This is a genomic window from Pseudomonas sp. B20(2017) (assembly GCF_002113125.1).
In the GTDB taxonomy this organism is placed as follows: domain Bacteria; phylum Pseudomonadota; class Gammaproteobacteria; order Pseudomonadales; family Pseudomonadaceae; genus Aquipseudomonas.
Genome location: NZ_NEJP01000005.1, coordinates 56,555 through 114,225 on the forward strand (window position 1 = coordinate 56,555; position 57,671 = coordinate 114,225).

Here is a 57,671-nt window from a genome sequence, read left to right on the forward strand (position 1 = left end):
TTTTAGAACCGGCACAATAACGTAGTCACTTCATCCATAGCACAGAGAAGTTCCTTCACACCAGCAGCAAGAGACGCTTCCTACATCTAACGAAGATTAATCCTACAGAAACTGCTCACCAGACAAGAAACCTGTCGACCCGCGAGTGCGAAAAATCTGCACCACACAACTTAAACCTCACCTCCCTCTTGATAACAAACTCAAGAAAATCAGAGCGAGCCACCCTTTACACACAAAAACCTGAAACAACATATTTATACCAATTCAGAAAAATTTAATATAAACACGAAACAGCGGCTACAGGACCAGACTCCCGCAGCCACCAACTTATAAAATCTCAAAAAACACTTCAAGAGAACGGCCAATTTCATGAGTAAAGAGCATGCAGAAAAAAGAAAAAATGACCAACCCCATCAGCATTATCGCTGTCTTTGCGTTGATAACCGAGACTTCCGCAGCAGTTTCCCTACCTTTTCTGGATAATGACGAACGGAAAATCTATATCTGGCTTTTGATCAGTTTCCCATTTTTTTTGACGTTTCTTTTTTTCATAACGCTCAACTTCAATTATCGTTCTCTCTATGCACCCTCTGACTTCGATAATGACAAAAGCTTTTTAAAAGCATTCGAGACCATCAATTCCGACTTATCGGAGGCTCCTGAAAAACCCAATGAAACACTGCACACTGTAAAACTTCCAAAACCATTTAACACGCTATACATCATTGATACCAGAACCGGATATACCGAACCGGAAACGAACAGACTATTGGAAAAAATCCCACAGACGAACAAGCACTCGCTCAGAGTTTTCCTGTTTCTGACCAAATCGACGTCGGAAGTTTCATCAACGGAAAGCATCTTAAAATCGTTTAAACAGGGAAAAAAAATGGCAGGAACGACCTATTGTATTATTTACGATGGCAGTTCGATGAAGTTGATTTTGACGGGAAAGAGTTGAAATGTCGCGTAACCGCGACTGCGATAAAGATCGCGGGGCTGAACGGGATCGAGCAGTTCTAAGCAAAAAGTCTCACGAAAGCGGCCTTGTCGCGATGACAAGGCCGCTCTTTCAGATCAGGCCTGAAACTCTTAGAACAGCTTGCGGCCCTTGTTGGCAGCAATGCGCATGCGCAGCGCGTTGAGCTTGATGAAGCCCGCCGCGTCGGCCTGGTTGTAGGCGCCGCCGTCTTCTTCGAAGGTCGCGATGTTGGCGTCGAACAGCGAGTCGTCGGACTTGCGGCCGGTCACGATCACGTTGCCTTTGTACAGCTTCAGGCGCACGACGCCGTTCACGTTGACCTGGGAGGCGTCGATCATCTGTTGCAGCATCAGACGCTCAGGGCTCCACCAGTAACCGGTGTAGATCAGGCTGGCGTACTTCGGCATCAGCTCGTCTTTCAAGTGAGCGACTTCGCGGTCCAGGGTGATCGATTCGATGGCGCGGTGAGCGCGCAGCATGATGGTGCCGCCCGGGGTTTCGTAGCAGCCACGGGACTTCATGCCGACGTAACGGTTCTCGACGATGTCCAGACGGCCGATGCCGTGCTCGCCACCGATCTTGTTCAACGTCGCCAGCACGGTGGCCGGGGTCATCTCGACGCCGTCCAGCGCGACGATGTCGCCGTTGCGGTAGGTCAGTTCCAGGTATTGCGGGGTGTCGGGAGCCTTCTCCGGGGAGACGGTCCAGCGCCACATGTCTTCTTCGTGCTCGGTCCACGTGTCTTCCAGCACGCCGCCTTCATAGGAGATGTGCAGCAGGTTGGCGTCCATCGAGTACGGGGATTTCTTCTTGCCGTGACGCTCGATCGGGATCGCGTGCTTCTCGGCGTAGTCCATCAGCTTCTCGCGGGACAGCAGGTCCCACTCGCGCCAAGGGGCGATCACTTTCACGCCTGGCTTGAGTGCGTAGGCACCCAGTTCGAAACGGACCTGGTCGTTGCCCTTGCCGGTCGCGCCGTGGGAAATGGCGTCGGCGCCGGTTTCGTTGGCGATTTCGATCAGACGCTTGGCGATCAGCGGACGCGCGATGGAAGTACCCAGCAGGTACTCGCCTTCGTAAACGGTGTTGGCGCGGAACATCGGGAACACGAAGTCACGCACGAATTCTTCGCGCAGGTCGTCGATGTAGATTTCTTTGACACCCATGGCCTGCGCCTTGGCGCGAGCCGGCTCGACTTCTTCGCCCTGACCCAGGTCAGCGGTGAAGGTCACGACTTCACAGTTATAAGTATCCTGCAGCCACTTGAGGATCACCGAAGTGTCCAGGCCGCCGGAATACGCCAGAACGACCTTGTTTACGTCCGCCATGCCATCACTCCACGGGGTTCTACGGAAAGCCGAGGAGTCTACCGCTCAAACGCGATAATTTACAGAGGCGCGACAGCTTAAGACGACAAAGCGACAGAATCTGTCGAGAGGGCGACGATGACCGGAAGGTCAGGAAGTCGCCGCAGTACTGGCAGGTGTACTGGCTTGAGGCGCTGGAGCAGTGACCGGTGCCACCCGTGCCAGTTTAACGCTGACCCGGCGGTTCTTCGCCCGGTTGGCGGCATTGGTGTTCGGCACCAACGGGTATTGTTCACCGTGAAAACGCACGGTGATCTGCGACTCGGCGATGCCGTTGGCCTTGAAGAAATCAACCACCGCCAGTGCGCGGCGGCGCGACAGCTCACGGTTGGTCAGGCGATTGCCGCTGTTGTCCGAGTAGCCATCAAGCTCAATGTGATTGACCGTTGGATCGGCTTTCATGAACTCAAGCATCACTTGTAGCCTGGCTTTCGCGGCGGCGTCCAGATCGGTGCCTTCGCCCGGAAAGCCGACCTGAGAGTGTTTGACCTGATCGAAATTCTGCGGGAGCAGTTTCGCCACGCAGGTCTGGTAGTCATTGAAAGCCTTGCTGAACTTGACCGGCAACAGGCGCACTTCGGAGACCCGCCCATCGCCGGAAGCACGGCGCACCACCGGGCTGCGACCTTCCAGCAAACCGCTGATCAACCCCCCGGCCTGCGATTGCGAACTGTTGAACAGCACATTGCCGGTACCGATTCTGACACTGCCCAGATTGATGTCGTTACGTCCCGGCTGCCATGGAGCTGCCGCTGCAAGCAACGTCGCCGAACCACCGCCAAGCATCGCGTTGTAGGCATTCAGACGAAAAATCGCCTGCTCGCCGGCCTTGCGCACGAATTGCCCAGAGCCGAAGTCGGTGATCGGCTGCGTCAGACGGCACTCGAACTTGTCGCCCTCGACCGTCCACTCAATGTTCTCCAGACGGGTCTGGTAGGTCAGTGCCATCGCGGGAAGGCTGGCAAACACACTGAGCAAGGCTAAATATCGCTGGCGCACGGGAGGCTCCATTGGCTTCTACAACAAAAAAGACCGAGACATACATCTTTACGGCATACCTATGGGATATCGGACGCTCGTCGCAAAACTTGATAGCGAGTGCCTGCAAGAGTCTTTTCCGGTAGCATTCGCCTCAGTTTGACCCGCCTGGAATCCCCTCATGTCCGACCGCCTGACCCTGCTGCGTCCCGACGACTGGCACATTCATCTTCGCGATGGTGCCGTGTTGACCAATACCGTTGCGGATGTCGCGCGCACCTTTGGTCGCGCCATCATCATGCCCAACCTGGTACCTCCGGTGCGCAACGCCGCTGAAGCCGACGGCTATCGCCAGCGGATTCTCGCTGCCCGGCCGGCCGGCAGTCGTTTCGAGCCGCTGATGGTGCTGTACCTCACCGACCGCACCCAGCCCGAAGAAATCCGTGAGGCCAAGGCCAGCGGTTTCGTGCACGCCGCCAAGTTGTACCCGGCCGGCGCCACCACCAACTCCGATTCCGGGGTCACCAGCATCGACAAGATTTTCCCGGCGCTGGAAGCCATGGCCGAAGTCGGCATGCCGCTGTTGATCCACGGTGAAGTCACTCGTGGCGACGTCGACGTGTTCGACCGCGAAAAAATCTTCATCGACGAGCACATGCGCCGCGTCGTCGAGCGTTTCCCGACACTGAAAGTGGTGTTCGAACACATCACCACCGGCGATGCCGTGCAGTTCGTCAACGAGGCTTCGGCCAACGTCGGCGCAACCATCACCGCGCATCACCTGCTCTACAACCGCAACCACATGCTGGTAGGCGGGATCCGGCCGCACTTCTATTGCCTGCCGATCCTCAAGCGCAACACGCACCAGGAAGCCCTGCTCGACGCCGCCACCAGCGGCAGCGCGAAGTTTTTCCTCGGTACCGACTCGGCACCGCACGCCCAGCACGCCAAGGAAGCCGCCTGCGGCTGCGCCGGCTGCTACACCGCGTACGCCGCCATCGAGCTGTACGCCGAAGCCTTTGAACAGCGCAATGCGCTGGACAAGCTCGAAGCGTTCGCCAGCCTCAACGGCCCGCGCTTCTACGGCCTGCCGGCGAACACCGATCGCATCACCCTGGTTCGTGACGAATGGACCGCCCCGACCAGCCTGCCTTTCGGCGAGCTGACCGTTATTCCGCTGCGCGCCGGTGAAAAACTGCGCTGGCGCCTGCTGGAGGAACACGCGTGAGTGAAGACCATTTCGACGACGAACTGGACGGTCAAGGTGGCGGTGGTTCCCGCCATCCTATGGCAGCACGCTTTCGCGGCTACCTGCCGGTTGTCGTCGACGTAGAGACCGGTGGTTTCAACTCGGCCACCGACGCTCTGCTGGAGATTGCCGCGACCACCATCGCCATGGATGAAAAGGGTTTCGTCTACCCGGACCACACCTACTTCTTCCGCGTCGAGCCGTTCGAAGGCGCCAACGTTGAAGCGGCGGCACTGGAATTCACCGGGATCAAGCTCGATCACCCGTTGCGCATGGCCGTCAGCGAAGAGACGGCCCTGACCGACATCTTCCGTGGCGTGCGCAAGGCCTTGAAGGCCAACGGTTGCAAGCGGGCGATTCTGGTCGGCCACAACAGCAGCTTCGACCTGGGCTTCCTCAACGCCGCCGTCGCGCGGCTGGACATGAAGCGCAACCCGTTCCACCCGTTCTCCAGTTTCGACACCGCAACCCTCGCCGGTCTGGCGTACGGCCAGACCGTATTGGCCAAGGCCTGTCAGGCAGCCGACATCGACTTCGACGGCCGTGAGGCGCACTCCGCGCGTTACGACACCGAGAAGACGGCCGAGCTGTTCTGTGGCATCGTCAACCGCTGGAAACAGATGGGCGGCTGGGAAGACTTCGACGACTGATCCTCGTCGGGTTTCTTCCGAGCATGAAAAAACCGGCCACGTGGGCCGGTTTTTTTGTACCTCGCTTCCTGAACCTGAAGCGTGCGCCTTACAGGGCAGCAGCGTTCTCGGTCAGGTATGCCGCAACGCCTTCTGGCGAAGCGTTCATGCCTTTGTCGCCTTTTTTCCAGTTGGCAGGGCAGACTTCGCCGTGCTCTTCGTGGAATTGCAGAGCGTCGACCAGACGGATCAGCTCTTCCATGTTACGGCCCAGCGGCAGGTCGTTGACGATCTGCGAGCGGACAACGCCTTTGTCGTCGATCAGGAACGCGCCACGGAAAGCCACGCCGCCTTCGGACTCAACGTCGTAGGCCTTGGCGATATCGTGCTTCATGTCGGCAGCCATGGTGTACTTCACCTGGCCGATGCCGCCATTGTTGACCGGGGTGTTGCGCCAGGCGTTGTGGGTGAAGTGCGAGTCGATCGACACGGCGATCACTTCAACGTTGCGTGCCTTGAAGTCGGCCATGCGGTTGTCCAGAGCGATCAGCTCGGACGGGCAGACGAAGGTGAAGTCCAGCGGGTAGAAGAACACCAGGCCGTATTTGCCTTTGATGGCCGAGGACAGGGTGAAGCTGTCAACGATCTCGCCATTGCCGAGTACGGCCGGGACGGTGAAGTCAGGGGCTTGTTTGCCTACGAGTACGCTCATTGATATCTCCTGGTGTAAAAACTTGAAGTTCAGGGTCCGGGCCAGCCTGTCACCCTCAGGCGACAGCCCTGTGACACGAACCCCCTTCGCAAGGGCCGACCATCATACACTGCGTTTTTCGACTGTCCTTAAAGGTTTTTCGCGAAATCCCGGCTGGCATTCAGCCATGCCCCACCGTTCGTCAGTCACAGGCGCTGGCGATGAAAACCACTGGGAAAGCACTTTGACAATCATTCTCGTTAACATTAAGATCCATCGCAATTGAGTCACAACCAGCGACGGTTCTCACTTATGTATGTTTGCCTCTGCACTGGCGTCACCGACGGACAGATCCGCGAAGCGATCTATGAAGGTTGCTGCAGCTATAAAGAAGTCCGTCAGGCCACCGGCGTAGCCAGCCAATGCGGCAAATGTGCGTGCCTGGCGAAAGAAGTGGTTCGCGAAACCCTGACCAAGCTGCAAACCGCCCAGGCTGCGATCCCCTACCCGGCAGAATTTACAGCCGCGTAATTATCCCGAATTCGAAGAACCGGACTTATGTCCGGTTTTTTTATGCCTGAAAATCAACTGCTTAGCGTCTAGACGCGGAACACAAACATTCTTATTCAGATTAATTTTCATTTATTATTCAATAACTTAGGTTTGACACTTATAAATACCAAGCTCAAACTCTGCCTTATATACCGCTACTTAGGGCAGGACTCCCATCATGAAAGGCGACGTAACAGTCATCCAGCATCTCAACAAGATCCTTGCCAATGAGCTGGTCGCGATCAATCAGTACTTCCTGCATGCGCGTATGTATGAAGATTGGGGCCTGAACAAGCTCGGCAAACACGAGTACCACGAATCCATCGACGAGATGAAGCACGCGGACAAGCTGATCAAGCGCATCCTGTTCCTCGAAGGCCTGCCGAATGTGCAGGACCTGGGCAAGCTGCACATCGGCGAGCACACCAAGGAAATGCTGGAGTGCGACCTGCGTATCGAAAAGACCGGCCATGCTGACCTGAAGGTCGCCATCGCCCATTGCGAATCCGTCGGTGACTTCGGCAGCCGCGAACTGCTCGAAGACATTCTCGAATCCGAAGAAGAACACATCGACTGGCTGGAAACCCAACTCGGTCTGATCGATAAAGTCGGTCTTGAAAACTATCTGCAATCGCAGATGGGCGAAGACGAGTAATTAGCCAGCGCTAAACTCGAGACACTAAAAAGCCCCGCACTCTTTCGAGAGGCGGGGCTTTTTATTGCCATGTCTGCAGGAGTCTGGCTTGCCAGCGAAGTAGAGACCGCGGTTCAACAGCTACACCGCGTCATCGTTCTTCGCGAGCAAGCTCGCTCCCACAAAAGCCAATCAGGCTTCGGACTTGGCCGCAGCAGCCTTGGCGGATGCTTCCTTGACCAGAGTCTGCAGCTCACCGTTGGCGAACATTTCAGCCATGATGTCGCTGCCGCCGACCAGTTCACCGGCTACCCACAGCTGCGGGAAAGTTGGCCAGTTGGCGTACTTCGGCAGGTTGGCACGGATTTCCGGGTTCTGCAGGATGTCGACGTAGGCGAACTTCTCGCCACAGCCCATCACAGCCTGCGCAGCTTTCGCGGAGAAGCCACACTGCGGGGCATTCGGCGAGCCTTTCATGTAAAGCAGAATGGTGTTGTTGGCAATCTGCTCTTTAATCGTTTCGATGATATCCATGGAGCACCTCGGCTGAACTTTCCGACTCATGGGTCGGCACGGTGGCGCATTGTAACGGAATCCCGAGCGCCCTGCTCGGTCTCCCCGACAGACTTGCTCAAGCCGCCGCCACCGTCACCGGCACGCCATTGAGCGCCGCGTTGCCTGACAGCTCGTCGAGCTGGCATTCATCGGTCAGATCGTTGGCGCTGGAGCCCGGCTGGCCACTGGCAATCGCCATCTGCACGCCCGGCCGGGCATGACCCCATCCATGCGGCAGGCTGACTACGCCCTTCATCATGTCCGCGCTGGCCAGCACTTCGACCTCGATCTGGCCGACCCGTGAACTCACGCGCACAAGCTGACCATCACTGAGCCCGCGACTGGCGAGATCGTCCGGGTTCATCAACAACTGATGACGCGGCTTGCCCTTCACCAACCGATGATAGTTGTGCATCCAGGAATTGTTGCTGCGCACATGGCGGCGGCCGATCATCAATAGCTCATCGGCGGCCGGCGCCTGCAACGCGGCGAAACGCGCCAAGTCGGCGAGGATTTCCGGCGGTGCCGCCTGAACCCGTTGATTGGCAGTCTTCAACCGCGCGGTCAGGTTGGGTTTGAGCGCTCCCAAGTCGACACCGTGCGGATGATCGAACAGCGTCGCAAGCGACAATTTTTGCTCGGATGCATCGCCATACAAGCCCGTGCGCAACCCCATGTCGATCATCTTCGCCGGCGGAATCGTCGGCTTCAGCTCCTTGCCGGTCTTCGCGGCAAAGGCCTTGGCCAGCCCGACGAAGATTTCCCAGTCGTGCAGCGCCCCTTCGGGTTTGGCGAGGATTGCCCGGTTGAACCGGGTGACGTTGCGCACCGCGAACAGGTTGAAGGTGGTGTCGTAGTGATCGTTCTCCAGCGCCGAGGTCGACGGCAGGATCAGGTCGGCATAGCGCGTGGTTTCGTTGATGTACAGATCGACGCTGACCATGAACTCCAGCCCGTCCAGCGCCTGCTCCAGTTGCCGGCCGTTGGGTGTGGACAGCACCGGATTGCCGGCCACGGTGATCAGCGCGCGAATCTGCCCCTCGCCCTCGGTGAGTATTTCTTCGGCCAGCGCCGAGACTGGCAGCTCTCCGCCGTATTCCGGACGCCCGGACACGCGGCTCTGCCATTTATTAAAGTGCCCGCCCGAAGTCGAGGCCACCAGATCCACCGCCGGCTCGGTGCACAAGGCACCGCCAATGCGGTCCAGGTTGCCGGTGACCAGATTGATCAACTGCACGACCCAATGGCACAGCGTGCCGAAGGCCTGAGTGGAAACGCCCATCCGGCCATAACAAACGGCGCTTGGCGCGGCGGCGAAGTCCCGGGCCAACTGGCGGATCTGCTCGGCAGGAACCGCGCACAACGGACTCATGGCTTCGGCAGTGAACCCCGCCACCGCTGCGCGCACTTCGTCCAGACCGTCCACCGGCAAATGACTTTCAGACGTCAGCCCTTCGCTGAACAGCGTATTGAGCACACCAAACAACAACGCCGCATCTCCACCCGGACGCACGAACAGATGCTGATCGGCCATCGCCGCCGTCTCGCTGCGCCGTGGATCGACCACCACCACTTTGCCGCCCCGGGCCTGAATCGCCTTCAGACGCTTCTCGACATCCGGCACGGTCATGATGCTGCCGTTGGACGCCAGCGGATTACCGCCCAGAATCAGCATGAAATCGGTGTGATCGATGTCCGGGATCGGCAGCAGCAGGCCGTGGCCGTACATCAGGTAGCTGGTCAGGTGATGGGGCAGTTGATCGACCGACGTCGCCGAATAGCGGTTGCGGGTTTTCAACAGGCCGAGGAAGTAATTGCTGTGGGTCATCAGCCCGTAGTTATGCACGCTGGGGTTGCCCTGATACACGGCAACCGCGTTCTGCCCGTGACGCTCCTGAATGGCCGAGAGTTTTTCGGCCACCAGTTCGAACGCTTCTTCCCACTCTATCGGCAGCCACTCGCTGCCGACCCGGCGCATCGGCTGGCGCAGGCGATCCGGATCATTCTGGATATCTTGCAGCGCCACGGCCTTGGGGCAGATGTGCCCGCGACTGAACGTGTCCAGGGCGTCGCCCTTGATCGAGGTGATCTGCACCTGGCCGTCGGTTTCGGTGGTTTCGATGGTCAAGCCGCAGATGGCTTCACACAGGTGGCAGGCACGGTGATGGAGAGTCTTGGTCATGGCCAGTCTCTGTCTTGTTCTGGGCAGGCAATCACGCCTGCGGGAACAAAACTATGGCCCGCGACCCGGTGCAGCGCCAGCGACGTTCGTCTTGTGAATCGGCGGCCATCAGGCCCGCCGATAGACGCGTCAGTTCGCCGGAAGCTGGGGCGGCGCGGCCAGCTGGATTTCCTGGATGGTCTCGATCTGCTCGTGGGCGACGTGGACGCCGGTGAGTTCGCCGATCAGTCGCCAGTGCTCGTCGAGCCCGGCGCTGATGGTCGCCATGCGGTCGATCATCTGCCGGCTGGCGGCCTTGACCACGTCGTCATCACTGCGCAGCAGTTCGAAGGACATCGAGGTCATCGAGGCGGTGAGGTGGGTCAATGAGCGTGCCGTGTGGCCCAGCAGTTCCATTAACAGTTTTTCTTTCGATTCCATGCGGAGGCTTCCTGCGTCGCTCGTGGTTTATTTATAACCCAGCACTTTGCTTTAGCAAATGTTTCAGCCTGCGCATCCGACCAAGCGAACCGGTGGCTCACGGGTCGCAAACCGACCAGAGCCGTGCCATCCCCGCCGCGCCTGATTGCCAAGCCCGGTGGGGCCAGTGTACAAATGCCCCGTTGCCCTCTCGAAAACTGACCGGAAATCACAGTGCTGGCACTGTTCTCACCCCGGCGCATTTCTGCAAAAACCGTAGCCTATTGGAAAAACGCGACATTTAGTGTCAATATCGCGCCTTCCCCTATTTCGTCGCCCCCGTGCGGCTTACGCCGCAGGTCTCGCCCGTTGTTCCGATAAACAAGGCTTTGAGCATCTGCGGTTTGTAGCAAAAAGGTAGTCAATGATGAGCGCAAGGCACTTTCTCTCCCTGATGGATTGCACGCCCGAAGAGCTGGTCAGCGTGATCCGTCGAGGCGTTGAGCTCAAGGACCTGCGTAACCGCGGCGTACTGTTCGAGCCTCTGAAAAACCGCGTCCTGGGGATGATCTTCGAAAAATCCTCGACCCGTACCCGGATCTCCTTCGAGGCCGGCATGATCCAGCTCGGCGGCCAGGCGATCTTCCTGTCGCCGCGCGACACCCAGCTGGGCCGTGGCGAGCCGATCGGCGACTGCGCCATCGTCATGTCGAGCATGCTCGATGCGGTGATGATCCGTACCTTTGCCCACAGCACCCTGACCGAATTCGCTGCCAACTCCCGCGTGCCGGTGATCAACGGCCTGTCCGATGACCTGCACCCGTGCCAGTTGCTGGCCGACATGCAGACCTTCCTCGAGCACCGCGGCTCGATCCAGGGCAAGACCGTGGCCTGGATCGGCGACGGCAACAACATGTGCAACAGCTATATAGAAGCGGCCATCCAGTTCGACTTCCAGTTGCGCGTGGCCTGCCCGGAAGGCTATGAACCAAACCCTGAATTCGTGGCCAAGGCCGGTGACCGCGTGACCATCGTCCGCGACCCGAAAGACGCCGTGCGCGGCGCGCATCTGGTGAGCACCGACGTCTGGACCTCCATGGGTCAGGAAGAGGAAACCGCCAAGCGCCTCAAACTGTTCGCGCCGTACCAGGTCACCCGTGCCCTGCTCGACCTCGCGGCCGAGGACGTGTTATTCCTGCACTGCCTTCCCGCACACCGCGGCGAAGAAATCAGTCTCGACCTGCTCGATGACCCACGCTCCGTCGCTTGGGATCAGGCAGAAAACCGTCTCCACGCACAGAAGGCCCTGCTCGAGTTCCTTGTAGAACCGGCATATCACCACGCATGAGCCATGAATTACTGCTGAACCTGCGCAACCTCGCTTGCGGTTATCAAGATCAACGTGTGGTGCAGAACCTCAATCTGCACCTCAACGCCGGCGACATCGGCTGCCTGCTCGGTTCCTCGGGCTGCGGCAAGACCACCACCCTTCGCGCGATTGCCGGTTTCGAACCGGTGCACGAAGGGGAAATATCTCTCGGCGGTGAGGTGATCTCCAGCGCCGGTTTCACCCTCGCTCCGGAAAAACGCCGGATCGGCATGGTGTTCCAGGACTACGCGCTGTTCCCGCATCTGAGTGTTGCGGACAACATCGCCTTCGGCATCCGCAAGCACCCGAACAAGGAGCGCGTCACCGAAGAGCTGCTGGAACTGGTCAACCTGAAGAACCTCGGCAAACGCTTCCCCCACGAGTTGTCCGGTGGTCAGCAACAACGTGTCGCCCTCGCCCGCGCCCTGGCGCCGGAGCCGCAACTGCTGCTGCTCGACGAGCCGTTCTCCAACCTCGATGGCGAATTGCGCCGCAAGCTCAGCCACGAAGTACGCGACATCCTAAAGGCCCGTGGCACCAGCGCGATTCTGGTGACTCACGATCAGGAAGAAGCCTTCGCCGTCAGCGATCACGTCGGCGTGTTCAAGGAAGGCCGGCTGGAGCAGTGGGACACGCCGTACAACCTCTATCACGAGCCGGCGACGCCGTTTGTGGCCAGCTTTATCGGTCAGGGTTACTTCATTCGCGGTCAGCTCGGCAGCCCGGAATCGGTGCAGACCGAACTCGGCGAATTGCGCGGCAATCGCGCCTACACCTGGCCGGTCGGTGGCGCGGTGGATGTGCTGCTGCGTCCGGACGACATCGTTTACGCGCCGGACAGTGGATTGAAAGCGCGGATCGTCGGCAAGACCTTCCTCGGCGCCTCGACCCTGTATCGCCTGCAACTGCCGACCGGCGCCCAGCTGGAATCGATCTTCCCGAGCCATGCCGACCATCAGGTGGGTGCGGATGTCGGGATTCGTGTGGCGGCGGAACATCTGGTGCTGTTCCAGGCCTCCGGCAGCACGGCTGCGCAGATTCCCACCGTGGAAAACGGCGTGCGCCGTTACAGCACCGCGCACTGATCTGCACACAAATAATGAGGGAGCCTGATGGCTCCCTTGTTTTTTGGCTTCAGCCCAGCATCAATGTGCCGCTGGCCACCAGCGTCGCATTCCCGCCGATCTTCACCCGCTCGCCCTCCAACCGACAGAACAACTCCCCGCCCCGCGCCGAGCGCTGGCATGCGGTGAGGCTCGATTTGCCCAGACGTTTCGACCAATACGGAATCAGGCTGCAATGGGTCGAGCCGGTCACCGGGTCTTCATTGATGCCGATCGCCGGGGCGAAATAGCGCGAGACGAAGTCATGCTGATTGCCCCGAGCCGTGACGATGGCGCCGAGCCAAGGCAATTTGGCCAAGGCGACCATGTCTGGCTGGCAATCGAGTACCGCCTGCTCGGACTCCAGCACCACAAACAGCTCGTTGGAACTCAGAACGTCCACTGCCTGGACATTCAGCGCCCGCTCGATCTCCACGGTGACGCCTTTCTCCACCGCTTCAATGGCCGGAAAATCCAGCCACAACCGGCCACCTTCACGGCTGACGCTCAACGGCCCGGACTTGCAGGTGAAATCCAGACGCTCGGCCGTTTCCTTATAGATCTCGAACAGCACATAGGCGCTGGCCAGCGTCGCGTGGCCACACAGCGGCACCTCGGTGGTCGGCGTGAACCAGCGGATATGCCACGCCTGCCCTTCGCGCACCAGAAACGCGGTTTCCGCCAGATTGTGCTCGGCGGCGATCTTTTGCATCAGTTCATCCGCGAGCCACGCGTCGAGCCGATAGACCATTGCCGGATTGCCACTGAACGGCCGATCACTGAACGCGTCGACCTGATGAAACTCGAGCTGCATAACCTTCTCCCTGTGTCAGTCGAACGAGCATGCAGCGTGGGCCGGATCAGCGCCAGTGACAGTGCCGGCCAATTTTCTTCATACAGATGTCAAACGCGACCGATGTCGGCAAATTTCGCCTGGGTATGTTCCGCCAATACCGCCGGCGCCAATTCCACTTCCAGCCCGCGCCGCCCGGCGCTGACATAAATGGTCGCAAAAGGCTGGGCCGAATTATCGATAAAGGTGCGCAGGCGTTTTTTCTGCCCCAGCGGACTGATGCCGCCCAGCAGGTAACCGGTGGAACGTTGCGCGGCGGCCGGGTCGGCCATCTCGACTTTTTTCACTCCGGCGGCGTGGGCAAGCCCCTTGAGGTCGAGACTTCCGACGACCGGCACCACGGCCACCAGCAACTCCCCCTTTTCACTGGCCGCCAGCAGCGTCTTGAACACCTGCGCCGGATCGAGCCCCAGCTTTTCCGCGGCCTCCAAGCCATACGACGCGGCCTTCGGGTCATGTTCGTAACTGTGCACGCGATGTTCGGCACGAACTTTTTTCAACAAGTCCAACGCAGGGGTCATGGCAGCTCCGGGCTCGGCAGTGGCGAAAAATCCTGCGGCGGATTTTAGGCCATAGCAGTGCAAAAGGCTCTACCACGCGCCACGTTTCCCGGGGTTTGCAGGCCGATGACGGTACTGCAGAACGGGTGACCCGCAGGATCATTCACATGACTGATAGTTTATTTATGACTGACGGTTCACTTTCGACCTTTGACAGGTTTGTTTCTTGTCTATATTTTTTCGAATCTGAATAATGCAAGAATTATCGTCATCGCAGCACCCAGCAGTAAACCGGGAACAGGATGGGGATCCTGCCTCGGCGAAAATCGCGCCTTGCCCTGTCGGCAATGCGCCAGACAACAACAAAAACCGAGGTTTTCAATGACAACTGCGTTACAGCAACCTTCGCTCTCGAGCCAGTGCCTGGCCGAGTTTCTGGGTACTGCACTCCTGATCTTTTTCGGTACCGGTTGTGTCGCCGCGCTCAAGGTCGCGGGCGCCAGCTTCGGTCTGTGGGAAATCAGCATCATCTGGGGCGTCGGCGTGAGCATGGCGATCTACCTCACCGCCGGTGTCTCCGGCGCGCACCTGAACCCTGCCGTCAGTATCGCCCTGAGCATTTTTGCCGACTTCGAAAAGCGCAAATTGCCGTTCTACATTCTTTCCCAGATTGCCGGCGCCTTCTGCGGCGCGCTGTTGGTTTACACGCTGTACAGCAACCTGTTCTTCGATTTCGAACAAACTCACCATATGGTTCGTGGCACTGAAGCCAGCCTCGAACTGGCATCGGTGTTCTCCACCTTCCCGAACCCTGCGCTGTCGACTGCCCAGGCGTTCCTGGTCGAGGTGATCATCACCGCGATCCTGATGGGCGTGATCATGTCCCTGACCGACGACAACAACGGCCTGCCGAAAGGCCCGCTGGCGCCGCTGCTGATCGGTCTGCTGATTGCCGTGATCGGCAGCTCGATGGGCCCGCTGACCGGTTTCGCGATGAACCCGGCCCGGGACTTCGGTCCGAAACTGATGACTTTCTTCGCGGGCTGGGGTGAAATTTCCTTCACCGGCGCACGTGAAATCCCGTATTTCCTGATTCCGATTTTTGCACCGATTGTCGGTGCCTGCCTCGGCGCTGCCGGGTATCGCGGGCTGATTGCCCGCCACCTGACCGGCGCCACACCTGCTACAAAGGATGCAGAACCGGCCATTGACGGCAAACCAAGAACTTCTTGAAACAGTCGGCGCGGGCTCCTGCCCTTATAGAGCCCGCGCCACGGCCCACTCTCCCTTATTTCGTCCAAGGCAATCGACATGACCGACATTCAGAATAAAAACTACATCATTGCCCTCGATCAGGGTACGACCAGCTCCCGCGCGATCATTTTCGACCGCGACGCGAACGTGGTCTGCACCGCACAACGCGAATTCGCCCAGCATTATCCGCAAGCCGGTTGGGTCGAACACGATCCGATGGAAATCTTCGCCACCCAGAGCGCGGTGATGGTCGAAGCGCTGGCCCAGGCCGGTCTGCATCACGATCAGGTCGCTTCCATCGGCATCACCAACCAGCGTGAAACCACCGTGGTCTGGGACAAGACCACCGGCCGCCCGGTGTACAACGCGATCGTCTGGCAATGCCGCCGCAGCACCGAGATCTGCCAGCAGCTCAAGCGCGACGGTCATGAAGACTACATCCGCGACACCACCGGCCTGGTCACCGACCCGTACTTCTCCGGCACCAAACTGAAGTGGATCCTCGACAACGTCGAAGGCAGCCGCGAGCGCGCGCGCAATGGCGAACTGCTGTTCGGCACCGTCGACAGCTGGCTGATCTGGAAATTTACCGGCGGCAAGGTGCACGTCACCGACTACACCAACGCCTCGCGCACCATGCTCTTCAATATCCACACCCTGGAGTGGGACGCGAAGATGCTGGAGATCCTCGACATCCCGCGCGAAATGCTGCCGGAAGTCAAAGCCTCTTCGGAAATCTACGGTCGCACCAAGAGCGGGATCGCCATCGGCGGTATCGCCGGCGACCAGCAGGCCGCGCTGTTCGGCCAGATGTGCGTCGAGCCGGGCCAGGCGAAAAACACCTACGGCACCGGTTGCTTCCTGCTGATGAACACCGGCGACAAAGCCGTGAAATCCCAACACGGCATGCTCACCACCATCGCCTGCGGCCCGCGCGGCGAAGTGGCTTACGCACTGGAAGGCGCGGTATTCAACGGCGGTTCGACCGTACAGTGGCTGCGTGATGAACTGAAAATCGTCAACGACGCCCACGACACCGAATACTTCGCCAATAAAGTGAAGGACAGCAACGGCGTCTACCTGGTGCCAGCCTTCACCGGCCTCGGCGCTCCCTACTGGGACCCGTATGCCCGTGGCGCGCTGTTCGGCCTGACCCGTGGCGTGCGTGTGGATCACATCATCCGCGCTGCGCTGGAGTCGATCGCCTACCAGACCCGCGACGTCCTCGATGCCATGCAACAGGACTCCGGCGAACGCCTCAAGGCCCTGCGCGTGGACGGCGGCGCGGTGGCGAACAACTTCCTCATGCAGTTCCAGGCCGACATCCTCGGCACTCAGGTCGAGCGTCCGAAAATGCGTGAAACCACGGCGCTGGGTGCAGCTTACCTGGCCGGTCTGGCGTGCGGTTTCTGGGGCAGCCTGGAAGAATTGCGCGGCAAGGCCGTGATCGAGCGCGAGTTCGAACCAAGCCTGGACGAAGCGGCAAAAGAGAAGCTCTATAAGGGCTGGAAAAAAGCCGTCAGCCGTACCCGCGACTGGGAACGTGAAGACGCCGAATAAGCCAGTCTGAGGACTGACTAAGGCTGGTCCAAACAGCGTGAAAGCGTAGCGAGCGAAGGCAAGACAAGGCAAAAACAGGCGAGGACGCGGAGTTTACGGGTTTGTAAATGAGCAGTCCGAGCCTGTTTTTAACGCAGGATTGCCGAGCGCAGTAGCTTTCACGTTGTTTGGAAACTGGTCGGGAGGAGATTCCTGCGTCATCATGGGCAAATTTTGCACGGCAGCCCAAAGGAAGCCCCATGAATCTGCCTCCCCGTCAGCAGCAAATCCTCGAGCTGGTCCGCGAACGCGGCTATGTGAGCATCGAGGAAATGGCCACGCTGTTCGTTGTTACCCCGCAAACCATCCGCCGCGATATCAATCAACTGGCGGAAGCCAATCTGCTGCGTCGCTACCACGGCGGCGCCGCCTATGACTCCAGCGTCGAAAACACCGCCTACGCGATGCGCGCCGATCAGATGCGCGATGAAAAGCAACGCATCGGTGAAGCCATCGCCGCGCAGATTCCCGATCACGCCTCGCTGTTCATCAATATCGGCACCACCACCGAATCGATTGCCCGCGCCCTGCTCAATCACAGCCATCTGAAGATCATCACCAACAACCTGCACGTCGCTTCGATGCTCAGCGCAAAGGATGATTTCGATGTGCTGCTCACCGGCGGCAACGTGCGTCGCGACGGCGGCGTGGTGGGTCAGGCTAGCGTGGACTTCATCAACCAGTTCAAGGTCGATTTTGCGCTGGTGGGCATCAGCGGCATCGACGAAGACGGCAGCCTGCTCGACTTCGATTACCAGGAAGTGCGGGTGTCCCAGGCGATCATCGCCAATGCCCGGCAGGTGATCCTGGCGGCGGACTCCAGCAAATTCGGCCGTAACGCGATGATCCGCCTCGGCCCGATCAGCCTGATCGATTGCCTGGTGACCGATCAGCAACCGGTGCCAGCCCTGGCGCAATTGCTGAGCCAGCACAAGATTCGCCTGGAAGTCGTTTAACCCGTCTTTACATCCACAGCGCCTGTTCTGGCGCCTTCGCGGGCAAGCCCGCTCCCACAGTGGTCGGTTGTGCTCACAAACCTTGTGGTCGACTCAAAACCTGTGGGAGCGGGCTTGCCCGCGAAGGCGATCTCATAGGCGCCCTGATCCGCGCTGACGCGCATTTCATGTTCGAAAATTTTCCTTTCACGGGCCTTCGATGAGTTTTTTCAATCGAAGTCGACTGGCTGCGCGCGTCTTTATGGGCTACCATTTTCGCAAATGAACATTTATGTTCGATTTCCAAGACAGAAAATCAAAAGAGCCCGAGGCCAGCCGATGTCCACATCTACCTTGCGTACGCCCCCTATCTCCGAGATCTACGACATCGCCGTCATTGGCGGCGGGATCAATGGCGTGGGGATCGCAGCGGATGCCGCCGGTCGCGGTCTTTCGGTGTTCCTTTGCGAAAAGGACGATCTGGCCAGCCACACCTCCTCGGCCAGCAGCAAGCTGATCCACGGCGGCTTGCGCTACCTCGAACATTACGAGTTCCGTCTGGTACGCGAAGCCCTCGCCGAACGCGAAGTGCTGCTGGCCAAGGCCCCACACATCGTCAAGCCAATGCGTTTCGTGCTGCCGCACCGCCCGCATCTGCGTCCGGCGTGGATGATCCGTGCAGGTCTGTTCCTCTATGACCACCTCGGCAAGCGCGAAAAGCTCGCAGGCTCGAAAAGCCTGAAGTTCGGCACCGACAGCGCACTGAAGAGCGAAATCAGCAAAGGCTTCGAATACTCCGATTGCTGGGTCGACGACGCCCGCCTCGTGGTGCTGAACGCCATGGCCGCCCGTGAAAAAGGCGCGCACATTCACACCCAGACCCGTTGCGTCAGCGCCCGCCGCGCCAAGGGCTTGTGGCACCTGAACCTGGAACGCGCCGACGGCAGCCTGTTTTCGATCACCGCCAAAGCGCTGGTGAACGCCGCCGGCCCGTGGGTCGCCAAGTTCATCCGTGACGACCTGAAGATGGAGTCGCCGTACGGCATCCGTCTGATCCAGGGCAGCCACATCATCGTGCCGAAACTGTACGAAGGCGATCACGCGCACATCCTGCAAAACGAAGATCAGCGCATCGTTTTCACCATTCCGTACCTGAACAACCTGACGCTGATCGGCACCACCGACCGCGAGTACACCGGCGATCCGGCCAAAGTGGCGATCACCGACGGCGAAACCGATTACCTGCTGAAAGTGGTCAACGCCCACTTCAAGAAGCAGATCAGCCGTGACGACATCCTGCACACTTATTCGGGCGTGCGTCCGCTGTGCAACGATGAGTCCGATAACCCGTCGGCCGTGACCCGCGACTACACCCTCGCGCTGTCCGGCAGCACCGAAGAAGCACCGCTGCTGTCGGTGTTCGGCGGCAAGCTGACCACCTACCGCAAACTCGCCGAGTCGGCGATGGCGCAGCTGATGCCGTACTTCACCCAGATGCGCCCGAGCTGGACGGCCACCGCCACCCTGCCCGGCGGCGAAGACATGACCACGCCACAGGCCCTGAGCGCGCTGATCCGCGACAAGTTCGACTGGGTTCCGACCGAAATCGCTCGCCGCTGGGCCACCACCTACGGCAGCCGCACCTGGCGCATGCTCGAAGGCGTCGACACCCTGGCCGACATGGGCGAACACATCGGCGGCGGGCTCTACACCCGTGAAGTCGATTACCTGTGCAGCGAAGAATGGGCCACCACGGCACACGACATCCTGTGGCGTCGCAGCAAACTGGGCCTGTTCACCACACCGGCCGAGCAAGAGCGACTGGCGGCGTACCTGAACAAAGTCGAGCAGAACCGCAGCAAGATCGAAGCGGCCTGATCCGCTCGTCGCTGAACAAAAAGCCCCTGAATCGAAAGATTCAGGGGCTTTTTGCATTCAGGCTGAAACAAGGTGCAATGAGGACGTTCGGTTTTCCGAACGCGACCTGGCGGTCAATTCGGTTAACCGGATCAGATTCACCAAAAAACACCATCACAAAACTTTAATAACGTTATAAATCAATGCCTTAATCGTTGGCGACTGGTCTGGCACGACTCATGCTCTACACTCCTTCGACGAATGCCTGTTGCGCCAACACAACAGGAGCCGTCAGGCATTCGAAGTACAAAGGGCCCGCTCAACCGGCTCCATAAAAAAAACAATGTCGAGGAAAATTTGATGCGCATCGTTCCCCATATCCTGGGCGCAGCCATTGCTGCCGCTCTGATCAGCACACCAGTTTTCGCTGCCGAACTCACCGGCACCCTTAAGAAGATCAACGACTCGGGCACCATCACCCTCGGGCATCGTGACAGCTCCATTCCCTTCTCCTACATCGCCGATGCTTCGGGTAAACCTGTGGGCTACTCCCACGACATTCAGGTCGCTATCGTCGAAGCCCTGAAAAAAGACCTGAACAAGCCTGACCTGAACGCCAAGTACAACCTGGTCACCTCGCAAACCCGTATTCCTCTGGTGCAGAACGGCACCGTGGACATCGAGTGCGGCTCCACCACCAACAACGCCGAACGCGCCCAGCAAGTCGACTTCACCGTCAACATCTTCGAAATCGGCACCCGCCTGCTGGTCAAGAAAGACAAGGAAGGCAAGCCGTCCTACAACGACTTTGCCGATCTGAAAGGCAAGAACGTCGTGACCACCGCCGGCACCACCTCCGAGCGCATCATCAAGGCGATGAACGCCGACAAGCAGATGGGCATGAACGTCATCTCTGCCAAGGACCACGGTGAGTCCTTCCAGATGCTGGAGAGCGGCCGCGCCGTCGCCTTCATGATGGACGACGCCCTGCTGGCCGGCGAAGAAGCCAAGGCCAAAAAGCCGGACGACTGGGTCATCACTGGTACTCCACAGTCCTTTGAAGCCTACGCGTGTATGGTTCGCAAAGACGACCCGGCCTTCAAGAAGGCTGTAGACGACGCCATCGTCGCGCTCTACAAGTCCGGCGAGATCAACAAGATCTACAGCAAGTGGTTCGAAAGCCCGATCCCGCCGAAGGGTCTGAACCTGAACTTCCCGATGAGCGAAAAGGTTAAAGAGCTGATCGCCAATCCGAGCGACAAGCCTGCGCCAGACGTAAAAATCTGACACTGATCTAACCTTGTCACCTGAGGGAGCCAATCCTCCCTTGGGCGACAGTTAATACCTGCTGGTTTCAACTGGAACACTCGACCTGGTGGTTTTCGAGCCGATCGCGTGTGCCTGACGTTCAACGTCAGACGGGAAAGGATCTTCCCCAGGCGGGCACTTGTACATCGATCGAATCGAGGGGAGACCCTAATGAATTACAACTGGGACTGGGGCGTGTTCTTCAAGTCCACCGGCGTGGGCAGCGAGACCTATCTCGACTGGTTCATCTCCGGCCTGGGCTGGACCATCGCCATCGCCATCGTGGCCTGGATCATTGCCCTGTTGCTGGGCTCGCTGCTGGGCATCATGCGCACCGTGCCGAACCGCATCGTGGCGGGCATCGCGACCTGCTACGTCGAACTGTTCCGTAACGTGCCGCTGCTGGTTCAGCTGTTCATCTGGTACTTCCTGGTGCCCGACATGCTGCCGCAGAACCTGCAGGACTGGTACAAGCAGGATCTGAACCCGACCACCTCGGCCTACCTGAGCGTTGTTGTCTGCCTGGGCCTGTTCACCGCCGCCCGGGTCTGCGAACAGGTTCGCACCGGTATCCAGGCGCTGCCACGGGGCCAGGAATCCGCCGCCCGCGCCATGGGTTTCAAGCTGCCGCAGATCTACTGGAACGTGCTGCTGCCACAGGCCTACCGGATCATCATTCCGCCGCTTACCTCGGAATTCCTGAACGTGTTCAAGAACTCCTCCGTGGCGTCCCTGATCGGTCTGATGGAGCTGCTGGCGCAAACCAAACAGACCGCCGAATTCTCGGCCAACCTGTTTGAAGCCTTCACCCTGGCGACCCTGATCTACTTCACCCTCAACATGAGCCTGATGCTGCTGATGCGCATGGTCGAGAAGAAAGTTGCCGTGCCCGGCCTGATCTCCGTGGGGGGTAAATAATGGAATTCGATTTCAGTGGCATCGTTCCGGCCATTCCCGGCCTGTGGAACGGCATGCTGATGACCCTCAAGCTGATGGCGCTGGGCGTTGTCGGCGGGATCATCCTCGGCACCATTCTCGCGCTGATGCGCCTGTCCCACAGCAAACTGCTGTCGAGCATCGCCGGCGCGTACGTCAACTATTTCCGTTCGATCCCGCTGCTGCTGGTGATTACCTGGTTCTACCTGGCAGTGCCGTTCGTGCTGCGCTGGATCACCGGCGAAGACACCCCGATCGGCGCATTCACCTCGTGCATCGTGGCTTTCATGATGTTCGAAGCGGCGTACTTCTGCGAAATCGTCCGGGCCGGCGTGCAGTCGATTCCCAAGGGCCAGATGGGCGCCGCCCAGGCACTGGGCATGACCTACGGCCAGATGATGCGCCTGATCATCCTGCCCCAGGCGTTCCGCAAGATGACCCCGTTGCTGCTGCAACAGAGCATCATCCTGTTCCAGGACACCTCGCTGGTTTACACCGTGGGCCTGGTGGACTTCCTCAACGCCTCGCGCGCCAGTGGCGACATCATTGGCCGCTCGAATGAGTTCCTGATCTTCGCAGGTCTCGTGTACTTCACCATCAGCTTTGCCGCCTCGCAGCTGGTCAAGCGTCTGCAAAAAAGGTTCGCCGTATGATCTCTATCAAGAACATCAACAAGTGGTATGGGGACTTCCAGGTGCTGACCGATTGCAGCACCGAGGTCAAAAAAGGTGAAGTGATCGTGGTCTGCGGTCCGTCCGGTTCGGGCAAGTCGACCCTGATCAAGTGCGTCAACGCACTGGAGCCGTTCCAGAAAGGCGACATCGTGGTCGACGGCACGTCGATTGCCGATCCGAAGACCAATCTGCCGAAACTGCGCTCGCGCGTCGGCATGGTGTTCCAGCATTTCGAACTGTTCCCGCACCTGACCATCACCGAAAACCTGACCATCGCGCAGATCAAGGTACTGGGCCGCAGCAAGGAAGAGGCAACCAAGAAAGGCCTGCAACTGCTTGAGCGCGTCGGTCTGTCGGCTCACGCCCACAAGCACCCGGGTCAACTGTCCGGCGGTCAGCAACAGCGTGTGGCGATCGCCCGTGCGCTGGCGATGGATCCGATCGTCATGCTGTTCGACGAACCGACCTCGGCGCTGGACCCGGAAATGGTCAACGAAGTGCTCGACGTGATGGTGCAACTGGCCCACGAAGGCATGACCATGATGTGCGTGACCCACGAAATGGGCTTCGCCCGTAAAGTGGCCGACCGCGTGATCTTCATGGACGCCGGCAAGATCATCGAAGACTGCAAGAAAGAAGAGTTCTTTGGCGACATCAGCCAACGCTCCGAACGCGCGCAGCATTTCCTCGAGAAAATCCTGCAGCACTAAAACCGCACACCGCTCCCCAACTGTGGGAGCGGGCTTGCTCGCGAAGGGGCCGGCACTTTCAACATCACCGTTGGCTGCCCCAGCGCTTTCGCGAGCGAGCCCGCTCCCACATTGGATCGATGATGATCCTGAGATTTGTGTTGTGGTTGACCCAAGGCATCTGTGATGAAATGCGACCCCACTCTCTATCGCGCCACGCCGCCATCACTTGCCGTGAAACCCCGTCTGATCCGCCACCTGTTCCTGCCGCCGCTGGTCATCGCCCTGATGATCGGACTGGGCTACATCGGCTTCTGGACCAGCGAACATTTCGGCATCCGCAGCCTCGGCGAAAACGGCCAGCGCCAGCTGGAACTGCACGCCCGTGCGGTCGAAAGCGAGATCAGCAAATACACCTACCTGCCCAGCCTGCTGGAACTCGAATCGAGTGTTTCGCAGTTGCTAGGCGACCCGACCCCGGAACACCGGCAAACGGTCAACGATTACCTTGAAGGCCTGAACCGGCGCAGCCGCAGTCGGGCCATCTACGTCATGGACACCACCGGCCGCGTCATGGCCACCAGCAACTGGCGCGACGTCGACAGCTACCTCGGTGAAGACCTGTCATTCCGCGCCTACTTCCAGAACGCCATCCGCGGCCAGCCCGGACGGTTCTACGGGATCGGCAGCACCAACGGCGAACCCGGCTATTACCTGGCCCACGGCCTTGAAGAACACGGCAAGATCATCGGCGTCGCCGTGGTCAAGGTGCGTCTGGAAGCCATGGAAGAACGCTGGCAGCGAGCGCGTCTCGAAGCCTTCGTCAGCGATGAAAACGGCATCATCATTCTCTCCAGCGATCCGGCCCGGCGCCTGAAATCGGTGATACCGCTGAGCGACGAGACCAAGGAAAAACTCGCCCGCAGCCTGCAGTACTACTGGTTCCCGCTGAACGAACTGCAACCGCTGGCCCGGGAAACCCTGTCTGAAGGCGTGGAGAAACTCACCTTCCCGGCCAACAGCGAAGTGCCGAGCCAACAGGACCGCGATGAAGAAAACATCAGCTATCTGGCGCAAACCCGGCCGCTGAGCGACACACCCTGGAATTTCACCCTGCTCACCCCGTTGCAGGACCTGCGCCGCGAGGCGATCAATCAGGGGATTCTGGTGGCCGTGGCGTTTGCCTTGGTGGCGTTCCTGCTGATCGCCTGGAACGAACGGCGCAAGGTCATCGCCACCCGCCTCGCCGCCCGCGAAGCCTTGCAGGAAGCCAACAATCAGCTGGAGCGTCGGATTACCGAACGCACCGCCGACCTGCGCGCCAGCAACGACCGGCTCAAGAGCCAGATCCGCGAACGGCGTCAGGCCGAAGAAACCTTGCGCCGCGCCCAGGACGAACTGGTGCAGGCCGGTAAACTCGCGGCCATCGGCCAGATGTCCACCAGCATCGCCCATGAACTGAACCAGCCGCTGGCGGCCATGCGCACGTTGTCGGGCAACACCATCCGTTTCCTTGAGCGCGGTCAGCTCGATGTCGCCAGCACCAACCTCAAGACCATCAACGACCTGATCGACCGCATGGGCCGGATCACCGCCAGCCTGCGCTCCTTCGCCCGGCGCGGCGACGACAAGGGCCGCGCCAGCCTCGGCAAAGCGGTGGATGCCGCGCTGCAAGTGCTCGGCGCCCGCGTCGAAAGTGCCTCCCTGCAACTGCATCGCCAGTTCGACGATGTGCAGGTGCAGATCGACCAGACGCGTCTGGAACAGATTCTAGTCAACCTGATCGGCAACGCCCTCGACGCCATGCAGGCGCAACCGCTGCCTGAACTGTGGCTGGAAGGCGAAGAATTCAACGGCAAATATCGCCTGCGGGTGCGCGACAACGGCCACGGCATCGACGCCGAAGCGCGCAAGCACTTGTTCGAACCATTCTTCACCACCAAACCCGGCGAACAGGGCCTGGGCCTCGGCCTGACCCTGTCGGCCAGCCTCGCCGCCGCCACCGGCGGGCATCTGGGTGTTGAACACCCGGCCAGCGGTGGTACCACCTTCGTCCTCAGTTTACCGTTGGTAAGCCCTACTCCTGCCGAGCCAATATGAACAACGACCTTAGTGTGCTGATCGTCGAAGACGATCCCCATGTGCTGCTCGGCTGCCAGCAGGCGCTGACCCTGGAAGACATCCCGTGCATCGGCGTGGGCAGTGCCGAAGAGGCGCTGGAGCAGGTCGGCGACAACTTCGCCGGGATCGTCATCAGCGACATTCGCCTGCCGGGCATCGACGGTCTGGAACTGCTGACCCGGCTCAAGCAACGCGACCGCAGCCTGCCGGTGGTACTGATTACCGGGCATGGCGACATCTCCATGGCCGTCGGCGCAATGCAGAAAGGCGCCTACGACTTCATGGAAAAGCCGTTCTCCCCTGAGCGTCTGGTCGATGTGGCCCGCCGCGCGCTGGAGCAACGCAGCCTGAATCGCGAAGTCTCGTCCCTGCGCCGGCAACTGGCCGAACGCGATTCCCTTGAAGGACGGATCATCGGCCGTTCGCCGGCCATGCAGAACCTGCGCGAGCTAATCGCCAACGTCGCCGACACCTCGGCCAACGTATTGATCGAAGGCGAAACCGGCACCGGCAAGGAACTGGTCGCCCGCTGCCTGCATGACTTCAGCCGCCGCCACACCAAACAATTCGTCGCGCTGAACTGCGGAGGCCTGCCGGAAAACCTGTTCGAAAGCGAAATCTTCGGCCACGAGGCCAACGCCTTCACCGGCGCCGGAAAACGGCGGATCGGCAAGATCGAACACGCCGACGGCGGCACGCTGTTCCTCGACGAAGTGGAAAGCATGCCGCTGCCGTTGCAGATAAAACTGCTGCGGGTGTTGCAGGAACGCACCCTTGAACGCCTCGGCTCGAACCAGAGTGTGGCGGTGGATTGCCGGGTGATTGCGGCCACCAAGTCCGACCTCGACGAATCGAGCAAGGCCGGGGAATTCCGCAGTGACTTGTACTACCGCCTCAACGTGGTGACGCTGGAACTGCCGCCCCTGCGCGAGCGCCGCGAAGACATCCTGCAACTGTTCGAACACTTCACCCAGCAATCGGCACTGCGTTTCGACCGGGCGCTGCCGGAGCTGGACAACCAGACGTTGTCGAGCCTGATGAGCCATGACTGGCCGGGCAACGTGCGCGAGTTGCGCAACGTCGCCGAGCGTTTTGCCCTCGGTTTACCGGCGTTCAAGAAAACCGGCGCGGGCAGCACAGGTCAGGGCCTGGCGTTCGCCGAAGCGGTGGAAGCGTTCGAACGCAACCTGCTCAGTGACGCCCTGCAACGCAGCGGCGGCAACCTGACCCAGGCCAGCCTCGAACTGGGTATGGCCAAGACCACGCTGTTCGACAAAGTGAAAAAATACGGCCTGAGCCATTAAGCGAGAACGACGTGGATCTGATTTTCAAGGCAATGCTCGGCGCGGCGGTGGTGGTAATCCTCGCCCTGCTGGCAAAGACCAAAAACTACTACATCGCAGGGCTGGTGCCGCTGTTCCCGACCTTTGCCCTGATCGCCCACTACATCGTCGGCAAGGGCCGCTCGATCGACGACCTGAAGACCACCATCGTCTTCGGCATGTGGTCGATCATTCCATACTTCGTCTATCTGGCGACGCTGTACGTGATGGTCGACCGCATGCGCCTCGAAGCTTCGCTGGCGGTTGCGGCCGTGGCGTGGCTGATGGCGGCGACAGTGCTGGTGTCGGTGTGGGTGCGGCTGCATGCATAAAAAATCACGCTCGTCACCGTTTACCGTTTACCGTGAGTCCAGCTATTTACATTGACTAGTTGTAAGGGCCCCACGGCAGTTGTTCAAATGACCAACTATTTCGGGTGTAGTTGTTAAATCCAGATAGGTGGTAGAAGAATTCACATGCACTACTGAAAGAGCTTCATTAATTGTGTTGCCTGTCCAATTACTAGTCGGATTAGTCCCACCATCCTTGCACGTAATTGAGTCAAAAGTGCATTTGCCATTTGGCTCAACCGCAATCGTATGTGTCAGGCAACTATGATTAGCAGTGTTATTATTCCAGGCAGTCTCACACGCATTTGGTGGTTTTGGCTTTCTAGCATCGTCCCACGCTGCTGCGGCCGCATCAAACTTTCCGGGATCAGCCAAATACGCCTCTTCCATTTCATCATCCGTCATGGCATAAGCGTGACCCGATATTACCTGCAGCAAAAACAACACCAGCACCCACAACTTTCCATTTCTCATGTCACTTTCCTTATAAAACCATTGCGTCATCGCAATATAAAAATAAACGGACAACCACAAGCACGCCACTGTCAGAAATGACAGTTCGCAAGATAAAAATGAAATAAGAAAACTTTGCTAAGAGCAAATTCAACTAGCTTTCTAAAATTATAGAAATAAAACTAAAGATCTACATTCAGAGAAAATCAGATCCCGAGCCTAAAATCTGCGCCCAGTGCGACGTGTCTTCGCGATGCTCGCGCAGATACGGCAACACCGCCGCCAGCAACGGCTCCTTGAACGCTTCCTGAAAACGGTGCGCCAGCCCCGGAATCAGCCGCAGCTGACTGCCGCGAATGTGCGCCGCCAGATGCACGCCGTGCATCACCGGCAGCAACGGATCCGCCGTGCCATGCACCACCAGCGTCGGGACGCGAAGTTGATTGAGCAACGCCACCCGACTGGGTTCGGCGAGGATTGCCATGATCTGGCGCTTCACGCCTTCAGGGTTGAACGCCCGGTCATAGGAAAGCGCCGCCTGATGCAGCAGCATCTGGCGATCATCAGCGACCGTCGGACTGCCCAGCGCCGCCAGCAGATCGGCCTGTTGCTCAAGCGCGATCTGGCGATTGGGTGCGCCACGCCGTGACAACAATTGCACCAGCGCCGCACTCGGCGCCGGCAGCCCTTCGGCGCCGGAACTGGTCATGATCAGCGTCAGGCTCTCGACCCGTTGCGGCGCCATCGCTGCCATGTGCTGGGCAATCATCCCGCCCATGCTCGCGCCGAGCACGTGGAATTGCTCGACGTGCAACGCGTCCATCAGGCCCAGCGCATCGTCGGCCATGTCGGTCAGGCTGTAAGGCGCCGCCACCGGCAGGCCGAGCTTGTAGCGCAGCACCTCAAAAGTCAGGTTGGCTTCCACCGGCGTCTGGCGCCAGGTCGACAGACCGACATCGCGGTTGTCATAACGGATCACCCGAAAACCCTGCTGACACAGCGCAACCACCACTTCATCCGGCCAGTGGATCAACTGCCCGCCCAGGCCCATCACCAGCAACAGCGCCGGATCCGACGCACGGCCGATGCTCTGGTAAGCCAGGCTCACCTGCTCCAGATCGACCCGTTCGGTCGGTACATTGACGTCGCAACGCGACGCCGCATAGGACGCTGGAACGAAAAAAACCGCGGCCAACAACGCCGCGATTGCAAAAAATCCCTTGAACATGAAAAACACCGAAACGCAGAACCCCAGTAGAGCGCGAGTCTGATGAAGTTTGTTCAAGCGCGCTGCCACAGTTCGATGACAGTTTGATGAAGAGTGCCGAGCGGTCATTTCCAGTGGCGATAACTATGTAGCACCACGGCCACAGGGCATTTTTTTCCAATGGCTCGTTATACGGAGTGGATCTCCCGCTCCTCGTCGCGAGCCACTTGACCATGTCCAAACACATTTTTGCCGATTACCCGGTGCCCGCGCGGCGCGTCTGGCCTGCTTCGCTGCCTTTGCCGAGCAATGTCGACAGCGCACTGTTACGCAGCGCCATGGATCGTTGGCACAGCGCCAGTCAGGGCTTGCAAGACCTGTTTGCCGGCGTGCCTTCCATCCGAGCTTCGCTGAACGATTTGCTGGAGCGTGAGCTTGATCTGGGCGAGCCGGACGCCGGTTTTCTCTTCCAGGCGACTGACACGCTCCCCTGGCAATTTGTCGGGTTCACGTCGTTGCTTGCCTTCATCTACCACAAGGAACAACCGCAGATCGCGCTCGACCGCCCCTGCTCAGTCGCCGGTCTGGGCAGCAATCACCCGATGGCAGCCTTGACGCCGATTCAATGCCTGCTCCGGATCAAGGCACTGGATCCGGAAAAGGAACTGAACCGGCGCTGGAACACCTATTGGAATGCCCGAGCCCCCGGCACGGCATTTTCACGCCGTGAACAGGCGGGTCGGTTGTACCAGTCGCATCTGGAGGCGACGGCTCAAGTGGCGCTGGCACAGCGCAGCCTGACCACCGACCAGTTACAACCGTTATGGCTGCTCATGGATGCCTCATCACCTGAACCACGTCTGGATGATCAGCCGGTGTACAGCGAACGTCTGGAGCTGGTGCCTGGCAATGACTGGCCGGGCCAGATTCCCGGCACCTGGGTGATCAGCGTTGGCGATCGACAATTCGGGCGTCAATTACTGTACTTGCCCCATCATCCGGTCCCCTTCCAATCGTTCGCCAGGCGCAGCGACCTGGAAGCCTGGTTGTCCGGCCAGGGATTCGCTCCGGAAGGACTGCCCGCAAGCGGACTGCGCTTTGAATACATCACCGGAACCCAGTCGTTGACCTCCGACGTGACGGACGTGCTGGCCCGGTTGCAACAGGTCCGGATCAACACCCTGCGTCAGGGCTCAGCCGGCAAAAACGGACTGGCCGAGCATGGCGCGCGGACACTTGAGCAGGCAGACCGACTGGAACGACAACTGCGTATTATCGGGATCACGGCCGCCCCCCCTGCATTGCCGCCTTCGATGCCGGCTACTCAGGATCAAGAACAGCCATTGTTCGGAGCCCTGACCGCAGATATTCCATGGTCGGTACGTCAGGCCGCACTGGAGCGGCAGCGCGACGCCCTGCAAATCTGGTCAACCGTCGCCACAGATGAAGATCGCCAGACGTTCGAGGATCAACTTCAACGTCTGGAAGCCGCAGAACTGGCAGCCGACTCGGCAGCTCAATCGATGCTGTATCGCGAACGCGTACTGGATATGGTCACCCTCAATCGCGAATTCACCTCTCTGCACCGGGCGCACAAAAACGGGCTGATCGCCGAAGCAGGGCTGCAGCACACGCTCAAGCAACTGAGCGAAGAACTGTACCAGGCACTGCTGTCTGTTCTGGACACGTCCGGCGATGGCGATGTCGACTGGTGTGCAGCCGAGATATCGCTCTCCTCGCGCGAGCCGTCTGACGCCTGCCGGCAGACGCTCAATGGGCCTCTGGTCATCACTCCCGTGGCCGCCCTGTCGGATCCCGCTGCACCTCATGCTCTGCTGCTGTATTGGCCGGGCACCGGTGGTGGACTGCAACGGTTCGACAATCGTCGTGAACTGGAACGCGAGGTGTTCAAGGTACAGGAGCAAGACCCATCGCTGACGTTGCAACTGAGCCGGATCACGGGCGATCCGTTGCAGCATGCCCTGAATCAGGTGTCTGGAGAGTTCGAGGAGCAGGCAGGCGTTATACGCCGCAGTTACAGTGACGCGGCCCGTTCGACGCTACGCGCCGAACATCTCGAAACACTGCGCCGGCAGTTTGTCGCCAGACTGCAAGTGCCTGTCAGTGCGGCGCGGCAACTTGCCTTCTCGCATCTGGCAGAGCAAGCCAAAAGCGCTGCCCTCGCCTCCAGTCTTCCGGACTGGTTGATCAACCTGCCCGAGGTCGACCGTGGCGGACTCAGATCGCTGATCGAGGCGTACATCAAAGCCATGCAGCGTAGTCAGGCCTTGATGGAAAGGGCCCTGCCACCGCGCGACGAATTCACCCGACAACATTTGCATGCCCGCCTGCGCAAGGATTTTTCGCTCAAGGGGCTTTTCGAAGTGCAAGTGGAACTGCCTGATTCGGTGGCCATGCAACAACATACGTACAACGCCCCCGGCGCACCGGGAACGCCAACGAAAACGGTCATGATCCCGAGCCCCGCTCGCAGCAAGACACCCCTTGAAACCCTCGCCCAGACCAATATCGACAATACACCGTCGATGAGCATGGAGCCGCTGGCACTGCGTCTGGGCTTCATGAAAGTAGACGTCACCGCATCCGACGAGACCGAGCGTCGGACCCTTGCAGCAGGCATTACCAAAGCTTACCTGACCAGGACACTGCCCGATCTGGACCTGCCCAAGGCTTACGAAACCCTGATCCACAAGGTGTTCATGGGGTCGAACGATGACACACCGTTCGTCAACGAACATCGTCGCGAATGCCTGCTGGAACCGTGGCGCTTGATGCTCAGGCTGCAAGGCGAATGCGCGCGGCTGCAAAAACAGATCAGCGTGCAGGATCTGCAAATCCTCGACATCGCCATCGATGCCGACACCTTCCCCGCCTGGCGTGCGAACAACAAGCGCATTGTCCTGCTGCCGGCCCTTCTCACCTCCGGCGGCAGGGACACACCCAACGAGGGCCCGGTGACCATCTCCGGAGTGAGTTTCATACAGGAACAGGTCAGCGGGACGACATTGCTGTACCTGGCCGACAGCCCCGATAGTCAGGTCCTGAGACGCTACGACAATCTTGAAGCCGCACGTAAGGCGCTATTCAACCTGTGCGTGCAGGAAAAATGGTCTCGCTACCTGGCCGGCCGGGCCGTACAGGGCGACGTACGCGCCCACGAGCACCGTATAGAGCAGGCCGTGCTCAAGCGCTTCGATACGTTGATCGGGGTGGGTGAACGCTGGCCGGCAACCACTTCATTGGCTGCGCACCTGCTCAATGCGCAAATGGGCCGGCTGATCCAGGCCCATCGCAGCACATCGCGCGCCAATGCCGACCTGGCTGACGAGCGTTATGCGTTGAGCGGTTCAAGAGTGTTTATCTACATCAAAATGGCCTTGGGTCTCGTGCCCTTTGTCGGCACTGCCATTGGCCTGTACGACGCCTGGACCAGCGCCAATCAGGCCGTGGCCGCATTTCTGCGTGGTGCGGTGGGCGATGGACTGGCCGAAATCGAAGGGTTGCTGCTGGCGCTGGTCGACGCTGCGATGGACATTCTGCCCACGGTAGGCGCAGGCAGCGGCGCCGCGACGCTGACGCGTAGCCGGCAGCTACGCAAACTGGCTGCCGGCCCAGCCGTGTTGCACGCACCCGACAAGCGAACGGCGAGACACATGAAGGAACGATTCGCCGGCTATGAGTACCAACAGCCTGTTTTCCTGAGTGGAATGGAACCGGCCAGCGCTGGCCTGTTTCGCAACGTCTATCGGCATGCCGACGGCGATTTTGTCTTCCGTCAGGGACGAGCTTATCAAGTCGAATTGAGCAAGGATTCGCGAGGCTGGCGCCTGGCCGGAAATTCGCAGAAAACTTACAAGCAACCGATTGCCCTTGATGAGGCCGGCAACTGGGACACTCATTTCGGCGTGTATGGAACGATGTTCGATGGCGGTGGCGCCGGCGGTGGCAATGTGTTCGGGCATCTTGCCGATGCGCTGGATCCGGTCTGGCCCATGAGCGTTCGTCAACGCCTGCCACGCTGGTGGGGAGACCGGGTGTTTCGTCGCCAGCACCAATTGACCGAGACGACCGATGACCTTGCCCGGCAGATCGATGTGCGATTCGCCGAAAGTCACGCAGCCATAACCCGTTACAACGACGCCCCCTTCGACCAGCGTCCGGCCTTGCGAGCCGCTGCCGATGCAGCCTGTATCGGCGATATTGAAATGGCCAGCCGGCGTTACCGGGTACTGACCGATCTGCTGCCTCTGACTCATGGCAACAAGCGGCGCAAGGTCATCGAATGCATGAGTCTGGATGCCTGGAAAGTGGCCGATCGTCTTCAGTTGCGTGTTCATCACGTCAATCACCAGATCAGTCCGCTGCTGGACCGGATTGACCCGCTGATCGAACGCCTGATCGAGCTGCCGGCAGATTTTCTCGGCGAGCACATTTCCCTTCACAGGCAAATTCGCAGTCTGCGTCTGGAAACAATGCAGAGAACCGAGGAGCTCGAACGGCTGATGGCCGATCTCAACCAATGGTACGAACGCATCAGCCTGCCCCGGGACAAGGCGCAAATGCGAGCCGAAATCGAGGGTTTGAACAAGCGACTGAGTGAGAGCAACCTGCTCTATCTCAAGACCGGCAGCCTGCTGGAGATGGTTCAGAACTACGATAAACTGAGCGAGGTGTCCTGGCACTTTCTGCACAACCAGGCACAAGACCTGCGGGCCAGGATCGACCGTGCCCTGTACACACAATTCAGTCTGCCCGAGACCAGCGCCACCCGCGCACAACGCAATCGGATATTGCAGGACTGTCTCGACACTTATGCGCAGTTTCGTCGAGCCATGACCGTGTGGACTGCCAGCTACTCCCAGCACTTTTACATGGAAGATGTCCCCGCTCTGCTGGCGGGCATCGAAAAAATGGCCGACCGGGCACGCAGGGCCTTCGAACTGCCGACAGTCACCGCCCCCATCGGCCGAAGTACCAAGAAGATCTTCACCACCGAGGACGACCAATTGCTGATTGGCATTGAGCATTGGGAATCGACTACCCAGACCCGTCGCTATCACTTGACCGGCAAGGGTGGCGCAGAAGAGATCTGGGAACAGGGCAGCAACGGCAAATACCGCCTGTTGAGTTCACCTGCCCGACCACCGACACCCGTGGAGCGGAACCTGCAAGCGCTGCTGACAGAGGCACGCACGCGACTGGATCGCTTGCCGGTGTACGAGATCAAGGTCAACACCCATGCCCGGCAAGACATGCTCCCGGTCGATCTGGAACACATGATGGTCAGCGAAGCAGACGAACTGATACGCCGGGCGCAACGTATCGAGCCGATCGATGCGCAGAACCCGCTCATCGCCATCCTGCGCGGCAAAGCGACCGAACTGCGGATCCGCGGACGACAAATGCGCACCCGCCAGTCACTGAACAGCAAGAACCCCACCGATGGCATGCTCGATGACCTGATCGGACAGAACGCAGTGGATATTCAAAAAGCTCAGCCGCTGAAAAACCTCGGCAAACGCAAGGACGGCCGCATCGATTACCTGCAGGAGTACAAAATCCGCGACCTGACCCAGGCTCAGCCACGTTTGCTGTGGTACGCCCACTTCCACTACACAAAGGCTACACCCGGTTTTCGCGATTTCGAAAAGGCCCATCTGAAATTGCCCGAACATCGATCCATGACCCATGCCGATAATCCTTCCCTGCCTTATGCCGACATCGGCAAGCGCTCGTCGGTGCTGATCCATTTCGAGAACCTGTAAAAGCAAAAGGGGGAACGGTTTACCCGCTCCCCCTTGCTGTTACGCTAACCGGCTATGCCAGGTGGCTACGCAACTGGCGTGCAGCCGCCACCATGTTCACCAGCGCAGCCTCCGTCTCCGGCCAGGCCCGAGTCTTCAGACCGCAATCCGGGTTGACCCACAGCCGCTGCGCGGGAATCCGTTTCACGGCTTTGGTCATCAACTTGACCATCTCGGCCGTGTCCGGCACGCGCGGCGAGTGGATGTCGTAGACGCCCGGGCCGATGTCGTTCGGGTAATCGAACGCTTCGAAGGCTTCGAGCAATTCCATGTCCGAACGCGAGGTTTCGATGGTGATCACGTCGGCGTCCATGTCCGCGATCGCCTTGATCACATCGTTGAATTCGCTGTAGCACATGTGGGTGTGGATCTGGGTTTCATCCTTCACGCCCGATGCAGTCAGACGGAACGCCTCCACGGCCCAGTCGAGGTATTCCTGCCACTGTGCACGGCGCAGCGGCAGCCCTTCGCGGAACGCGGCTTCGTCGATCTGCACGATCTTGATCCCGGCGTTTTCCAGGTCCACCACTTCGTCACGCAGGGCCAGCGCCAGTTGCTGCGCCTGAACCTTGCGCGATACATCCTCACGCGGGAACGACCACATCAGCATCGTCACCGGGCCGGTCAGCATGCCTTTCATGACCTTGTCGGTCAGGCTCTGGGCGTAGGTGATCCAGTCCACGGTCATGGCGTTCGGACGGGACAGATCGCCATAAATCACTGCCGGTTTCACGCAGCGGGAACCGTAGCTCTGGACCCAGCCGAAGCGGGTAAAGAGGTAACCGTCGAGCTGCTCGGCAAAGTACTCGACCATGTCGTTGCGCTCGGCTTCACCGTGCACCAGTACATCGAGGCCCAGACGCTCCTGGACTTGCACCGCATGGCGGATTTCGCTGCGCATAGCGTCGTGGTAATCGTTGGCCGACAGTTTGCCTTGCTTGAACGCCTGACGGGCCAGACGGATCGAACCGGTCTGCGGGAACGAACCAATGGTGGTGGTCGGGAACGTCGGCAATTTCAAACGCGCCTGCTGTGCGGCGATGCGTTTGGCAAACGGCGAATGGCGCTGGCTGTCGCTGGCGTTGATCGCTTCGATACGCGCCTGCACCTCGGCTTTGTGAATGCGTGGCGAGCGCGCGCGGCTTTCTTGAATCGCGCGGCTTTCAGCCAGTGCGCTTTGCACTTTCGGCGCTTGCGGATCGTTCAGCGCATCACGCAAAACCGAGATTTCGCTGCACTTCTGCACGGCAAATGCCAGCCAGCTTTTCAGCTCCGGATCGAGCTTGTCTTCACGCTCGACGTCCACCGGACTGTGCAGCAACGAGCAGGAGCTGCTGACCCACAGGTTGTCGCCAAAACGCTCCTGTGCGGGTTGCAGTTGTGCCAGCGCCTGCTCCAGTTCGCAACGCCAGACGTTGCGACCGTTGACCAGACCCACCGAAAGAATCTTGTAGGTCGGCAGGCGATCGAGCACCTGACCGAGCTGATCCGGCGCACGCACGGCGTCGATGTGCAGGCCTTGCACCGGCAGGCCGACGGCCAGGCCGAGGTTGTCTTGCAGACCGCTGAAATAGGTCGCCACCAGTTTCTTCAACGGCGAGTACTGAAGGATGTGATAGGCGCGTTCGAACGCACTTTTCCAGGCTTGCGGCAGGTCGAGGGTGAGGATCGGTTCGTCGATCTGCACCCACTCCACGCCCTGTGCCGCGAGACGACCGAGGATTTCGTTGTACACCGGCAGCAGGCGCTCAAGCAGATCGAGCTTGTCGAAGTCGTTGCCTTTCGCCTTGCCCAGCCACAGGTAAGTCAGCGGGCCGATGATCACCGGTTTGACGTTGTGACCGAGGGCTTTGGCTTCTTCGACTTCATCGAACAGCTGTTCCCAGCTCAGCTTGAACTGTTGGTCTGCGGTGAATTCCGGGACCAGGTAGTGGTAGTTGGTGTCGAACCACTTGGTCAGCTCTTGTGCGTATTGGGTCTTGCCGTGCTCACCGCCACAGCAGGAAGACGTGGCGCCACGGGCCATTGCAAACAAGGTGTCGAGAGTCGGCAGGCCGTGCTCGTCACGCACACCGTCGAAACGCTCGGGGATCACACCAAAGGTCAGCGAGTGGGTCAGCACCTGGTCGTACCAGGCAAAGTCGCCGACCGGCAGCAGGTCGATGCCGGCGTCTTTCTGCAATTGCCAGTGCCTGGCGCGCAGCTCACGGCCGACCTGATTCAGGGACGCCTGATCGAGATCGCCTTTCCAATAGGCTTCGAGGGCTTTTTTCAGTTCACGGTCGGCGCCGATGCGCGGGAAACCAAGGGTGTGGGCCACGGCCATGTCGAGTGTTCTCCATTGCGTAAAAGATGGCGCCATTGTCGACAGCCAGAGCAACATGAGACAAACTCAACCTTTTCGTGTTGATCACAAATTTTCCTCATGGAGCCTGCGGTGCTTGAGATCCGTCACCTGAAAACCCTGCATGCCCTGCGCGAAGCCGACAGCCTGGTGGATGCAGCCGACCGCCTGCACCTGACCCAGTCGGCGCTGTCTCATCAGTTCAAGGAACTGGAAGAGCGCATGGGCATGCCGTTGTTCGTGCGCAAGACCAAACCGGTGCGCTTCACCAGCGCCGGCCTGCGCCTGCTGCAACTGGCCGACGCGACCCTGCCGCTGCTGCGCGCCGCCGAACGTGACATCGGGCGTCTGGCCGGGGGCACCGCCGGGCGTCTGCACATGGCCATCGAATGCCACAGCTGCTTCCAGTGGCTGATGCCGACCATCGACCAGTTCCGCGATGCGTGGCCGGAAGTCGAACTCGACCTCGCTTCGGGTTTCTCGTTTGCCCCGCTGCCGGCCCTGGCCCGGGGCGACCTGGATCTGGTGGTGACCTCCGATCCGCTGGAAATCGCCGGCATCACCTACGTGCCGCTGTTCACCTACGAAGCCATGCTCGCGGTCGCCAACCAGCACGCCTTGGCGAGCAAACCGTACATCGTCCCCGAAGACTTGCTGACGGAAACCCTGATCACTTATCCGGTGGAACGCGACCGGCTGGACATCTTCACCCGCTTCCTCGAACCCGCCGACATCGAACCGGCGCAAGTCCGCACCTCGGAACTGACGGTGATGATGATGCAGCTGGTGGCCAGCGGCCGTGGCGTGTGCGGCATGCCGCACTGGGCGCTGCATGAGTACAGCTCGCGCGGTTACGTGAAGGGCAAACGGCTGGGCGAGAAAGGTCTGTTCGCGACGCTGTACGCGGCGATCCGCGCTGACATGCTCGACGCGCCATACATGCGCGACTTCCTGCTGACGGCCAAGGACACTTCGTTCTCGACCCTCGATGGGGTCAGCGCGGTTCGTTGATTGCACGAGTGACATAAATCAACTGTGGGAGCGAGCTTGCTCGCGATAGCAATCTAGCAGTCACCCTCCTGGTGACTGACAGTCAGTCATCGCGAGCAAGCTCGCTCCCACAGGTTATGTGGTGAGGTTGGGGTTCACACCACATGTGGATCTTGTCGAAGTAGTCCTCGCCGACCCGTACCGCCATCGGTTCAAGACCAAACTGGATGAAGCCGCAGCGTTGATACAACTGGAACGCCGCGTCATTGCCGGCAGTGACGGTCAATTGAATGACTTTCAGCGCCGGGTGTTGTTGCGCTTCGCCCAGCACCGCCTCCATCAATTTCAGCCCCAGCCCGCGCTGACGAAATTCAGCCGACACATACATGCCGAATACCGTTGCCTTGTGCCGGGCCTTCTCCCGAGGCTCGAACGCCAGGCCGACAATGCCCGCCAGCCGGCCGCCTTCGAACGCGCCGAACACCGCGTCGAGCTTGCTGGTCAGGCGTGATTCCCACCAGCTCAGCGGCATCACTGCGCGCTCGCGCACGCTGGAGGTGAAGGCCTGCGGATGCCGGTCATAGGCTTCCAGCATCAATTCGCGATAGGCCAGCGCATGACTGGCGTCCAGCCGTTCGATCCACATGTTCAGGCGGCCTTGCGCTGTTCAAGCATCAGCCGCACGGCCAGGCCGCCCAGCACGAACCCCATGAAATAACGCTGCGCCGCGAGCCAGGTCGGGTTGTTGACGAACCATGAAGCGATGCCCGCCGCGAACAGCGCGATCAACAGGTTGACGCTGAAACTGACGCTGATCTGGGTCAGACCGAGGATGATGCTTTGAGTGAACACCGAGCCGTGCTCTGGCGATATGAATTGCGGAAATACCGAGAGGTAGAACACCGCGATTTTCGGGTTCAGGGCGCTGGTGAGAAAGCCCATGGTGACCAGTTTGCGCGAGGAATCCGCCGGCAACTGTTGCGCCTCGAACGGTGAGCGGGCGCCCGGCTTCACCGCTTGCCAGGCCAGCCACAGCAGGTACAGCGCACCGGCCCATTTCAACACTTCATAGGCCATCGGCACCGCGAGAAACACCGCAGTCAAACCAGCGGCGGCTGCGAACAGATGCACGAAGAACCCCGCGACCACGCCGAGCAGCGAGGTCACCCCGGCGCGGCGTCCCTGGCAGATCGAACGCGAGATCAGGTAGATCATGTTCGGCCCCGGCGTCAGTACCATCAGCAGTGCGGCGGCGGCAAAAATCAGCAGGTCTTGAAGCGGGATCATGACGAAGTCCTTTGCACGAATGATCAGGCGATCGCGGTCAGCGAGGCTCGATAAAACGGCAGGATCAGGTCACGTGTCAATGGGGCGAGAACCACATCGCCGTCGGTGGCCGGGTCGATCCAGATCACCTCTTCGATCTCGGCGGCCGGAGACACTTCGGTGTCGATGGTCAGCTGAAAGATCTCGGCCTGCACGACGAATCCCGGCTCGTTGGCGGCGGGTGCCGAGAACGGACCGAGAAAGCTCGCCTGCGCCGGATCGATCACCAGCCCCAATTCTTCTTCCAGCTCACGGGCCAGCGCATGCACCGGCAGTTCATGCGGTTCGATCTTGCCGCCCGGCTGCATGAACGCCGTGGTGCCGCGCTTGCGCACCAGCAGGGTCTGGCCCTCGGGGTTGAGCAACAGCGCGGCGGCAATGCGAATGGTGGAGTTATTCGTGGTCGACATGAACGGAAAGCCTTTGACTCAAAAAACGACAAGCATCACACGCCCGCCGTTCATGAGCAAAGGCTCGACCGGAATGTCAGGCCACTTCCTGGAAATCCATCTCCGGCGGCTGTCGGCGGAAACCACCCGTAAGCACCGCCAGGTACACGACCCCAATCGCCAGCCAGCTCAGGCCCAGATACACCGCCAGGTGATCGAGGCTGACCATCAGCCACAAGTCCGCCGCCAGGCCGATGAACGGGAAGATCAGGAACAGGATCAACTCGCGCAGACCCTTTTTCTCGCCGCCGATCCAGTAGTGAAAAATCACCGACAGGTTGACCAGACTGAACGCCAGAAACGCGCCGAAGTTGATGAACGAGGTCGAGGTGGTCACGTCGAGTTTCAGCGCCAGCAAGGCCACCACCGCACACAGCAGGATGCTGTTGACCGGCGTGCCGAAGCGCTCGTGCAAGGTGCCGAAGAATGACTTGGGCAAGACGCCGTCACGGCCCATCGCGAACAACAAGCGCGAACCGCTGGCCTGCGCCGACAGGCCCGAGGCGAACTGACCGACGATCAGGCCGATCAGGAAGATCGACACGAACAGATCACCGCCAATGTTGCGCGCAATCTCGTAGGCCGCCGAGTCGACGCTGTCGAACTGGAACGACGGATGGGCGATCTGCACGAAGTACGAGACGCCGACAAAAATCAGCCCGCCGATCAGGGTGATCAACATAATTGCCCGAGGGATGGTGCGACGTGGATCGCGGGTTTCTTCGGTGAGCGTGCTGACCGCGTCGAAACCGAGGAACGAGTAGCAGGCGATGGCGGCCCCGCTCATGATCAGCGGCATCTGCATGTCGCCATTGAAGAACGGTTTGATCGACCACAACGGCGTGCTGGCATCGCCGCCGACGTAATGCACGCACAGCGCGACGAAAGCGACCAGCACCAGGAACTGCACCAGCATCAGCAAGGCGTTGATGCCGTTGGCAAGCTTCAGACCGATGATGTTGATCGCGCTGGTGATGCCGATGAACGCCAGCACCCAGATCCACTGCGGGATCGAGGGGAAGGCCGAGGCGAGGTACGCGGCGCCGATCAGCCAGATCGCCATCGGCAGAAACAGATAGTCGAGCAGCACCGCCCAACCGGCGATGAAGCCGAGTTTCGGGCTGATGGCCTTGCGCACGTAGCTGTAGGCCGAGCCGGCCACCGGAAACGCGGCGGCCATGCGGCCATAACTCATGGCGGTAAAGAACATCGCCACCAGCGCCGCCAGATACGCGGCGGGCACCATGCCGGCGGTGGACTGGGCGAGGATGCCGAACGTGCCGAGGACAATGATCGGCGTCATGTAGGCGATGCCGAACAGCACCACCGACCCCAGCGAAAGGGTGCGTTGCAAACGAGCCATGGGCGACTTACTCCGGATTTTATTGGATTTATGGCAGAGGCCGAGTTCGGCGAATGTTTCGGGTGTTGCGTTGTTGTTCTCGGGTCAAACAGATGTGTTGTCTGGACGGGTCCCATCGCGAGCAAGTCGAATCGTCGCACCGTCGCTCCCACAGTGACCGCGTTCCCTTGTGGGAGCGAGCTTGCTCGCGATGGGGCCAGCCGTGGCGCCACAGGATCAGGATCAGCGCGAGGGGATCAGCAGCTCACGTACTCCGCAGGCGTGTTCAACCACCTCCCCCGGCAATCTCAACCGCTGATCATCCAGATAGCGATAATCCTTGCGCGCCAGCTCCAGCTGGCCGAAATCCAGCTCCACACTGAACCGCCCTTCCTCACGCCCGGCCTCGAACAGCACCGTGCCCAGCGGATCCACCAGCGCACTGCCGCCGGCGAACATCAACCCGTCATCCCCGGCTTCCACGCGGTTGACCATCAGCGCAAACGCCTGGTTTTCCTGGGCCCGGGCCATGATCGCGGTGCGGTGGGTCGGGCCGTACGGGTCCATGTTGCCGTTGGTCACGATCAGCAATTCCGCGCCCAGTTGCGCCAGGGCACGGGCCGATTCCGGGAACTCGATGTCGTAGCAGATCAGCAGACCGACCCGCACGCCGTTCCACAGGCAGGTGGCGTAACGGTCACCTGCCTCGAACACACCGCGATCCGAGGCCCAGAGGTGGGTCTTGCGGTATTTCAGGGCGATGCCTTCGGGGGTAATCAGCAGCGTGGTGTTGTAGAAGCGGCCGTTGTCGTTCTCGGCCATGCCGATCACCACGGCGAGGTTGCGCTCGCGGGCGGCGGCCTGCACCGCGCTGACAGTCGGGCCGTCCAGCGGCTCGGCGATCTGCGCCACGGTGTCGGCGGTCGGGAAGCCCATCAGGTGGGTCTCGGGGAACACGATCAATTGCGTGTCGGCGGCGCAGGCCGCAATCGCCACGAGGGCGCGTTCGAGGTTGTACGCCGTGTCTTTGTCACGGCCCGCCAGCTGGGCGAGTTCGACTTTCATGGGGAGTCCTTGTTATGAGCGCCGGGCGCCGAAAGATTGCCCGGCGGCTGTCTGTGGGCCAGTATGCTTCGCATTCGACCGGCCAGGGAATTACGCGGCCGGGGTAACCCGATAGGGGTAGAGGCATGACTCTTTCGTTTGACGACATCACCTGGCACCGCGCCGTCGGGCAGTTGATCGACGCCCTCGACAAGCCGAATTTCTGGGCGCAACTGGTGCGCCTGCTCGACCAGTACGTGCCGTTCGATAGCTGGGTGGCGCTGCTGTTCAGCGCCGACCGCCACCCGCAGGTGTTCGCCGAATGCCCCGGTGCCGACGGCAGTCCCGACCAGTTGTTTCAGGATTACCTGCGCGGTCTGTACCTGCTCGACCCGTTCTACATCGCCTGCCGCGAGCAATCGCGCACCGGGTTGTATCGCCTGTCGGAGGTCGCGCCGGAGCACTTCGAACTGACCGAGTATTACCAGCGATACTTTCGTCTGAATGTGGTGGCCGACGAAATCCAGTTCAATTGCCAGCTCGAAGGCGACCGTACCCTGTGCCTGTCGCTGGGCAGCCAGCAACGCTTCACCGGCGAGCAGATTGCCCTGTTGTCGCTGATCCAGCCGTGGGTGCTCGGCCTGTTGCGCCAGCGCATGCCCTATGAAATCAACGAAACCGTGGCATTGGCCCCGGCGCCTGTGCAACCGGACTGGCGGGTGCAGCTCGAAGCGTCGGTGCAGCAGCTCAAGGGCGCGCAACTGACCGCCCGGGAACTGGACGTCGGGCGCCTGATGCTCAGCGGTTGCTCCAGTAAAGAAATCGCCCGTAAGCTGGAAATCTCTGTTGAAACCGTGAAAGTCCATAAGAAACACATGTACAGCAAGCTGGGGATCAAATCCCAGTCGGAGCTGTTTTCGATCTTTCTGCAGGCGCAGAACGCCTGACCGTTTTGTGAAGTGGCTTTTTTGTGGGAGCGAGCCTGCTCGCGATGACGCCGGATCAGACAATAATTTTTCTCCTGACAGGCCGCTATCGCGAGCAGGCTCGCTCCCACAAGGACTTTGCACAGCCCTGAGCCCTTCGCGGAAAAACCATGAGTCCGAACCAAGGAAACCGTATGAGCCTGTCACTCCTGAGCCGCTACGCCTTCTTTGCCGTCTGCGTGATTTTCACCCTCGCCAGCCTGCCCTTTCTCGAACACGACTGGCTGTGGCCGATCACCGCCGTCACCGGCGTATTGAGCCTGATCGGTCTGTTCGACCTGATGCAGAGCCCGCATGCGGTGCGCCGCAACTACCCGATCCTCGGCAACATCCGTTATCTGGTCGAAGGCATCCGCCCGGAAATCCGCCAGTACCTGCTGGAATCCGACAGCGACGCCCTGCCCTTCTCCCGCGCCCAGCGTTCGCTGGTGTACTCGCGAGCGAAGAATGAAACCGCCGACAAACCGTTCGGCACCCTGATCGACGTCTACCAGTCCGGCTTCGAATTCATCGGCCACTCGATGCGCCCGGCGCCGCTGAGTGACCCGAACAGTTTCCGCGTCACCGTCGGCGGCCCGCAGTGCACCCAGCCGTACTCGGCGTCGGTGTTCAATATTTCGGCCATGAGCTTCGGCTCCCTCAGCGCCAACGCGATCCGCGCGCTGAACCAGGGTGCCAAACTCGGCAATTTCGCCCACGACACCGGCGAAGGCAGCATCAGCCCCTATCACCGCGAACACGGCGGCGACCTGACCTGGGAACTGGGCAGCGGCTATTTCGGCTGCCGCACCAGCGACGGCCGCTTCGACCCGGAACGCTTCGCCGCCCAGGCGCAGACCCCGCAAGTGCGGATGATCGAAATCAAAATGAGCCAGGGCGCCAAACCCGGCCACGGCGGGATCCTGCCCAAGCACAAGGTCACCCAGGAAATCGCCGATACGCGTGGAATTCTGATGGGCGAAGACTGCATCTCGCCGTCGCGACATAGCGCGTTTTCCACGCCGATCGAGATGATGCATTTCATCCAGCAACTGCGCGAACTGTCCGGAGGCAAACCGGTGGGCTTCAAGTTCTGCCTCGGCCATCCGTGGGAGTTCATGGGCATCGCCAAGGCCATGCTGGAAACCGGCATCCTGCCGGACTTCATCGTGGTCGACGGCAAGGAAGGTGGCACCGGCGCCGCGCCGGTGGAGTTCACCGACCACATCGGCGTGCCGATGCGCGAAGGTCTGCTGTTCGTGCACAACACCCTGGTGGGGCTGAATCTGCGGGACAAGATCAAGCTCGGCGCCAGCGGCAAGATCGTCAGCGCCTTCGACATCGCCAGCGTGCTGGCAATAGGCGCCGACTGGGCCAACTCGGCGCGCGGCTTCATGTTCGCTATCGGCTGCATCCAGTCGCAAAGCTGCCACACCAACAAATGCCCGACCGGCGTCGCCACCCAGGACACCCTGCGCCAGCGCGCACTGGTGGTGCCGGACAAGGCCCAACGGGTCTACAACTTCCACCGCAATACGCTCAAGGCGCTGGCGGAAATGCTCGCCGCCGCCGGCCTCGATCACCCGTCGCAACTGTCGGCCAAGCATTTGGTGCGGCGCATGTCGGCGACCGAAATCAAACTGTTCTCGCAGTTGCACGTGTTCCTGAAACCCGGGGAATTGCTCACCGGGGAAGTGAACGGCGAGTTCTATTCGCGGATGTGGCAGATGGCGCGGGCGGACAGTTTTGAGCCGCAGGAAGTGGTGGCTGCCTGAGAACTCCGGGGTCATCAGCCTCGATTGAGGCTGATGCCTGGTTTTTAGCAAACAACATTGCAGTCGCCTCTCCACTATGTAACGTCAGCATTCGCTTCCAATCAGCTGAGAACGGCGTGCTTGTATCAGAAGCAGGTTTAAATCCAACCCACCAAATCCTGTGCCCTCGACATTCAAATGCCGTTGGGTCATTGAAATAGATCCATCTCAGTTGTTCGGGAATCAAGGCATAGCCTCCGCTATCCACTAACGGTAGAAACTCATCCAACGCTGAGCGCACATAAAATCTTGGCTGAATACCCATGTCGCTGTAGTAGATAAAAGGCAAATAGGAGAGCAAAGAACCAACAACGATCTGGTCTCCATGGCGAATCCGCCGTTGAATCTCTTTCACCAGTTCGCCATATCTGTAGTCCCTGCGCATTTCGGTACCATTCAATTCATCAATTTGCTGAAAAACTGCCAACAGACCATGGGTTTGTGCAGCGACCAACAGCAAAAACGCCGTCGTGGACAACAGAGCAGAGCGCTGCCCCCAGAGATCCAGTGCCAAGGCCATGAACATCGGTAGTGCAGGCGCGGCGAATACAAGATATCGGGGAACAAAAATCGGAGTGATAAGTGTCAGGAGATAAAGCGTAATGACAGGGACACAAAAATAAGTGATCAGCAGACAGCCATATCGCAGCTTGTTTTTTTCCCGTTGTACAAGGATTGTCAGCATGCAAGGCACAATCATGATCAATGGCAACAATCGCCAGAGCGAAGAGGGTGCAACCGTTCCATCCATAACGATGAACTGCCAGAAAAGACCAAGTACCGCTTGAATGGTCACAGGCTCGATCCAGCTATTTGCGGCGCCTGAAAACTGCTGGATCAGATTGGGAATCCACGGAACAAACAACAGCGCAATAGCGCCATTTATACTCAGCCAGCCTAGAAACGAAACGCCTCCTGGCCCCTCCCGACACGCCTGCCACCAGAATAGCCAATGCACGAGTACACACAGGCCTGCGAAGTAGTGGGTATAAAACGCAGCCGTCATCAACAATACATACAGCGTCGCGTAACTCCTTTTACCCGGTTGCCGAATCCAGCAAATCAACACCACCGTGGCGCCCATCAGCCAGAACCCAAGCAAGGCATACATCCGTGCTTCCTGGCTGTAACGAACTGAAATTGGTAGCAATGCCAACAGCAACGCGGCGATCCAGGTCGCCCGGCGTGTGGCAATCAGGCTCATCAACTTGATACTCAGCAGCAACGTGCCGACATCCGCCAGTGCACTCAACGCACGGGCCGGCAGCGCTCCTTCGCCCCACAGCAGCACCCAGTAATGCAGCAGGACGTAATAAAGCGGCGGATGCACATCCAGCGCCGTCAATGCCCAGATGCGTGTCGGTGTTTCTCGGGCCAGTACCAGACTGTAGGCCTCGTCATACCAGATACTCGGCACATCAATGGCGTAGAACCGCACGATCAGGGCGAGGGATACAACCGCCAGAAGGGCCAGTCTGTCGATCCTCAAGAAAGTGAACCCGTCGGAGGCGGCAACGCTCGCAAGGCTTTTCATGCCTGACGCCCAAGAAACAATACGAACCGGAAAAAGCAGTACCCCAGCAACAGATCCACCAGTGAAAACACCGACACCGTCACCAGCCCCGGCAGATTCAATGCATCGGCGATCACGCCTGTGCCGTAGCTCAATGCCCCCATCACGCCGATAAACATCAGGTACGCCAGCACCGACGTTCCGGTCTCGAACGTGTACAGCGCGTTCATGTAAAACGCGAAGGATGCGGCAATGCAAAACGCGGCGAAGTTACTGGCTGCCTGGTCCAATTGAACCGCGCTGCTCAGTACAAAAAAAATCTGCCAGTGAACCAGCGTTGCGGCGAGGCCAATTGCCGTTTGTGCGGGAAATCCTTTCCACAAGATCCTCATCGTCAATCCTTGCTGTCCCGCAACGGGCGGGGCTTTCACGCTAGGGCAAGGTGCGGGTGCGGTCTACTGTCAGAAATTACAGGTGGGCGTTGATTTCTGACCGACGGTTACCATTGCAGCAGGCGGCCATGGGGCGGCTCCTTCATCACGATGAAGCCGTAGTCGCCGATGAGGTAGAGGCGGTAATAGAGGCTGTCCACCAACGGTGGATATCCCATCAGTCCTGCGTGGGTAGCATTGCGCCGCTCACGCTCGGCGACCACGTTGGTGATGCCGGCCGACGGCAGGTTTTCGGCGAGCATGAAGTAATCGATGTTCAGCAGGTATTGCAGCACCGGCAACTGCTTGAACGTACCCACTGCCCCCGCGAGCCAACGGTCGGAGTACGTCACCGAGATATAAATCCGTTTGGCTTCGCGCAGTTCGCGACGGGATGAGATGTCGTGGCTGAGGCTGTAGAGCGCACTGCTGGCGAAGGTTTTCTCCATCGTCAGCACCCGACCATAAGCGAAGGACAACGACAGTGTGGCCAGAAGTGGAATCGCCAGCATCAAGGGCAACCGTTGATGCAGCGGCATCAATCCCAGCCAGGCCAGATAGAACAGCAACATCAGCAGCACGCCGAACCCCATCAAGGTGCGTGCGCCTTCGTTGAAGTCGCGAAACAACAGCGTCATGCCCGGCACCAGCAGCACAATCAGCGGCAATGCCAGCACGCAGCTGAAGCTCAGGAGCAAACCCTTGGCGCGCGACATGTTGCGCTCGCGAATCTGCCGCCCCAATTGCATGCCGCCGAACACAGCACAAAGAACCAACACACCAAAAATCACCGTGTAGCCGCCGTGAAACAGCAGCGCAACCTTCTCCATCACCCGACCGATATTGATGCCAATCTGCAGCAGCGGATCAGCGCTCGCGTTCAGCAATTGCGTGCGTGTGGAGTCCGTGAACGGATAGGCCGTGACGCTGTAAATCATCACTGCCAGCAGCAGTTGCGCCAGCCGCCAGCCTGACCGGCACCAGAGTTCATCCCACGGCACTCGCCGATGAACATTGCGCAGCAATTCCACGCAGCACAAGCCGAGAAACACATTCAGGCTGATCTGATACAGCCCGATCGCCAGCGCCAGCAACACCGACGGCACCAGCCATCGCTGAATGCGCGAGGCACCGCAAAAAGTGATCGCGTAAATCACCGCGACCAGACTTAAGGCCATGCCAGCCCCGTCGTATTGATAGGACAGGTTCTGCAACAGGAACGGGTTGTACCAGAGCGGCAACGGCACCAGACAACAGGCCAGGGTCGGTTCGGGGAAATAGTGGAAGGTCAGCCGGGTCAGGGCGAACGACATCGCTACGGCGGCGAGCAACAGCGGCAATGGAAAAATATTCGGCGCAGCGCCGTTGAACGTCAGCGCCTGATACAGCCAGTCCATGAACAACCGCCCCTGCCCCGCCCAGGCGTTGCCGGCAGCCAGGGTGCGCCAGTTGTCGTCGATGTAGGGAAAGTCGGCGAGGACCAGCGGCAGGGTGTACAGCAGCGTGGCGAGCAGGAAAAACAGCACGACCTGACGGCGGCCGAGTTCTCGTACGAGAAAATCGCTGATCCTCATACCTGCGCCTCTGTTCACGGCTGCGCTGGAAACAACGTAGATAAACCTTCGAACATGACTCTGAATCAGAAGTCGTTTTTTGCGGCGCTTTCAGACCAGCGGCATCAACCTCGCACCCATGAAAAAGCCCCGGACTTTCGACCGGGGCTTTCGAGTTTCAGCAATAACGAATTACGAAGCCGAACGCACCGCGCCCTCTACCGAATCCTTCGGTTGCAGCTTGAACACGTAGAACAAAACGGTCAGCAGCGCCAGGAACGCCGGGCCCACATACAGCGCCACGCGAGTGTCCGGGAAGTACGCCATCAGGCCCACCACCAGCACCAGGAACGCCAGCGCCAGATACGAGCTGACCGGGAACAGCCACATCTTGTACTTGAGACCCGCACGTTCGCTGGCGCTCAGGCCTTTGCGGAATTTCAGCTGGGCCAGCAGGATCATCACCCAGGTCCAGATCGCGCCGAAGGTGGCGATGGACGTCACCCAGACGAAGACTTTTTCCGGCACCAGATAGTTGAGCAGCACGCCCAGCAGCAGCGCGAAAATCGACAGCAGCAACGCCCGACGCGGTACGCCGTTGCTCGAGGTGCGAGCGAAACCGGCCGGCGCCTGGCCGTTCTGCGCCAGGCTGTAGAGCATGCGCCCGGTGCTGAAGATGCCGCCGTTACATGACGACAGCGCGGCGGTGATCACCACGAAGTTGATGATGCCGGCGGCAGTCTTGATGCCCAGACGCTCGAAGGTCATCACAAACGGGCTGCCCTGGGTGCCGATTTCATTCCACGGGTAGATCGACAGGATCACGAACAGTGCGCCGACGTAGAACAGCAGGATCCGCCAGAACACCGAGCCGATCGCATTCGGGATGGTCTTCTGCGGGTTCTTCGCTTCACCGGCGGTCAGACCGATCATTTCCACGCCGAGGTAGGCGAACATCACCATTTGCAGGGACATCAACACGCCTGTCACACCGTTGGGCATGAAGCCGCCGTGGGCCCACAGATTGGAAATCCCCAGCGCCACACCGTCGTTACCGAAACCGAAGGCGATGATGCCGATGCCGCCGAGCACCATAGCGATGATGGTGACGATCTTGATCAGGGCGAACCAGAACTCGAACTCACCGAAGGCCTTGACCGCGATCAGGTTGATCGAGCCCATGCTGACCAGCGCCGCCAGCGCCCAGATCCAGCGCGGTACGTCGGGGAACCAGATGCCCATGTACACCGCCACCGCCGTAATTTCCGCGACGCAGGTCACCAGCCACAGGAACCAGTAGTTCCAGCCGGTGAGAAAGCCCGCCAGCGGGCCGAGGTAATCCTGTGCATAACGGCTGAAGGAGCCGGCGACCGGGTTGTGTACGGCCATTTCGCCGAGGGCGCGCATGATCACCAGGATCGCCAGACCGCCGATGATGTACGAGAGCATGATCGCCGGGCCGGCCATTTCGATGGCCTTGGCCGAACCGAGAAACAGACCGACACCGATACAGGCGCCGAGCGCCATCAGGCGAATATGCCGTTCACCAAGTTCGCGTTTGAGCGGACCGCCTTGAGCGGTTTCGCCATGGGGCGGGTGATTGCCGACTGGCATGGGGGAGTTCCTCGTCTTGTTATTGGATGTGACCACCGAGTGTTCAGACGTCGGCCGATAAGCCTGCGCCTGGGGAAAACCGGCCCTGCTTCGTGGGCAGGACCGTCCCGCAGAAGCAACCTGCGGGATCAGCGGGGCGTGCAGTATAAAAAGCTTGCGACAGGTTTTTTCACTCTATAAGGCATCTGATTCAGACGTAAACCTCGCCAATCACAAGGTTTACGAGACAAACCATCCTGCGTTTTGAGGATTATTCACCACGCAAATGGGCGCCGAGTATTGCACAGCAATGGTGCAACGTCATGCCGCGACCAAAGTCGCAGCGGCCTGAAGAACTCTCTGTTCCGGCCTTTTCAGGCTTTCGATCACTTGCCGCAAAGCAGCAGCCAGATTTGCAGATTTGTTCAGGGTCACTCCTTCACAATTTTTTCACCCGCGCCAACCACCGACTAAGCTTCAGACAAGTCCGATCAATCTGCGTGAATGGATCAATCGACTATGGGCGCTTTGTGGCAAACCGATTCGAGTGAAAAAGTGGTTCCGACTGAACGTGTGGATGAAGCGCCTTTACCTGAAAAACCCCGCCGCAACCGGCACGGGTGGAAGGCTTTCTGGCTCCTGGTGGTGATTATCGCGATTGTCGTGGGCCTGGCCGCGATGAAGGAAATGCGCACCTCGCGTTTTCAGTCCCGCGAGGTCAGCCAGTACGCCGCCAAACTCAAATACGAATTGCAGCCGGGCCCCAGCGAAGCGATCCGCTATCCGGGAAACGGGCCATTCGATCTGCGTCTGGGTTACAGCTCGCTGGACGAGTTCCTGCCGCGGCTGATCAAGCGCAACTACGTGATCACCGAGCAGGCGCGCTTCTCCCCGGCACTGCTCAACTACACCGACAAGGGCCTGTTCGTGCCCTATTCCGAAAAGATCCAGGCCGGGCTGTCGATCACCGATTGCCGCGCCGCGCCGCTGTATCAGTACAACTATCCGCAGCAGCTGTACGCGAGTTTCGATTCGATCCCGCCGGTGGTGGTCAACAGCCTGCTGTTCATCGAGAACCGTTTCCTGCTCGACCCCAAGCAACCCATGGCCAACCCGGCGGTGGACTGGCCGCGCTTCGGCATGGCTGCATGGTCGCAGGTCGCCAAGTTGCTGCACTTGCCGGGGCAGTCGGCCGGTGGCAGCACCCTGGCCACCCAGCTTGAGAAATACCGCCACTCGCCCGACGGGCTGACGGTGTCCGGCGCGGAGAAAATCCGTCAGATGATTTCCGCCAGCGTGCGCGCCTATCAGGGCGGCCCGGACACCTTGCCGGCGCGGCAGAACATCATTCGTGATTACCTCAACAGCGTGCCGCTGTCGGCGGTGCCGGGGCATGGCGAAGTGCACGGCATGGCCGAGGGTTTGCGGGTCTGGTATGGCGCCGATTTCAATGAAGCCAATCGCAAGCTCGCGAGTACCGAAACCGATCCAAAGACCCTGGCGGACAAGGGTCTGGCCCTGCGCGAAATGCTCTCGTTGATGATCGCCCAGCGTCGTCCTTCGCATTACCTGACCAAGGGCCGCGAAGAGCTGGTCGAACTGACCAACAGCCACCTGCGCCTGCTCAGACAGAACGGCGTGATCGACGCTGCCCTGGCCGACGCAGCGCTGGCCAGCACCATCAGCTATCGCGACTGGCAGACCCAGCCGACGATTCAACCGATCGAAACCAACAAGGGCATCAGTGTCGCCCGCAGCCGGCTGGCCTCGATGCTCAACCGTCCGCTGTACGACCTCGACCGCCTCGACCTGTCTGCCACCAGCACTTTGCAAGGCGAGCTGCAAACCCAGGCCACCGCCTACCTGAAAAGACTGGCCGACCCGGCCTATGCGACCGAAGTCGGCCTGATGGGCGAACGTCTGCTGACGCCCACCAGCACCACTCAGGTGCGCTACAGCTTCACCCTGTTTGAGCTGACCCCGGACGGTTCGCGTGTGCGGGTGCAGACCGACAGCACCGACCAGCCGTTCGACATCAACGAAGGCAGCAAGCTGGAACTGGGCTCCACGGCGAAGATGCGGGTACTGACCACCTACCTGCAAATCATCGCGGAACTGCATGACAAGTACGGCGCCATGACCGTGCCGGAACTGAAGAAAGTCGATGTGCCGGACCAGGATCGCCTCAGCCAGTGGGTGATCGATTACCTGATCCAGAACAAGGATCACGACCTGTCGAAAATGCTCGGCGCCGCCCTCGACCGCAAATACTCGGCCAGTCCCGGCGAAGCGTTTTTCACCGGTGGCGGCCTGCATGTGTTCCATAACTTTCGCAAGGAAGACAACGGCCGCATGCCGACCCTGCGCGATGCCCTGCGCGAATCGATCAACCTGCCGTTCATTCGGCTGATGCGTGATCTGGTGCGCTACACCACCTACTCAGGTCCCAACAACAGTGCCGAATTGCTCAAGGACGACCGCGACCCGCGACGTCAGGAATACCTCGCCTCGTTCGCCGACCGCGAAGGCACCTCGTTCCTGCTCAAGTTCTGGAAGAAGTACAAGAACAAGGACACCCAGGCCCGGCTCGACACATTCCTCGACAGCATGCGTCCGACGCCGATCCGCATGGCTGCCGTGCATCGCTATCTGCTGCCCAATGCCGACCAGAAAGACTTCAACACGTTCGTGCGCTCGCACCTCAAAGGCGCCAAGCTCACCGAGAAATTGACCGACGAGCGACTTGAGCGGCTGTATCTCGCCTATGGCCCGGGCACCTACGACCTGCCGGATCAGGGCTTCATCGCCAAGGTCCACCCGCTGGACTTGTGGATGATCGGCTATTTGCTCAACCACCCCGACGCGACGTTCAAGGACATCGTCAAGGCCAGCCAGTTCGAGCGTCAGGAAGTCTACAGCTGGCTGTTCAAAAGCAAGCACAAGGGCGCCCGTGATAGCCGCATCCGCACCATGCTGGAGATCGAAGCGTTCCTCGAAATACATCAACGCTGGCAGAAAGTCGGCTATCCGTTCGATCACCTGGTGCCGTCGCTGGCCACCGCCATCGGCAGCTCGGGCGACCGCCCAGCAGCGCTGGCGGAATTGATCGGCACCATTCTCAACGACGGTGTGCGCATGCCGACCCTGCGCATCGACAGCCTGCACTTTGCTGCAGGCACGCCTTACGAAACGAAACTTGCCAATGACCCGCACGTCGGCAAACGCGTGATGCCATCCGAGGTCGCCACCGCCATGCGTGAAGCACTTTCCCAGGTGGTGGACTCAGGGACGGCAAAACGTGTTTCCGGCAGTTTCAAACTGGCCGATGGCCAACCGCTGACCATGGGCGGCAAGACCGGTACTGGCGATAACCGTATCGAGGCCATCGGTTCAGGCGGTCGAATCCTGAGCTCCAAATCAATCAACCGCACCGCCACCTTCGTGTTCTACATCGGCGACAGCCACTTCGGTACGCTCACCGCTTATGTACCCGGACGCTCGGCGGAAAACTTCAAGTTCACCTCGGCGTTGCCGGTTCAGGTACTCAAAGGCATGGCGCCGATCCTCAACAACTACCTGCAACCGGGCAGCCACACCCAATGTCAGCCTGTGGAGGTAGCGCGCCGCTGAACCACGGCGCGTCACTTCCCAGGTTTCGCCAACGGGTCATATTTATTTGGTTTTCATATTCAAATTCAAGAACATAAATCACTGTATGAGTCTGTCTTCCGACAGGATATTTTGAGTTTCATTTAAGCAGCAGAGGAATACGCTAGTTATCTTCTGACAAACGAAATGGAATTCAGATGTCCAACTTTCATACAAACATCAACAATCTCAAAACAACTTCAACCCCGCAAAAAGGCCGACATTACGACTTCATAAAAAACAACATCCACGACACATTCAAACATACATCGTTGCATCGGGCTCTGGCATTGAATGCAGCCGCCTTGAAGAAGCCCTCATGGCATGAAAAACAAAATCATGCGATAGCGAAAGCCGCCAACCTCATCGCCTGGCAGACACAAAACCAGACTGACGAGGTCCTTGGCAAAATAAAAACTCTTGAAGTCTTCGCCGTGCATTTGCTCAAAAACGAGCTGAAGAAAAAGTTCGGTCTTCTGGTCGATGTCAAGCAAACTTACTTGAGATTGTATTTCCCAAAGAAAACGCCTTGGTACACCATCAATCTCCAGCCCGGCTTTTCCAGTCGTACCGTATCCCTGCTGGATGCCGCCCTGCACAACTTTGCAAGTAACGAAACGTTCACTGCCGATTCCGATTTCATCAGTAAGCCCGATGAAAATGGACATTTCGATATTCTGAATATCAAGCAGACGCTATCCATTGAACAGTTCAAGCGGTTGTGCCGGGAACTGGATATCGGCAAACGTTATACCCGCTATCTGCGACACCATTTACTGCCACGTGATCCCGGTTCCAGAGCAGCTATCGAGCACCAGACAACGCAAAGCCAGAAAGCCACGCTGATATTTGCTGCGCATCTGGCCTTGTTGACCAACGATATCGGAGCCAATGCTCATGACGTGATTCTGGGCATTGCCGATGGCCAAACCGGGCTGACGCTGGGTGGCAAAGTCATGCAGTGCTGCGAGCTCTCGATACTGGATGCCACGCTGACCGGGATCATCCTGTTCACCCCGGTCGAGCAGCAAAGCGCTGGCGAAGACCGGATGATCGCTTACGTTCCCCATGATCCCGAGCACCCGCTGAAGGAGTACGCCTCGTCGCTGGAGTTCGTAAAGGAGCTGACCCGTCAGCTACGCGCCAACGAGTCGTTCTCCAAAGGTAAGGGCAACTACTGGCGATTCTTCAGCCAATTCATCGATCAGCAACAGCGCGGGCATTTTTTCGCCACACTCGAACAGCGACTGAGCGAGTTCAAATGGCTAGAAAAAAAGGACCCTCTGGATCCCGGGCCGACCTGGCACCCCACTCCGGTGGAGAAACCCTATCTGGCATTTGACGCACGACCGATCACACAGAACCTGTGGAAGCACCAGTACCAGCGAAAAATCGACAAAATCTTCAACGACGCACGGGACATCGCCGTCTCGACAGAAATCGCCGACAGGAACTCACGCTGGGCATGGTGGGACAACTTCGAAAAAATCCTTTCGGACATTTTCAATGCGGCGCTGTTGGTCATCACGCCATTCGTGCCTTTTCTGGGAGAACTGATGCTGGCCTACACCGCTTATCAGATAGCAACCGACGTCTTCGAAGGGATCGTGGACATGACCCAGGAGAACTGGACCGAGATGGGCGAACATCTGGTCGGGATCGTCACGGATATTGCCCAACTGGCGGCCTTCGCAGCAGGGGCAGCCATCGGCTCCGAATTTCGTCTCAAATTGTCTCCACTGATCGATGGCATGCAGCCGGTCATTTCGCCCGACGGCAACCCCCGTTTATGGCACCCCGACCTCGTTCCTTACGAACTCGCCGGCCCACCGCCTCCGCCCGGCTCACGTCGTGACGCCAAGGGGCTTTTTCAGCACGCGGGTAAAAACGTGCTGTCGCTCGACGGCAAGACTTATGAGGTCAGACAGGATTCTCACGACCGTCAGTACCGCATCCAGCATCCGCAACGCCCACAGGCCTATGCGCCGAAACTTCGCTACAACGGTCGAGGTGCCTGGACTCATGAAGGTGAAAACCCCGGAGACTGGCCAACCCCGAAACTGATGCGCCGCCTCGGCCCCGCGACAGAAGGCTTCAGCGACTGGCAACTGGAGAATATCCGCCAGATCAGTGGCACCGAGGCGCACGCACTGCGCCAGATGTATGTCGATAACGACGCTCCGCCGTTGCTGCTGGAGGACACTCTTGAGCGTTTCCGGGCGTCGCGGGACACCGCAACCACCAGCGCCGACATTCGAGCCGGGAGGTCTCTTGATCCCTCGTCCTACTGGTTCGAACAAATGGTGACCGAGCTGCCGGGCTGGCCCGCAGACTGTGCGTTGAAGGTCAATCAGAGTGCCGACGAACGCGGCCCGGCTCACACCTACGGCAACACCGGTGCCCGGCCGTCACGCACGCTGACCATCAGTCTGGCAGACGTCATGGCCGGCAGACTGCCGGAGCACGTGACCGGTTTTCTGAGTGATGCACAACTGGAGCGATTGCTCGGCGCAAGGCTGCCGAAGACGGACCAAATAAAGGCCCTGCGCGACCTACTGGCCGACCGGGTTGACGCACACCAATCGGAAATTTCGCAGTACCTTTATGGATACCGCACCATCAGCAGTGATCCGCGTGTTCTCGAACTTCAGCGCCAATACCCTCATTTGCCGACCGCCATTGCCAAACGTCTGGTGGAACACGCCCGTCAGCCTGAAGTGGAGGCGCTCGACAACGGCCGGCGCCTGCCTCTCGACTTCAAATCCGCCGCGCGCGAATGCGCCTTCGAAACACGCACGACCCGCGCCTGGGAAGGCTTCATCGACAATCAACGCCTGACTTCCGACACCGAACGTCTGGCCCTGAACGTACTGCGACTGCACAGCGACGCCTACCGCGACTTGCGCATCGATATACGCGAAGGCTCGCTCGACGGGCCATTGCGTTGCAGCGTCGGCGCAGAACACGCAAACGAGATCCGGGTCCTTCTGCATGACGGGCATGCCCGCTACGAAATCTTCGATGGCAACCGGCGCCCGTTGTTCGGCCCCGCCGATCTGTATGAATCGATCCTGCGGGCAATCCCCGAACAGGCAAGGCAACAAACCGGATACAGATCGGGTCAGGGCCGCGTTTTCAAACAATGGTTGATGGAAATGAGCGAGTCGCCAAGGGAACGCCGAACGCAGTTGCTGGAACCCTCGATCCGGCCTGTCGTGCAAACGTCAGTCGAAAACCTGCTGCGCGGCCCGATATTTTCAAGAATGTCCAAGCCCATCGAGCAGCGGGTGAAAGAGCTTTATCCTGAACTGAGTGACCGTGAGGTGGATTTCTTTGTCAACTCGCTGCCGACAGGGCGCGACGCGCTCGAGACGGTCAAGGACCTTGAAACCGAGCTGAAGAAGCTGAATGACCTGCTCGACGACTGGAAACAGTCACAGGCTGCCTTCGACCCCGATGGCCCCGGCATCATTCCTTCAGGCGCGCGCACCATTGCCGACCGCATCCTGGCCTGCTTCAAGCGTGAGGCCGTGGCGTTCAACGAACGCCGCGTCCACTACGAAGCAGGCTACACACTCGACCTTTCCGCCGAGCTGATGGGGCCGGACCTTGAAAAATGGTGGAAAACCCTGCCGGATCTCAAGCCCTGGTTCGATCAGGTCACGACCCTCGATCTGAACCGGGCACGCTTTTCACCCGCACCCGGGGGCCTTTTGAAGCATTTCCCCAACGTTCGCCACCTCAGCGCTCGCCAGTGCGGCCTGAAACTGCTGCCACCGCACATTGCCAAGATGACCGAGCTCGAAACCCTGCAGCTCAAACGCAACCAGATCCGTCTGACAGAGGAGTCTTGGGCGCAGCTCAGAGACCTGACGCGTTTGCGCACTTTACGCCTTTCACTCAATCAGCTCGGTCGTGCACCAGACGTCAGCCGCATGCCTGATCTGATTACCCTTGAACTTGCCTATGCCGGGATCGACACCTGGCCCGAGGGGTTGTTCACACCGCATCGGCGCCCTCGCGGCTTCTTCCTCGATCTGTCCAGCCCGGCGATTGTCACTGTTCCACAGGTCGAGCCGGGATCGC

General features: G+C 59.5%; 44 protein-coding genes (1 of these 44 cut by a window edge). 24 read left to right on the forward strand and 20 right to left on the reverse strand.

Annotation, left to right across the window (positions count from 1 at the left end; translation table 11 throughout):
- Positions 1-382: 382 nt before the first annotated feature.
- Positions 383-961 (forward strand): hypothetical protein, encoded by a 579-nt coding sequence (locus tag CAF63_RS08860; RefSeq protein WP_085684502.1) that lies wholly within the window; start codon positions 383-385, stop codon positions 959-961.
- Positions 962-1,092: 131 nt separating this feature from the next.
- On the opposite strand, the gene CAF63_RS08865 is transcribed toward CAF63_RS08860, so the two are convergent.
- Positions 1,093-2,310, reverse strand: coding sequence for an argininosuccinate synthase (locus tag CAF63_RS08865; RefSeq protein WP_007953201.1), 1,218 nt, complete (start codon positions 2,308-2,310; stop codon positions 1,093-1,095).
- Between the two features lie 129 nt (positions 2,311-2,439).
- Positions 2,440-3,348 (reverse strand): OmpA family protein, encoded by a 909-nt coding sequence (locus CAF63_RS08870; protein WP_085684504.1) that lies wholly within the window; start codon positions 3,346-3,348, stop codon positions 2,440-2,442.
- A gap of 160 nt (positions 3,349-3,508) precedes the next feature.
- Between CAF63_RS08870 and pyrC the strand changes: the two genes are divergently transcribed.
- The gene (gene pyrC, locus CAF63_RS08875) at positions 3,509-4,555 is read left to right on the forward strand and encodes a dihydroorotase (RefSeq protein ID WP_039765844.1); all 1,047 of its coding nucleotides are present in this window, start codon (positions 3,509-3,511) and stop codon (positions 4,553-4,555) included.
- Positions 4,552-5,226: a ribonuclease T gene (gene rnt, locus CAF63_RS08880; RefSeq protein WP_007953196.1), complete on the forward strand. Its 675-nt coding sequence runs from the start codon at positions 4,552-4,554 to the stop codon at positions 5,224-5,226. The genes pyrC and rnt overlap by 4 nt, the downstream gene beginning before the upstream one ends.
- Before the next feature lie 88 nt (positions 5,227-5,314).
- Here rnt and CAF63_RS08885 read toward each other — a convergent pair whose 3' ends face one another.
- Positions 5,315-5,917 (reverse strand): peroxiredoxin, encoded by a 603-nt coding sequence (locus tag CAF63_RS08885; protein WP_007953195.1) that lies wholly within the window; start codon positions 5,915-5,917, stop codon positions 5,315-5,317.
- A gap of 291 nt (positions 5,918-6,208) precedes the next feature.
- Here CAF63_RS08885 and CAF63_RS08890 point away from each other — a divergent pair, with 291 nt between their 5' ends.
- Positions 6,209-6,427: a bacterioferritin-associated ferredoxin gene (locus CAF63_RS08890; protein ID WP_007953193.1), complete on the forward strand. Its 219-nt coding sequence runs from the start codon at positions 6,209-6,211 to the stop codon at positions 6,425-6,427.
- Positions 6,428-6,626: 199 nt separating this feature from the next.
- On the forward strand, positions 6,627-7,103 hold the full coding sequence (bfr, locus tag CAF63_RS08895; protein ID WP_085684506.1) for a bacterioferritin: 477 nt from the start codon (positions 6,627-6,629) through the stop codon (positions 7,101-7,103).
- A 171-nt stretch (positions 7,104-7,274) separates the two neighbouring features.
- On the opposite strand, the gene grxD is transcribed toward bfr, so the two are convergent.
- The 3 genes from grxD to CAF63_RS08910 all read right to left on the reverse strand — a co-directional run bounded on the left by grxD (position 7,275) and on the right by CAF63_RS08910 (position 10,239).
- Positions 7,275-7,616, reverse strand: a complete 342-nt coding sequence (gene grxD / locus CAF63_RS08900) for a Grx4 family monothiol glutaredoxin (RefSeq protein WP_039765841.1) — start codon at positions 7,614-7,616, stop codon at positions 7,275-7,277.
- Between the two features lie 97 nt (positions 7,617-7,713).
- Positions 7,714-9,819, reverse strand: a complete 2,106-nt coding sequence (locus CAF63_RS08905; RefSeq protein ID WP_085684508.1) for a molybdopterin oxidoreductase family protein — start codon at positions 9,817-9,819, stop codon at positions 7,714-7,716.
- A 129-nt stretch (positions 9,820-9,948) separates the two neighbouring features.
- The gene (locus tag CAF63_RS08910) at positions 9,949-10,239 is read right to left on the reverse strand and encodes a hypothetical protein (protein ID WP_007953190.1); all 291 of its coding nucleotides are present in this window, start codon (positions 10,237-10,239) and stop codon (positions 9,949-9,951) included.
- 406 nt (positions 10,240-10,645) lie between these two features.
- On the opposite strand from CAF63_RS08910, the gene argF reads away from it, so the two are divergent.
- Positions 10,646-11,566 carry an ornithine carbamoyltransferase gene (gene argF / locus CAF63_RS08915; RefSeq protein WP_045121707.1) on the forward strand — a complete coding sequence of 307 codons (921 nt, stop codon included), beginning with the start codon at positions 10,646-10,648 and terminating at the stop codon, positions 11,564-11,566.
- Positions 11,563-12,672, forward strand: a complete 1,110-nt coding sequence (locus tag CAF63_RS08920) for an ABC transporter ATP-binding protein (protein WP_085684510.1) — start codon at positions 11,563-11,565, stop codon at positions 12,670-12,672. The genes argF and CAF63_RS08920 overlap by 4 nt, the downstream gene beginning before the upstream one ends.
- A gap of 49 nt (positions 12,673-12,721) precedes the next feature.
- On the opposite strand, the gene CAF63_RS08925 is transcribed toward CAF63_RS08920, so the two are convergent.
- Entirely contained in the window at positions 12,722-13,504 is a 783-nt protein-coding gene (locus CAF63_RS08925; RefSeq protein ID WP_007953185.1) for a PhzF family phenazine biosynthesis protein, read from the reverse strand.
- A gap of 89 nt (positions 13,505-13,593) precedes the next feature.
- Positions 13,594-14,064, reverse strand: a complete 471-nt coding sequence (gene ybaK, locus CAF63_RS08930; RefSeq protein ID WP_085684512.1) for a Cys-tRNA(Pro) deacylase — start codon at positions 14,062-14,064, stop codon at positions 13,594-13,596.
- 360 nt (positions 14,065-14,424) lie between these two features.
- Between ybaK and CAF63_RS08935 the strand changes: the two genes are divergently transcribed.
- The 11 genes from CAF63_RS08935 to CAF63_RS08985 all read left to right on the forward strand — a co-directional run bounded on the left by CAF63_RS08935 (position 14,425) and on the right by CAF63_RS08985 (position 27,070).
- Positions 14,425-15,276 (forward strand): MIP/aquaporin family protein, encoded by an 852-nt coding sequence (locus CAF63_RS08935; protein ID WP_085684514.1) that lies wholly within the window; start codon positions 14,425-14,427, stop codon positions 15,274-15,276.
- 78 nt (positions 15,277-15,354) lie between these two features.
- Complete coding sequence (glpK, locus tag CAF63_RS08940) at positions 15,355-16,857, forward strand: glycerol kinase GlpK (protein ID WP_085684516.1); 1,503 nt, start codon at positions 15,355-15,357, stop codon at positions 16,855-16,857.
- 239 nt (positions 16,858-17,096) lie between these two features.
- On the forward strand, positions 17,097-17,852 hold the full coding sequence (locus CAF63_RS08945) for a DeoR/GlpR family transcriptional regulator (RefSeq protein WP_007953179.1): 756 nt from the start codon (positions 17,097-17,099) through the stop codon (positions 17,850-17,852).
- A gap of 318 nt (positions 17,853-18,170) precedes the next feature.
- Positions 18,171-19,709 (forward strand): glycerol-3-phosphate dehydrogenase, encoded by a 1,539-nt coding sequence (gene glpD / locus CAF63_RS08950; RefSeq protein ID WP_085684518.1) that lies wholly within the window; start codon positions 18,171-18,173, stop codon positions 19,707-19,709.
- Positions 19,710-20,048: 339 nt separating this feature from the next.
- Positions 20,049-20,975, forward strand: a complete 927-nt coding sequence (locus CAF63_RS08955) for a glutamate/aspartate ABC transporter substrate-binding protein (protein ID WP_085684520.1) — start codon at positions 20,049-20,051, stop codon at positions 20,973-20,975.
- Positions 20,976-21,167: 192 nt separating this feature from the next.
- Positions 21,168-21,914 (forward strand): amino acid ABC transporter permease, encoded by a 747-nt coding sequence (locus tag CAF63_RS08960; RefSeq protein ID WP_085684522.1) that lies wholly within the window; start codon positions 21,168-21,170, stop codon positions 21,912-21,914.
- On the forward strand, positions 21,914-22,585 hold the full coding sequence (locus CAF63_RS08965; protein ID WP_085684524.1) for an amino acid ABC transporter permease: 672 nt from the start codon (positions 21,914-21,916) through the stop codon (positions 22,583-22,585). Before CAF63_RS08960 ends, CAF63_RS08965 begins: the two co-directional genes overlap by 1 nt.
- Complete coding sequence (locus CAF63_RS08970; protein WP_007953170.1) at positions 22,582-23,316, forward strand: amino acid ABC transporter ATP-binding protein; 735 nt, start codon at positions 22,582-22,584, stop codon at positions 23,314-23,316. The genes CAF63_RS08965 and CAF63_RS08970 overlap by 4 nt, the downstream gene beginning before the upstream one ends.
- A 165-nt stretch (positions 23,317-23,481) precedes the next feature.
- Positions 23,482-25,395: a sensor histidine kinase gene (locus CAF63_RS08975; protein WP_085684525.1), complete on the forward strand. Its 1,914-nt coding sequence runs from the start codon at positions 23,482-23,484 to the stop codon at positions 25,393-25,395.
- Positions 25,392-26,720, forward strand: coding sequence for a sigma-54 dependent transcriptional regulator (locus CAF63_RS08980; RefSeq protein ID WP_085684527.1), 1,329 nt, complete (start codon positions 25,392-25,394; stop codon positions 26,718-26,720). The genes CAF63_RS08975 and CAF63_RS08980 overlap by 4 nt, the downstream gene beginning before the upstream one ends.
- Positions 26,721-26,740: 20 nt before the next feature.
- The gene (locus tag CAF63_RS08985) at positions 26,741-27,070 is read left to right on the forward strand and encodes a GlpM family protein (RefSeq protein WP_178081283.1); all 330 of its coding nucleotides are present in this window, start codon (positions 26,741-26,743) and stop codon (positions 27,068-27,070) included.
- A gap of 42 nt (positions 27,071-27,112) precedes the next feature.
- Here CAF63_RS08985 and CAF63_RS28345 read toward each other — a convergent pair whose 3' ends face one another.
- Both CAF63_RS28345 and CAF63_RS08990 read right to left on the reverse strand, forming a co-directional pair.
- Complete coding sequence (locus CAF63_RS28345) at positions 27,113-27,562, reverse strand: hypothetical protein (RefSeq protein WP_143492438.1); 450 nt, start codon at positions 27,560-27,562, stop codon at positions 27,113-27,115.
- A gap of 175 nt (positions 27,563-27,737) precedes the next feature.
- Positions 27,738-28,769 (reverse strand): alpha/beta fold hydrolase, encoded by a 1,032-nt coding sequence (locus CAF63_RS08990; protein ID WP_085684531.1) that lies wholly within the window; start codon positions 28,767-28,769, stop codon positions 27,738-27,740.
- A 212-nt stretch (positions 28,770-28,981) separates the two neighbouring features.
- Between CAF63_RS08990 and CAF63_RS08995 the strand changes: the two genes are divergently transcribed.
- Complete coding sequence (locus CAF63_RS08995; RefSeq protein WP_085684533.1) at positions 28,982-34,534, forward strand: dermonecrotic toxin domain-containing protein; 5,553 nt, start codon at positions 28,982-28,984, stop codon at positions 34,532-34,534.
- A gap of 52 nt (positions 34,535-34,586) precedes the next feature.
- Here CAF63_RS08995 and metE read toward each other — a convergent pair whose 3' ends face one another.
- Complete coding sequence (metE, locus tag CAF63_RS09000) at positions 34,587-36,899, reverse strand: 5-methyltetrahydropteroyltriglutamate--homocysteine S-methyltransferase (RefSeq protein ID WP_085684535.1); 2,313 nt, start codon at positions 36,897-36,899, stop codon at positions 34,587-34,589.
- A gap of 111 nt (positions 36,900-37,010) precedes the next feature.
- Between metE and metR the strand changes: the two genes are divergently transcribed.
- Entirely contained in the window at positions 37,011-37,928 is a 918-nt protein-coding gene (gene metR, locus CAF63_RS09005) for a transcriptional regulator MetR (RefSeq protein ID WP_007953158.1), read from the forward strand.
- 82 nt (positions 37,929-38,010) lie between these two features.
- Here the strand turns inward: metR and CAF63_RS09010 are convergent, their stop codons facing one another.
- From CAF63_RS09010 to CAF63_RS09030, 5 genes are all read right to left on the reverse strand, one after another.
- The gene (locus CAF63_RS09010) at positions 38,011-38,553 is read right to left on the reverse strand and encodes a GNAT family N-acetyltransferase (RefSeq protein WP_085684537.1); all 543 of its coding nucleotides are present in this window, start codon (positions 38,551-38,553) and stop codon (positions 38,011-38,013) included.
- Positions 38,554-38,555: 2 nt separating this feature from the next.
- Positions 38,556-39,194, reverse strand: coding sequence for a LysE family translocator (locus CAF63_RS09015; protein WP_085684539.1), 639 nt, complete (start codon positions 39,192-39,194; stop codon positions 38,556-38,558).
- Between the two features lie 23 nt (positions 39,195-39,217).
- A complete protein-coding gene (locus CAF63_RS09020; RefSeq protein WP_085684541.1) occupies positions 39,218-39,643 on the reverse strand; it encodes an NUDIX domain-containing protein in 426 nt (141 codons plus the stop codon).
- 76 nt (positions 39,644-39,719) lie between these two features.
- Entirely contained in the window at positions 39,720-41,045 is a 1,326-nt protein-coding gene (locus CAF63_RS09025; RefSeq protein WP_085684543.1) for an APC family permease, read from the reverse strand.
- A 222-nt stretch (positions 41,046-41,267) separates the two neighbouring features.
- Entirely contained in the window at positions 41,268-42,089 is an 822-nt protein-coding gene (locus CAF63_RS09030; RefSeq protein ID WP_085684545.1) for a carbon-nitrogen hydrolase family protein, read from the reverse strand.
- Between the two features lie 125 nt (positions 42,090-42,214).
- Here CAF63_RS09030 and CAF63_RS09035 point away from each other — a divergent pair, with 125 nt between their 5' ends.
- On the forward strand, positions 42,215-43,015 hold the full coding sequence (locus tag CAF63_RS09035; RefSeq protein ID WP_085684547.1) for a LuxR C-terminal-related transcriptional regulator: 801 nt from the start codon (positions 42,215-42,217) through the stop codon (positions 43,013-43,015).
- 173 nt (positions 43,016-43,188) lie between these two features.
- Positions 43,189-44,808 (forward strand): FMN-binding glutamate synthase family protein, encoded by a 1,620-nt coding sequence (locus CAF63_RS09040; RefSeq protein WP_085684549.1) that lies wholly within the window; start codon positions 43,189-43,191, stop codon positions 44,806-44,808.
- Here the strand turns inward: CAF63_RS09040 and CAF63_RS09045 are convergent.
- From CAF63_RS09045 to CAF63_RS09060, 4 genes are all read right to left on the reverse strand, one after another.
- Positions 44,717-46,381 (reverse strand): glycosyltransferase family 39 protein, encoded by a 1,665-nt coding sequence (locus tag CAF63_RS09045; protein WP_085684551.1) that lies wholly within the window; start codon positions 46,379-46,381, stop codon positions 44,717-44,719. The genes CAF63_RS09040 and CAF63_RS09045 overlap by 92 nt on opposite strands.
- The gene (locus tag CAF63_RS09050) at positions 46,378-46,752 is read right to left on the reverse strand and encodes a GtrA family protein (protein ID WP_085684553.1); all 375 of its coding nucleotides are present in this window, start codon (positions 46,750-46,752) and stop codon (positions 46,378-46,380) included. Before CAF63_RS09050 ends, CAF63_RS09045 begins: the two co-directional genes overlap by 4 nt.
- Positions 46,753-46,859: 107 nt before the next feature.
- Positions 46,860-48,365 carry a glucosyltransferase domain-containing protein gene (locus CAF63_RS09055; RefSeq protein WP_085684555.1) on the reverse strand — a complete coding sequence of 502 codons (1,506 nt, stop codon included), beginning with the start codon at positions 48,363-48,365 and terminating at the stop codon, positions 46,860-46,862.
- Between the two features lie 171 nt (positions 48,366-48,536).
- A complete protein-coding gene (locus CAF63_RS09060; protein WP_085684557.1) occupies positions 48,537-49,958 on the reverse strand; it encodes an amino acid permease in 1,422 nt (473 codons plus the stop codon).
- A gap of 498 nt (positions 49,959-50,456) precedes the next feature.
- Here CAF63_RS09060 and CAF63_RS09065 point away from each other — a divergent pair, with 498 nt between their 5' ends.
- Positions 50,457-53,567, forward strand: coding sequence for a transglycosylase domain-containing protein (locus CAF63_RS09065; protein ID WP_085684559.1), 3,111 nt, complete (start codon positions 50,457-50,459; stop codon positions 53,565-53,567).
- 176 nt (positions 53,568-53,743) lie between these two features.
- Positions 53,744-57,671 carry the 5' portion of an NEL-type E3 ubiquitin ligase domain-containing protein gene (locus tag CAF63_RS09070; RefSeq protein WP_085684561.1) on the forward strand. 1,031 nt of this gene lie beyond the right edge of the window, so 3,928 of the gene's 4,959 nt are visible here — the first part of the coding sequence; the start codon lies at positions 53,744-53,746; its stop codon lies off the right edge, out of view.

What these genes read in the sequence shown, in the direction of transcription:
- CAF63_RS08860 (WP_085684502.1), top strand. Translation starts at nt 383, where the DNA reads ATGCAGAAAAAAGAAAAAATGACCAACCCCATCAGCATTATCGCTGTC.
- CAF63_RS08865 (WP_007953201.1), bottom strand. Translation starts at nt 2,310, where the DNA reads ATGGCGGACGTAAACAAGGTCGTTCTGGCGTATTCCGGCGGCCTGGAC.
- pyrC (WP_039765844.1), top strand. Translation starts at nt 3,509, where the DNA reads ATGTCCGACCGCCTGACCCTGCTGCGTCCCGACGACTGGCACATTCAT.
- CAF63_RS08885 (WP_007953195.1), bottom strand. Translation starts at nt 5,917, where the DNA reads ATGAGCGTACTCGTAGGCAAACAAGCCCCTGACTTCACCGTCCCGGCC.
- CAF63_RS08890 (WP_007953193.1), top strand. Translation starts at nt 6,209, where the DNA reads ATGTATGTTTGCCTCTGCACTGGCGTCACCGACGGACAGATCCGCGAA.
- bfr (WP_085684506.1), top strand. Translation starts at nt 6,627, where the DNA reads ATGAAAGGCGACGTAACAGTCATCCAGCATCTCAACAAGATCCTTGCC.
- grxD (WP_039765841.1), bottom strand. Translation starts at nt 7,616, where the DNA reads ATGGATATCATCGAAACGATTAAAGAGCAGATTGCCAACAACACCATT.
- CAF63_RS08905 (WP_085684508.1), bottom strand. Translation starts at nt 9,819, where the DNA reads ATGACCAAGACTCTCCATCACCGTGCCTGCCACCTGTGTGAAGCCATC.
- CAF63_RS08910 (WP_007953190.1), bottom strand. Translation starts at nt 10,239, where the DNA reads ATGGAATCGAAAGAAAAACTGTTAATGGAACTGCTGGGCCACACGGCA.
- argF (WP_045121707.1), top strand. Translation starts at nt 10,646, where the DNA reads ATGAGCGCAAGGCACTTTCTCTCCCTGATGGATTGCACGCCCGAAGAG.
- CAF63_RS08920 (WP_085684510.1), top strand. Translation starts at nt 11,563, where the DNA reads ATGAGCCATGAATTACTGCTGAACCTGCGCAACCTCGCTTGCGGTTAT.
- CAF63_RS08925 (WP_007953185.1), bottom strand. Translation starts at nt 13,504, where the DNA reads ATGCAGCTCGAGTTTCATCAGGTCGACGCGTTCAGTGATCGGCCGTTC.
- ybaK (WP_085684512.1), bottom strand. Translation starts at nt 14,064, where the DNA reads ATGACCCCTGCGTTGGACTTGTTGAAAAAAGTTCGTGCCGAACATCGC.
- CAF63_RS08935 (WP_085684514.1), top strand. Translation starts at nt 14,425, where the DNA reads ATGACAACTGCGTTACAGCAACCTTCGCTCTCGAGCCAGTGCCTGGCC.
- glpK (WP_085684516.1), top strand. Translation starts at nt 15,355, where the DNA reads ATGACCGACATTCAGAATAAAAACTACATCATTGCCCTCGATCAGGGT.
- CAF63_RS08945 (WP_007953179.1), top strand. Translation starts at nt 17,097, where the DNA reads ATGAATCTGCCTCCCCGTCAGCAGCAAATCCTCGAGCTGGTCCGCGAA.
- glpD (WP_085684518.1), top strand. Translation starts at nt 18,171, where the DNA reads ATGTCCACATCTACCTTGCGTACGCCCCCTATCTCCGAGATCTACGAC.
- CAF63_RS08955 (WP_085684520.1), top strand. Translation starts at nt 20,049, where the DNA reads ATGCGCATCGTTCCCCATATCCTGGGCGCAGCCATTGCTGCCGCTCTG.
- CAF63_RS08960 (WP_085684522.1), top strand. Translation starts at nt 21,168, where the DNA reads ATGAATTACAACTGGGACTGGGGCGTGTTCTTCAAGTCCACCGGCGTG.
- CAF63_RS08965 (WP_085684524.1), top strand. Translation starts at nt 21,914, where the DNA reads ATGGAATTCGATTTCAGTGGCATCGTTCCGGCCATTCCCGGCCTGTGG.
- CAF63_RS08970 (WP_007953170.1), top strand. Translation starts at nt 22,582, where the DNA reads ATGATCTCTATCAAGAACATCAACAAGTGGTATGGGGACTTCCAGGTG.
- CAF63_RS08975 (WP_085684525.1), top strand. Translation starts at nt 23,482, where the DNA reads ATGAAATGCGACCCCACTCTCTATCGCGCCACGCCGCCATCACTTGCC.
- CAF63_RS08980 (WP_085684527.1), top strand. Translation starts at nt 25,392, where the DNA reads ATGAACAACGACCTTAGTGTGCTGATCGTCGAAGACGATCCCCATGTG.
- CAF63_RS28345 (WP_143492438.1), bottom strand. Translation starts at nt 27,562, where the DNA reads ATGAGAAATGGAAAGTTGTGGGTGCTGGTGTTGTTTTTGCTGCAGGTA.
- CAF63_RS08990 (WP_085684531.1), bottom strand. Translation starts at nt 28,769, where the DNA reads ATGTTCAAGGGATTTTTTGCAATCGCGGCGTTGTTGGCCGCGGTTTTT.
- CAF63_RS08995 (WP_085684533.1), top strand. Translation starts at nt 28,982, where the DNA reads ATGTCCAAACACATTTTTGCCGATTACCCGGTGCCCGCGCGGCGCGTC.
- metE (WP_085684535.1), bottom strand. Translation starts at nt 36,899, where the DNA reads ATGGCCGTGGCCCACACCCTTGGTTTCCCGCGCATCGGCGCCGACCGT.
- CAF63_RS09010 (WP_085684537.1), bottom strand. Translation starts at nt 38,553, where the DNA reads ATGTGGATCGAACGGCTGGACGCCAGTCATGCGCTGGCCTATCGCGAA.
- CAF63_RS09015 (WP_085684539.1), bottom strand. Translation starts at nt 39,194, where the DNA reads ATGATCCCGCTTCAAGACCTGCTGATTTTTGCCGCCGCCGCACTGCTG.
- CAF63_RS09020 (WP_085684541.1), bottom strand. Translation starts at nt 39,643, where the DNA reads ATGTCGACCACGAATAACTCCACCATTCGCATTGCCGCCGCGCTGTTG.
- CAF63_RS09025 (WP_085684543.1), bottom strand. Translation starts at nt 41,045, where the DNA reads ATGGCTCGTTTGCAACGCACCCTTTCGCTGGGGTCGGTGGTGCTGTTC.
- CAF63_RS09030 (WP_085684545.1), bottom strand. Translation starts at nt 42,089, where the DNA reads ATGAAAGTCGAACTCGCCCAGCTGGCGGGCCGTGACAAAGACACGGCG.
- CAF63_RS09035 (WP_085684547.1), top strand. Translation starts at nt 42,215, where the DNA reads ATGACTCTTTCGTTTGACGACATCACCTGGCACCGCGCCGTCGGGCAG.
- CAF63_RS09040 (WP_085684549.1), top strand. Translation starts at nt 43,189, where the DNA reads ATGAGCCTGTCACTCCTGAGCCGCTACGCCTTCTTTGCCGTCTGCGTG.
- CAF63_RS09045 (WP_085684551.1), bottom strand. Translation starts at nt 46,381, where the DNA reads ATGAAAAGCCTTGCGAGCGTTGCCGCCTCCGACGGGTTCACTTTCTTG.
- CAF63_RS09050 (WP_085684553.1), bottom strand. Translation starts at nt 46,752, where the DNA reads ATGAGGATCTTGTGGAAAGGATTTCCCGCACAAACGGCAATTGGCCTC.
- CAF63_RS09055 (WP_085684555.1), bottom strand. Translation starts at nt 48,365, where the DNA reads ATGAGGATCAGCGATTTTCTCGTACGAGAACTCGGCCGCCGTCAGGTC.
- CAF63_RS09060 (WP_085684557.1), bottom strand. Translation starts at nt 49,958, where the DNA reads ATGCCAGTCGGCAATCACCCGCCCCATGGCGAAACCGCTCAAGGCGGT.
- CAF63_RS09065 (WP_085684559.1), top strand. Translation starts at nt 50,457, where the DNA reads ATGGGCGCTTTGTGGCAAACCGATTCGAGTGAAAAAGTGGTTCCGACT.